Consider the following 56,562-nt stretch of genomic DNA (forward strand, 5'->3'; position numbering starts at 1 on the left):
CGCCGCGCGCAGCCCGGCCGACGCGTTCGACTGCGCGATCGAAGCGGTTCGCATCGCGGTTCAGTATATGACGCCGGTGATGCTGCTGACCGACGGCTATATCGCCAACGCAGCCGAGCCCTGGCTGGTGCCGGACATGGACAGCTATACGCCGTTCCCGGTCGAATATCTCGAGGAAGCACCGGAGGGTGGTTTCCTGCCCTATGCCCGCGACGAGAAGCTGGCCCGGCCCTGGGTAAAGCCCGGCACCCCCGGCCTGCTCCACCGCATCGGCGGGATCGAGAAGCAACTCGGCACCGGCAATATCGATTATGGCGCCGCCAACCATCAGGCGATGACCGATATCCGGCGGGACAAGGTGCTCGGCATCGACGTGCCCGACCAGACGGTCGAGCTGGGCGAGACGAGCGGCAAGCTGGTAATCGTCGGTTGGGGATCGACCTATGGCCCGATCCACCAGGCCGTGCGCCGCGCACGCCGCCGTGGCCTCGACGTAAGCCATGTCCATATCCGGCACATCTGGCCGCTTCCCGGAAATCTCGGTGCGTTGCTGAAGAGTTACGAGAAGATCCTCGTACCGGAAATGAACACCGGTCAGCTGAAGACGTTGCTCCGCGACCAGTATCTGGTCGATGCCAGGCCACTCAACAAGATTTCCGGGCAGCCCTTCATGATCGCCGAAATCGAAGCAGCGATCGACGAGGCGCTCGGTGGTGGGAAAATGCACAGCGAAGTACCCGCTGACACGCACCAATTGCCAACCTCGCTCGGCGACGAGGATCTCGATACGGCCGCGATCCACATTGGTGCCAACCGCAATCCGGAACCACGCTCATGAACGACATGACCCCGATCGCCAAGACCCTGCCCAAGGATTGGGAGACCGACCAGGAAGTGCGCTGGTGCCCGGGATGCGGCGATTACGCGATCCTCAAGGCCGTGCAGCGCACCATGCCGGAGATCGGCGCGCGGCCCGAAAATACGGTGTTCGTCAGCGGCATCGGCTGCTCGTCGCGCTTCCCATACTATATGGAGACCTATGGCTTCCACACCATCCATGGCCGTGCGCCGGCGGTGGCGACGGGGGTGAAGCTCGCCAATCCCGAGCTCGACGTTTGGATCATCACCGGCGACGGCGATGCGCTGTCGATCGGCGGCAACCACACCATGCATTTGATCCGCCGCAACCTCGATTGCCAGGTGCTGCTGTTCAACAACGAGATCTACGGCCTGACCAAGGGGCAATATTCGCCGACCAGCCATGTCGGCACGCGCAGCCCCTCGACACCGTTCGGTTCGCTCGACCGGCCGCTGACGCCGTGCGCCTTCGTGCTCGGCTCGGGCGCGCGCTTCGTGGCGCGCGCGATCGATGTGAACAAGAACCTGCCGGCGGTGCTGAAGGCGGCCTATGCCCATAAGGGCACCGGGTTCGTCGAGATCTTCCAGAACTGCATCGTCTATAATGACGACGTGTTCGCGCCCTTCACCGAGAAGGCCAATGCCGCGGCCAATCAGCTGTGGGTCGAGCATGGCAAGCCGTTGCTGTTCGAGGGCGGGACCAAGGGGCTGGCGCTCGATACCGAGAGGCTGGTGCTGAAGGTGGTCGATGTGGTGGATGGCGACTGGGCGGCAGCGCATGTCATCGTGCACGACCAGACCAACCGCGCGGTGGCGCACATGCTGGTCGAGATGCCGTTCGGGCCGTTCCCGATGGCGCTGGGCGTGCTGTACGACGATCCCGCCCCGACTTTCGAGAGCGCGGTCGTCGCCCAGAACGCTCAGGCGAGCGCGGGCAAGAAGCCCGATCTGCAGAAGCTCCTGTCGCAGGGCCAGACCTGGCAGGTCGAGAAGCAGCCGCACGTCATTTGACGCGCGCACGATCCTTCCCCTCCCGCAAACGGGAGGGGAGAATGCTCCCGAGGAGAGAATGACGTCCCTTCTCTGGCTGCGCCGCGATCTGCGCCTGAGCGATCACGCAGCGCTGACCGCGGCTGTGGCGGAAGGGCCGGTGATACCGGTCTATATCCTGGACGACGCGACCCCGCAGCATCGCGCGATGGGCGGCGCGTCGCGCTGGTGGCTGCACCACAGCCTCGCCGCGCTCGATGCCCGGTTGCGCGGCATGGGTTCGCGGCTGATCCTGAAGCGGGGCCGGGCTGAGACGGTACTCGCCGCGCTTGCGCAGGAAACCGGGACGACGCGCGTGCATTGTCTGCGCCATTATGAGCCGTGGTGGCGCAATGCCGAGCGCGCGGTTGCGCAGACGCTCGATCTCGTCCGGCATGACGGCAATTACCTGGCTGCGCCGGGATCGATCACCACCGGGGCGGGCCAGCCTTACCGGATCTACACGCCGTTCTGGCGCGCCTTGCAGGAACGGATGCCGCCGCCCGCGCCGAGCCCGGCCCCTGAGTCCATTACAGCGCCCGGGGTCTGGCCGGAGAGCGACGCGCTGGACACGTGGGCGCTACTGCCGACCAAACCGGACTGGGCAGGGGGCTTTCGCGACGAATGGACGCCGGGCGAAGCCGGAGCGCTGGAGCGGTTAGATACGTTCTTGCCCGAAGTCGCGGCATATGACCTCGCCCGCAATTTGCCATCGATCGAGGGCAGCTCGCGCCTCTCGCCCCATCTGCATTTCGGCGAAATCTCGCCGGCGACGGTGTGGCACCGCGTCGCCGCCGCGAAAGGCGATCCGACGACCTTCCTGAAGGAACTCGCCTGGCGCGATTATGCGCAGAATGTGATCCTGCAATTTCCGGACTATGGCGCGAAGAACGGCCGTGCCGCGCTCGACGATCTGGCCTGGCGACGTAGCGAGACCGATCTCGCCGCCTGGCGGCAGGGCCGTACCGGCTATCCGATCGTCGATGCGGGGATGCGCCAGCTCTGGGCGACCGGCTGGATGCACAATCGGGTGCGAATGATCGCCGCGAGCTTCCTGATCAAGCATCTGCTGATTGACTGGCGGGAGGGCGAGCGCTGGTTCTGGGACACGCTGGTCGATGCCGATTACGGCAACAACAGCGTGAACTGGCAGTGGACCGCCGGCACGGGCGTGGATTCGAACATGTTCGTGCGGATCATGGCGCCACTCACCCAGTCGGCGAAATTCGATTCGGCGGGCTATATCCGGCAATGGGTGCCCGAACTCGCCGACCTTCCCGATGCGGCGATCCACGATCCCGATGCCGCGGGCGCTCGTCCCGCCGCCTATCCGGCTAAGATCATCGGCCATCGCGAGGCGCGCGAGCGGGCGCTGGCGGCGGTGAAAGCGACGCGATGACGGCGCGACAGGAATCGCTTTTCCCGCCCTTCCTGTAGGTGCATGAGAGCCGCCTATGAATGCATCAGCGCCGAACAGGGGACGTCGCTTGGGGACGCGCGCGGGGCAGGCCACTGGCCGGGTCGACCGGCTGCTGGCGCCCTTTGCGACGCAGTTCCACCGCCTGCTCGACCGGATCGATCTGGGCCTGGAGGCCGGATCGATCGAAGCATCGCTGCCCGACGGGACGAACCGGGTGCTCGGTGGGCGCGGCACCGGGCCGGTGGCGATCGTCGATATCGTCAGCTGGCGGGCGCTGATCCGCCTCGCCATGGGTGGCTCGGCCGGCTGGTATGTGGCGTGGTCGCGCGGGGAATGGCGCAGCCCCGATCCGGTGCCGCTGTTCGATCTGTTCATGCGCAATCGCCGCCCGCTTGGCGAAGTGGCGCGCGCACGCGGCCCGGTGCGCCTGTTCGGGCGGGCGTGGCACGCGCTGCGCCGCAACCATCGCAGTGGGGCGCGGCGCAACATCGAATTCCATTACGACCTGGGCAATGATTTCTACAGCCAGTGGCTCGACCCCGGCATGACCTATTCGAGCGCGCTGTTCGACGAGCCGATTTCCCCGGCGCAGTCGCTGGAAAGTGCACAGGCGACCAAGCTCGCCGCGATCCTCGCGCGTACCGCGACCGGGCCGGGCGACACGATCCTCGAGATCGGCTGCGGCTGGGGCTCCTTTGCCGAGACCGCAGCGCGGGCGGGTGTGAAGGTTCATGGCATCACGCTCTCGGCCGAACAGCAGCGCGCCGTGGCAGCGCGGATGGCGGGCGCCGGGCTTGACGGCGTCACCGTCTCCCTGACCGACTATCGCGACGTGGCCGGCCGCTATGATGCCGTGGCCAGTATCGAGATGGTCGAGGCGGTCGGCGCGGAGTATTGGCCAGCCTATCTTCGCACGATCGCGCGGGTCCTCAAGCCCGGCGGGCGCGCGGCGATCCAGTATATCGCGATCGACGACGCGATCTTCGATGCCTATGCGAGCAATGTCGATTTCATTCAGCGCTTCGTCTTCCCCGGCGGCATGCTGCTGTCGGAAGCGCGGTTCCGCGCGATTGCCGAGGCGGAGGGGCTGGGGTGGCAGGATCAGCGCAATTTCGGGCTGCATTATGCCGAGACGCTGAAGCGCTGGCGGGCCGCGTTCGACCTGGCGGTGATGGAGGGGCGGCTGCCCACCGAATTCGATCGCCATTTCGTCGATCTGTGGCGATATTACCTGATGTATTGCGAGGGCGGGTTCAGCGGCGGCGGAATCCATGTCGCCCAGGTCACGCTGGTCCGGGGGGAATGAGATGAACAGGCAGTTGATCGGCGCGCTCGCGCTCGCGCTGGCCGGGCTGATCCCGGCGCAGGGCTTCGGACAGGCACAGCCGGCGGCGACCGAGGCGACTCAGCGCCAGGTCGGCGCCGAGATATTATTCTGGTCGCAGGCGCAGCGCGACGCGAACTTCCCGGCGATGGAGAAGCTGTTTCCGGGGAATATGATCAAGGCCGATCCCGCCCGGCTGCGCGCGCTGCCGGCAGGTGCGCCGCTGGCGATCCCGGCGGGCGAGGTCGATGCGTTCCTCGCCGCGATGAACGTCGCCGGGCTGATCGTGTTGCAGGACGGCAAGGTCCGGCTAGAACGCTATGCGCGCGGGCTGACGGCGGAGGGGCGCTGGACCAGCTTCTCGGTCGCCAAATCCTTCACCTCGACCCTGGTCGGGGCGGCGTTGAAGGACGGCTCGATCAAGTCACTGAACGATCCGGTGACGCGCTACATCCCCGATCTCGGCGGCAGCGGCTATGACGGGGTAACGGTCGCGCAGCTGTTGACGATGACGTCGGGCGTCAAATGGAACGAGGATTACACCGATCCCAAGTCCGACGTGGCGCGGATGTTCCTCGAACCGGTGCCGGCCGGAGTCGATCCGACGGTGTATTTCATGCGCAAGCTGCCGCGCGAGACCGCGCCGGGCACGACCTGGGCTTACAAGACGGGCGAGACCAACCTGATCGGCGTGCTGGTGCGCCGTGCGACGGGCAAGACGCTGGCGGCCTATGCCGAGGAGAATATCTGGAAGCCCGCCGGCATGGAGCGCGACGGCTTCTGGATGAAGGACCAGACCGGCGCCGAGGTCAGCGGCTGCTGCCTGTCGGTATCGCTGCGCGACTATGCGCGGTTCGGCCAGTTCGCGCTCGAGGGCGGGCACGGCGTGGTTGCTAATGGCTGGTTCGCCGATGCGACCCGGGCACATGCCCAGGTGGCGCCGGGCGGCTTCGGTTACGGCTATCAATGGTGGACCTATCCGGCCGGCGTGTTCGGCGCACAGGGGATTTTCGGCCAGAGCATCCTGATCGATCCGGCCCGCAAGATCGTGATCGCGATGGTCAGCGCTGCGCCCAAGGCAAGCGATCGGGCGCTGACGCTGCAGCGGCTGGCCTTTGCGCAGAAGCTGATCGCGGCGGCCCAGTAGGCGTAAATCCCCTCCCGCACGCGAGAGGGGAATAGGTCAGTCGACTCGTTCGAAATGGCCGGTGGCGAAATCCTCGCCGAGCAGGGCAACCAGCCGGTCCGCCACGACTTCGGGCGCCTTCACGGACGCGGGATCCTCGCCGGGATAGGCGCGTTCGCGCATCTTCGTCCGCGTGGCGCCGGGATCGACGATCGCGACGCGGATGCTGCTGATCTGCTCCATCTCGTCGCCATAAGCGCCGAGCAACGTCTCGAACGCGGCCTTGGACGCGCCGTACAGGCCCCAATAGGCGCGCGGCGCGCGGCCGACGCTCGAGGTGATGCCGATTACGCGCGCTCGCTTGGATCGGCGCAGCATCGGATCGAATGCGGTGATCAGCGCGGCCTGGGCGCTGACGTTGAGCGTCAGCACGGCGGCGAGTTCCTTGGCATCGATCGCGGGCACGGCGGCAAGACTGCCCAGGGTCGCTGCATTGAGCACCAAGATGTCGAGTTGCGGCCAGCGCTCGCCAATCGCGGCACCGAGCCGGGCGATGCTGTCGGTCTCGGTCAGGTCGAGCGGTGCGATGGTCGCGCTGCCACCGGCGTCGAAGATCGCGGTCTCGACCTCCTCCAGATCCTTGGCGGTGCGCGCGGTCAGCACGACATGCGCGCCGGCTGCGGCGAGCGCCCTGGCGGTGGCGGCACCGATGCCGCGGCTGGCCCCGGTAACGAGGGCGATCTGGTTGGCGAGGGGGAGGTCAGTCACAATAAATTCCGTTCGCCCTGAGCTTGTCGAAGGGCCGCTCTTCTATCGCGCGCCGCGGGAAAGGAAAGAACGGTGCTTCGACAAGCTCAGCACGAGCGGAAATTTATATGACTCGCTCGGCGAGTAGGGCGAACTGATCGACCGAAGCGACTTCGTCCTGATCGGTCAGCTGAGTCGGATAGTCGCCGGTGAAGCAGGCATCGCAATGGCTCGGTCGGATATCTGCTCGGCACGGCTCGCCGAGCGCCTTGTACAGGCCGTCGATCGAGACGAACGCCAGGCTGTCGGCCTGAATATAGGTGTTCATCTCGGCGATGTTCATGTTGGCCGCGAGCAGCTTGGCGCGCTCAGGCGTATCGACGCCGTAGAAGCAGCTATGTCGGGTCGGCGGGCTGGCAATGCGCATATGCACCTCGGCGGCACCGGCCTCGCGCATCATCTGCACGATTTTCAGGCTGGTGGTGCCGCGCACGATCGAATCGTCGATCAGCACGATTCGCTGGCCCTTGATCAGGGCGCGATTGGCATTGTGCTTCAGCTTCACGCCGAGATGGCGGACCTTGTCGCCCGGCTGGATGAAGGTGCGGCCGACATAATGCGAGCGGATGATGCCGAGCTCGAACGGAATGCCCGATTGCTGGGCATAGCCGATCGCCGCCGGGGTGCCCGAATCGGGCACGGGGATGATCAGGTCGGCTTCGACAGGGCTTTCGATCGCAAGCTGAGCGCCGATTGCCTTGCGCACGGTATAGACGCTGCGATCGTCCGAGATCGAATCGGGCCGCGAAAAATAGACATATTCGAAGATGCACGGCCGCGGCGAAACCGGCGCGAACGGACGGTGCGAGCTGATCTCCGTGCCGCGTACGATCACCAGCTCGCCTGGCTCGATCGAGCGCTCGTAGGTCGCGCCAACTACGTCGAGCGCCACCGTTTCGGACGCGAAGATCACCGCACCGTCGAGCCGGCCCATCACCAGCGGGCGGATGCCGAGCGGATCGCGGCAGGCGATCATGCCCTCCGGCGTCATCACGATCAGCGAATAGGCGCCCTCGACTCGCTTTAGCGCGTCGATGAACTTGTCGACGAAGGTGCGGTAGCTCGAGGTGGCGACGAGATGGATGATCGTCTCGGTATCGGAGGTTGACTGGAAGATCGAACCGCGCTGGACGAGATCGCGCCGCAGCCGCATCGCGTTGGAGATGTTGCCGTTATGCGCGATCGCGAAGCCGCCCGAGGCGAGATCGGCATAAAGCGGCTGCACGTTGCGCAGCGCCGTCTCGCCGGTCGTCGAATAGCGGACATGGCCGCAGGCGACATTGCCGCGCAGCGCCTGGATGATCTCGTCGCGATCGAAATTGCCGGCGACATGGCCCATCGCGCGGTGCGTGTGGAACTCGCTGCCGTCGAAGCTGGTGATGCCGGCGGCCTCCTGGCCGCGATGTTGCAGCGCGTGCAGGCCGAGCGCGACCAAAGCGGCCGCGCCTTCGCTACCGGATACGCCGAAAATGCCGCACTCTTCGCGCAGCTTGTCCCCGTCAATAGGGGCGTCGAATGGGTTCGTTGTAAGCATGGCGCCCTTCGGGGGGGAGTAGCGTCGCCCGCCATATAGGGTCGGCTTTCTGCTTTGTCGCGCTTTTGTCACATCGATTGATGACGGCCCGTCGCATTGTCGGTTTTGCGTGCTTCCCGCCGCGCGGGGTGACGGGCCGGTGGCGTCGCGCTAAGCCTGCGATATGCCCGATTCCCGCGATACCGGCCTGGTGCTGGACCCGAATTATGATGCCGCCGGCCTGATCACTGCCGTCGCCACCGACCGCACGACCGGAGAGGTGCTGATGCTCGCGCACATGAACGCCGAGGCGTTGGCCGCGACCGTCGCGACGCGCGAGGCGCATTTCTGGTCGCGGAGTCGGGCGCGGCTCTGGAAAAAGGGCGAATCGTCCGGACATGTGCTGCGAGTCGCCGATATCCGGATCGATTGCGATCAGGATGCGGTGTGGTTGATCGTGGACGCCTCCGGCCCGGCCTGCCACACCGGCGAGCGCAGCTGCTTCTATCGTCGGATCGACGGCGATTCGCTCACGACGGTCGAATGAAGCGCGGCGCGCTGCTGGCGACGCTGTTGCTGACGGGCTGTTCCGGCAGCGCGCCGCAGCCCGGCGGCAACACGACCGCCGCGACGAGCCTGGAAGCGGCCGCGATCGAAGCCGGCGTGATTCCGGACCCGAATAACAGCGACATCACCGGCTTGTATGCGCGCGACACCGACCGGGTCTGCGTCGTGCCCGCCGCTACTGGATATCGCATCGGCGTGTTCGTCGATTATGGCGACAAGGTGCGGTGCAGCGGATCGGGCACGGTCACCCGCGCCGGGGAGAAGCTGCGGCTCGATTTCGGTGGGACAGGGTGCAGCTTCGACGCGCGCTTCGAAGGTGATCGAATCGTTTTTCCGGGCCGTTTGCCGGATGCCTGCCGCAAGCTGTGCACCGAGCGCGCCTCGCTCGCGGCGCTCGATGTGAGCCGGTTGAGCGATTCGATCGCCGAAGCCTCGACCCTGCGCGACCGGCGCGGCAAGCTGCTCTGCGACAGCGGCGGATGAGCTTGACGTTCACGTAAACGGCACCTAGCTTGCCCGCATGTCCACAGTCGCCGCCTACGCCGCGATCGAGCGCCACCCCGATCGCGATCATTTCTCGATCTCCGACCTGTCCGCCGAGTTTGGCGTGACGGCGCGGGCGCTGCGGTTCTACGAGGATGAGGGCCTGATCGCCCCCGAACGGCGCGGCACCGCGCGAATCTATTCGCAGCGCGACCGGGCCCGGCTCGCCTGGATCCTGCGGGGCAAGCGAGTCGGCTTCAGCCTCGGCGAGATCCGCGAGATGATCGACCTCTACGACATCGGCGACGGACGCCAGGTCCAACGCACGGTGACGATAGACCGTTGCCGGCAGCGCGTCTCCCTGCTCGCATCGCAGAAGCAGGACATCGATGCAGCGATCGACGAACTCAACGATTTCATCACATTACTCGAAACGCACGGTGCGCAAGGCCGCCTGAAGGACTGATATCATGCCGCAATACACTCCCCCCGTCCGCGACACCCGTTTCATCCTGGAGCATGTCGTCGGCCTCGATCGCCATGCGAACCTGCCGGGCTTCGCCAACGCTACCCCGGATGTGGTCGATGCCGTGCTCGACGAGGGCGGCAAGTTCGTCGCCGAGGTGCTGTTCCCGCTGAACCATTCGGGCGATCAGGAAGGCTGCACGCGCCATGAGGACGGTTCCGTCACGACGCCCAAGGGCTTCAAGGAAGCCTATGCCCGCTTCGTCGAATCGGGCTGGGGCACGCTGTCGGCGCCGGCCGCCTTTGGCGGGCAGGAGATGCCGCATGTCGTCTCGACCGCGTTCCAGGAATATATGATTTCCTCCAACATGGCTTTCGCCATGTATCCGGGGCTGACGCACGGCGCGATCGCGGCGCTGCTGGTAAAAGGCACCGAGGAGCAGAAGACGAAATACGTGCCCAACATGGTCTCGGGCAAATGGGGCGGGACGATGAACCTGACCGAGCCGCAATGCGGCACCGATCTCGGCCTGATCCGCACCCGCGCCGAGCCACAGGCTGACGGCTCCTATGCGATCACCGGGACCAAGATCTTCATCTCGTCCGGTGAGCACGACCTGACCGAGAACATCATCCATCTCGTCCTAGCGAAGACGCCGGGCGCGCCCGAAAGCTCGAAGGGCATCTCGCTGTTCGTCGTGCCCAAGTTCATGGTCAATGATGACGGCTCGCTCGGTGCGCGCAACGCGGTGTCGTGCGGATCGATCGAGCACAAGATGGGCATCCATGCCAATTCGACTTGCGTGATGAACTATGACGGGGCGACCGGCTGGCTGGTCGGCGAGGAGATGAAGGGCCTCGCCGCGATGTTCATCATGATGAACGTGGCGCGGCTCGGCGTCGGCCTGCAGGGGCTTGGCGTCGCCGAGACCGCATACCAGAACGCCGTCCAGTACGCGCATGACCGTCGCCAGGGTCGCGCGCTGACCGGTCCCAAGGAGCCGCAGGAAAAGGCCGATCCGCTGTTCGTGCATCCCGATGTGCGCCGGATGCTGATGGATGCCAAGGCGCTGACCGAAGGGTTGCGTGCGCTGTGCCTGTGGGGCGCGCTGCAGGTCGATCTCGAGCACGGTGCGGCGAGCGAGGAGGAGCGTCAGCTCTCCGCCGATCTGGTCGGCCTGCTCACGCCCGTGATCAAGGGCTATGGCACCGACAAGGGTTATGAGATCGCGACCAACGCCCAGCAGGTCTATGGCGGGCATGGCTACATCGCTGAATGGGGCATGGAGCAATATGTCCGCGATGCCCGGATCGCGATGATCTATGAAGGCACCAATGGCATCCAGGCGATGGACCTGGTCGGCCGCAAGCTCGCCATGAACGGCGGGCGCGCCGTGCAGGCACTGTTCAAGGTCGTCGGGGACGATGTCGCCACGGGCAAGGCCGATCCCGCCACCGCCGATTTCGCCGCACGCCTCGAAAAGGCCAATGGCGAGCTGCAGCAGGCGACGCTCTGGTTCCTCCAGAACGGCATGAAGAACCCGGACAATGTCGGCGCCGGTGCGCAGCCTTATCTCCACCTGATGGGCATCGTCGCGGTCGGCCTGATGTGGCTGCGCATGGCCTCGGCCGCGGCGAAGTTGAAGGCGGCGGGGGAGGGCGATGCCGCCTTCCTCGACGCCAAGCTGATGACCGCGCGGTATTTCGCGGAGCGGATCATGCCCGAGGCAGGTGCGCTTCGCCGCAAGATCGAGAGCGGATCCGAATCGATGATGGCGATCCCGCCGGAGATGTTCGCCGCGGCGTGATCCAATGGGGTGTCAGATCAGGCTGATCTGACCGTCCGGTTGTCCCGAGTGGAGCGAGATCGCCTTATCGTGTTGCTGGTGGCTGCGGAGCGGGCACCGGCAGGGCGGCGGCGGGCTTTGCGGCAGGCAGGGTTTCTTTCCGGCGCACGCCCGAGAGCTCAGGCACAGGCCTGATCGTCGTCGTAACCGCTGGTGGTGCCACTCTGGTCGTGCCCGGCAAGGTTTCGAGCGAGAAATTGTCCTGCCGTGCGACCGGGACGAGCACCTGCAGCTTCATGCACTGGCTCACATCGGTGCGCTTGAACTCGCCGCAGTTCCACAGCGCCTTGTCGTAATTGCGGGCCTTGTCGCGCAGATAGCTGAACGACATTCCCGCGATCTGGGTCGGCTGCAGCGGCAGCGCTCCGGGCGTCTTCGCCTTGCTGGTCCAGCCCATGATCTTGCAATAGGGCCGATCGCCGCAGGTGCGCGCTGCGAGCAGGGCAAAGGCATCGGGCGGCATGTGCGGATCGAGCGTCAACAGGAAACTGTTGGCGTCGGTGGCCAGCGCGGGCGGCAATGTTGCGCCAAGCGCTGCGGCCTCGGCAACCGCGGCCGAGGCATCGACCAATGCCGCGCCGGTCTTGTGCGCATCGGAATAGAGTGCGAGTTGGGGCACGACGGGTTCGTCGGACGAGACATGCCGGTTGAAGGCGGGCGGCGTGCCCCACCAGCCGGTCCAGCGGAAGAACAGATGGGTGCGCACCGCAGCGATCTTGTCCAGGCTCGACTGCCAATAGGGCACGACCCAGTCCGTGTGATAATGGGTCGCGTAGCCGACCGGCTTATAGACCGCGCCGTTGAGCGCCAGCGTGGCGGTCTCCCGAGCCCGGACCCACGCCGCATCCGACCAGCGATGCCGGATCAGCGCGCCATCGCAGGTGAAGGTGAACTGGCACCCGGTCGACCGCTCCGAACCCTGGAACACGACGCCGCAGATCGTCTTCGGGAAAGCCGGATGCCGCGCCCGATTGATGATCACCTGCGCCACGGAGCGCTGGCCCAGCGTATCGTCGCCGGCCTCGTACAGCACGCCAGCGGCCAGGCAGTCGATCGCACGGGCGCGAGCCTCGTCGCTGCCGGCGAAGCGGAATGGGCGTGCCGCCGGGTTGGGGCCGGTCGAAAAGGGCACCGTTGCATTGAAGGCGCGAGCATCGTCCGGATCGAGTTGCTGGAACGCGACCGGCTCGACCGGTGGCAGCTCGGCCTTGGGTACGACTCGCTGGGGCAGGCGTCTGACCGGGTGATGCGACGCGATCCGCGGGGCGTTGAGCACGACCAGCAGCGGCGCCACGATCGCGGTTAGCGCGACCAGGAGCAGCAGGAGGTTCAGGCCGCGACTTGGCTTTCCCGGCAGGGCAGACGGATGGGGCATGGGCAAGGAGGTTCAGCGATGGAGGGAGCGGCGCGGATAGGAGAGCGAGAGCGGCTCCTGGCGGACGGACGACCGGCCTTTACTGCAGAACGCTCGCGATGCGAAATGGTTCGCGCCAAGCCGGAAGCGCCGTGGGCCAGCAGGGGATGCCTGCCGGCCCGGTCATGGTGCGCTTGAGCGGCGTCAGCTTTCGGGAAGGAAATCCGGAACCGAGAGGTAGCGCTCGCCGGTGTCGTAATTGAAACCCAGCACCCGCACGCCATCAGGCAGGTCGGGCAGCTTCTGCAGGATCGCAGCGAGCGTGGCGCCGGAACTGATGCCGACCAGCATGCCTTCCTCCCGCGCCGCGCGCCGCGCCATGTCCTTGGCGACGGCGGCATCGACCTTGATCGCGCCATCGATCGACTGGGTGTGCAGGTTAGTCGGCACGAAGCCGGCGCCGATGCCCTGGATCGGGTGCGGGCCGGGCTGGCCGCCGGAAATGACGGGTGACGCCTCGGGCTCGACGGCATAGACCTTCAGATGCGGCCATTCCTTCTTCAACGTCTCGGCGACGCCGGTGATATGGCCGCCGGTGCCGACGCCGGTGATGATCACGTCGATCGGCGAATCGCGGAAATCGTTCAGGATCTCCTGTGCGGTGGTGCGCACGTGGACGTCGATATTGGCGGGATTCTCGAATTGCTGCGGCATCCAGCTGTTCGGCGTCTGGCCGACCAGTTCGATCGCCCGCTCGATTGCGCCCTTCATGCCCTTCTCGCGCGGGGTGAGATCGAAGGTCGCGCCATAGGCGAGCATCAGACGGCGGCGTTCGAGCGACATGCTTTCGGGCATGACGAGAACGAGCTTGTAGCCCTTCACCGCGGCGACCATCGCGAGGCCGACGCCAGTATTGCCGCTGGTAGGCTCGATGATCGTGCCGCCGGGCTTGAGATCGCCGGACTGCTCGGCCGCCTCGATCATGCTGAGCGCGATCCGGTCCTTGATCGAGCCGCCCGGATTTGACCGTTCGGACTTGATCCATACCTCAGTGCCGGGGAAGAGTTTCTGCACCCGAATATGCGGGGTGTTGCCGATCGTCTCGAGGATCGTGTTGGCTTTCATCGTGCTGCCTCCATCTCAATATCTGCGGCGTCTTGCTGCGTCGTGGGGGGATCGAAGGTACGGGCGTTGCGGATGCTCGGGAATAGATAGGTCCACAGGATCGTAACGACAATCGCGCCACCGCCGCCGACCAGCACTGCGCCGACCGGTCCGAGGGCGGAGGCAAGGAAGCCCGACTCGGCTTCGCCCAGTTCGTTAGAGGCTGAAATGGTCAATTGCGAGACGGCGCCGACGCGCCCGCGCTTGTCGTCCGGCGTGTGGAGCTGCATCAGCGACTGGCGAATATAGACCGAGAACATGTCGGCCGCTCCGGCGATCGACAGGGCGATCAGGCTGAGCGGCATCGAGGTGGACAGGCCGAAGGTCACGGTGGCCGTGCCGTAGATCAGCACGGAGCCGAGCATCTTCGGGCCGACATTGGTCTTGAGCGGCCGGAACGAGAAGAACAGCGCGACGAGAGCGGCCCCCACCGCCGGGGCGGCTGCCAGCGCGCTGAGGCCCTGCGGCCCGACTTTCAGGATGTCGTGCGCGTAGATCGGGAGCAGCGCGCTCGTACCGGCCAGGAATACCGCGAACAGATCAAGTGTGATCGTCCCGAGGATCATCTTGTTTTGCCAGACATAGGCCAGCCCGTCGGCGATCTGCCGCAGCGGATGCGCGCTGCCGACCGCGATGGTGCGGGGAACAGGCGTGATCAGCATCAGGCAGAGCAGCGCCCCGCCGAACAGCGCCGTCGCCAGGAAATAGGCGGCCGATGGCGCGAAGGAATAGGCAAAGCCGCCGATCGCCGGGCCGATGATCGTGCCGCCCTGCCAGGAGATCGAGCTGAGCGCGATTGCGGTGGGCAGCACCTCGCGCGGGACGAGATTCGGCGCCAGCGCTGAAAAAGCAGGGCCCGCAAAGGCCCGACCGAGGCCCAGCAGGACCGCGACCGAAAAGAGCACCGGCAGCGACATCCAGCCTTCGTACGTCGCCATGGCGAGGATGAGGGTGCAGAGAATCTGCAGCGCCACCGTGATGCGCGCGATCCAGCGGCGATCGAAGCGATCGGCCACCCAGCCGGTTACCGGAGTCGTCAGGAACAGCGGGATGAACTGCAGCAACCCGATCAACCCGAGCTGCGCGGCTGCTGCGGCCGGCGACATGGTTTCGCGTGCGATGGTGTAGGTTTGCCAGCCGATCACGATGATCATGCCATTCTGCGCCAGCGTCATGCACAGGCGTGCGGCCCAATAGGCCCGGAAATTGGCGATGCGGAATGGGTGGGGAGGCGAATCCATCTGTGCGGGCTTTAGGCGTCCGATCGTCCCCGGGGCAATCGGCGATTCCTTTGCCGCTCGAAAACTCTGTTTCCTCCGGACGATTGATGTCCATGAGGAAACGAGCCTATAGGCGCGCTTCCTCCCCTACGGAAACGAGGTTTTCCCCACGTGGCCAAAGCCCCCGCCGCCCGCAAGAGCGAACCCCTGACGCCCAATCGCGAGCGTCCGAACGAGCCCCAGCCCTACAAGGCGTCCAAGGACGAGCTGCTCGACTTCTACAAGCAGATGCTGCTCATCCGCCGCTTCGAGGAGAAGGCGGGCCAGCTCTATGGCCTCGGCCTGATCGGCGGCTTCTGCCACCTGTATATCGGCCAGGAAGCCGTCGCGGTGGGCCTCCAGTCAGCGTTGACCGAGAAGGACAGCGTGATCACCGGCTATCGCGATCACGGCCATATGCTGTTGTGCGGGATCCCGCCACAGGATGTGATGGCCGAGCTTACGGGGCGCCAGGCCGGCATCTCGAAGGGCAAGGGCGGCTCGATGCACATGTTCAGCGTCGAGCATAAATTCTATGGCGGCCACGGCATCGTGGGTGCGCAGGTTTCGCTCGGCACCGGGCTTGGCTTCAGCCACAAATACAAGGGCGATGGCGGCGTATGCCTCGCCTATTTCGGCGACGGGGCTTCGAATCAGGGCCAGGTCTATGAAAGCTTCAACATGGCCGAGCTGTGGAAGCTGCCGGTCATCTACGTGATCGAGAACAACCAGTACGCCATGGGCACGAGCGTCAACCGCTCCTCGTCCGAGGACCAGCTGTACCGCCGCGGCGAGAGCTTCCGCATTCCCGGCATCCAGGTCGACGGTATGGACGTGCTTGCCTGCCGCGGCGCCGCCGAAACGGCGCTTGAATGGGTCCGCGCCGGCAAGGGGCCGATCATCCTCGAGATGAAGACCTATCGCTATCGCGGCCATTCGATGTCCGATCCAGCCAAATATCGCAGCCGCGAGGAGGTCCAGGCCGTTCGCGACAAGTCCGACCCGATCGAGCATGTGAAGAAGCTGCTCGAAGAACTCGGCGCGAAGGAAGACGAGTTCAAGAAGGTCGATCAGGAGATCAGGAAGATCGTGAACGAAGCCGCCGATTTCGCTGAACAGACGCCCGAACCGGGACCAGCCGAGCTTTATACCGACGTGCTGGTGGAGTCCTATTGATGGCGATCGAGATCAAGATGCCCGCGCTGTCCCCGACGATGGAGGAGGGCACGCTTGCCAAATGGCTGGTCAAGGAAGGCGATACGGTCAAGTCCGGCGACATCATGGCTGAGATCGAGACTGACAAGGCGACGATGGAGTTCGAAGCGGTCGATGAAGGGGTGATCGGCAAGATCCTGGTGGCCGAGGGCACCGACAACGTTAAGGTCGGCACCGTCATCGCCACGCTGGACGTCGAGGGTGAGGAAGCGGCACCCGCCGCCGTCGTGGCGCCGGACAAAGCGGCGAAGGCAGCCGAGAGCGATGCTGTCCCCGCTGCGCCAGCGACCGAGCAGGAACATGCTCCGACCGCGTCCGAGCGGCTCGAAACGAAGAGCCAGCCGCCCGAGCCCGAGGTGCCGGCCGGCACCGAACTGGTCAAGATGACGCTGCGCGAAGCGTTGCGCGATGCCATGGCCGAGGAGATGCGCAAGGACGAGCGCGTTTTCGTGATGGGCGAGGAAGTCGCGCAATATCAGGGTGCCTATAAGGTGACCCAGGGCTTGCTCGACGAGTTCGGCGACAAGCGTGTGATCGACACGCCGATCACCGAATATGGCTTTGCCGGCGTTGGCACGGGAGCGGCAATGGGCGGACTTCGCCCGATCGTCGAGTTCATGACGTTCAACTTCGCGATGCAGGCGATCGACCATATCGTGAATTCGGCCGCCAAGACCAATTACATGTCGGGCGGCCAGATGCGGTGCCCGATTGTGTTCCGCGGGCCGAATGGCGCGGCGTCGCGGGTCGGTGCGCAGCATTCGCAGAATTACGGGCCATGGTATGCGAGCGTCCCGGGCCTGATCGTGATCGCGCCCTATGATGCGGCCGATGCCAAGGGCCTGCTCAAGGCGGCGATCCGGAGCGAGGATCCGGTCGTGTTCCTGGAGAACGAGCTGCTTTACGGCCGGACGTTCGAGGTGCCGGTGCTGGACGATTATGTCCTGCCGATCGGCAAGGCGCGGATCATGCGCACGGGCAAGGACGTGACCGTCGTCAGCTACTCGATCGGCGTTGGCCTTGCGCTTGAGGCCGCCGATGCTCTGGCGGGCGAGGGGATCGATGTCGAAGTGATCGATCTGCGCACGCTGCGCCCGCTCGACAAGGAAACGGTGCTCAAGAGCCTGAAGAAGACCAATCGTATGGTCGTGGTGGAAGAAGGCTGGCCGACCTGCTCGATCAGCTCCGAAATCGTCACGATCGCGATGGAGGACGGCTTCGACGATCTCGATGCGCCGGTGCTCCGCGTGAACAACGAGGACGTGCCGCTGCCCTATGCCGCGAACCTGGAAAAGCTCGCGCTGGTCAATGTCGACAAGATCGTCGCGGCGGTGAAGAAGGTGACGTACCGGTAGCGATCGGTTCGTCGTCAGCAGTTCGCGACGGGCGCGCTGGCCGTGTTGTAGATCGCGGTCAGGTCGCGCCGGTCGCGGACCGCCATTGAGGCTGTCTCGGTGAACTCCGTCTCAGGCGCCAGCGTGCCTCGACCGACGATTGGGACATACGTATAGAATATCTCCACGAACATCGTGGCATTGTCGGGCTGTACGGTCACCATCCGACCTGTCGGGCCGATTCCCGGCAGGTTGGTCGTGCCGGATGTCGCGGGATATTTGCGCGCATAGCTTGTCTTTGTTCCGAAGCAGCGCCGCCAGCCGATCTTGAACTTGCCGGAATTGTTTGGGTCGACTTCGAGGTCCGAGAGGATGACTCTGCCATTGGCCCTCAAATTGAGCTCGCCAGATTGCAGCTGAGCGCCGGCAAACAGATCGTTGATGTCGGTCTCAGTGATGGTTTTTTCGGTGAGCTGGCTGCCGCTGCCGATGCGTGCTGCGTCGTCTGCCAAGTGCAGCGCGAGCTGGCTGATCCGCATCTTTGTGGTGATGTAGTTGGTCATTTCGACGCCCGTGAGGGCCATCGTCAGAAAGATGGGCAGGATGAACGCGAATTCGAGCAGCGCGAGTCCGCTCTCGTCGTGGCGAAATCGGCGTACGGCGCTAGGCAACGCCCGCATGAGGTGCGCTTTCATGAGCAGTTCCTGACAGTGGGAGTCCCGTAACTGCCCTGGTCAGCATAAGGCTGGTTGGATAGCACGGTGGACGCGTTGATCCTGGTCGTGTTCGATCCGCCGATGATATTGTTGAGCGGAAAGAACCGCGGATAGCTTAAAGCAACGGTATAAAGAGTCTTGTCCTTGGCACCGCCCTGACCCGCATTGCCGCCATCGCGATCCCATTCGTTGTTGTTGTTCGCATCCTCGTACGGTTCATTGGCGTTGCACGTGCCATTGTGGTCCGTGTCGGTCCAGACCTCCGCCTGTGCGGCGGCAGCCTCGGAAAAGGTGCGGTAAAAGCGCCGGGTGATCGTAATGGTCGCATTGTTCGCTATCGCGCGGACCGACGCCCTTACCTTGTTGTCGAGTACCGTCTGCTGAGCGGCGGCCGTGCCCGTTTCAAGCGCCGAGTCGCGCGCTACCTTCTGTACAATGCCCTGCAGGACGGATCGCATGTAGAGCGAATGGGCCGTGTCGAAGGCGCCGAGCAACAGGAGCCCGACGACGGGAGCGATGATCGCGAATTCCACGATCGTCGCGCCGCGGCGATCGGTCGATATCCGGCGGCGGAGGCGGCGGGTCATCGCGTCAGCCTCAACTGGGAGATCTGGTTGGCGATACTCGCGAAGGTCGTCTGCAACGTCGCCGAATTCCGCGCGGTGAAATAGCGCCCGGGAGAGGCGCATGTCTCAAGTCGGCCCTCTGTCGTGGTGTTCGATCCACTGCCGAACGAGATCACCCAGAGCGTGATATTCTTGTTCTTGACGGCGGTACAAAGACCTTCGAGCCGAGCGTTGATCTGTGCATTGAGCGACGGCATGCCGTCGGTGACACCCTCGCAGTTCTGGGCAGTGCCGACATCAGTCGTCGTGCGCTTGTCCCAGAAGGCAACGCCATAGGCGGCGTAGTCGCAGCTCTGCGAGACGGCATCGCCGTCAGTCATGAAAATCATGTGACGCTCGATATCGGCGCCCCCGGGGGTGTGGGCATTCTCCGCCGCGAAGATGCCGGTCGGCGACATCAGTCGAGCGCCCCAGATCATGCCGATATCATGATAGGTGTTGCCCGTCGGTACGAGGCTATCGACATACGTGTCGAATACCGACGCGTCAGGCCAGGCTTGCAGCTTCTTTGCTTGAGTCGGACAATAATAGGATACGCTATTGTAATATTCGACGGTGGTATTGGATATTGTGGACGTCGTTGCGTCCCCCCAATTCACAACGGTTCGTCCGCGGCTATCCGTCGAGGTGGTGACGCCCCGCATATAGATGAGTTTCGGCAATGCTGGACCCCACAAGGTGGTCGCATCACCCGAGGGGATGAGATCGATATTCAGATCTTTCGCCGCGGCCGGGATCGGATCATAGTCCGTTTCTTGCGCGGTCGGGCGCCGTTCTTCGATGCAGCCGTCCCAGTTGATCGAGCGGTTGGTGCCGTTCGCACCGGTCGGCGCGGTCATGGTGGCGTTCCAGCTGCTGCCGCCCGCCTTCAGGCCGCTCACCGCGATAGGTGCGTTGAGATAGTTCCAGTTGGCGAACTGCGGGACGTAAGTCGTGGTGATTTTGGTAATTGATCGCCGGCAACTCCGGGTGTCGCCCGCAGTGTCGGAGGAGTTGGTCCAGCCCCATTCGCCACTTCCCCCGGCAGTTGCAGCGCCATCGCTATTGTACTGGAAAGTGACAGTTGTAGTCGGCGGAGGGCCTCCGCTATCCGGAGTGGGGGTGAACCCCGAGAAACTCTGGTTTCCCATATATTTCAGACAATCGGCCTGCGAAATCGACGCGCCATAGGTCTGCCAGTTGGGCCCCACCGTAGTACTGCCCGGGGGATTCCAGTTGGCGACACGTGTCTGATATTGCCAGCTGTCGGCCATGTAGCTGTTGGGCAGCAGCCTCCCGACATTGACGTTAGTGGAATAGGGGACGAACCCGAACCGGATCTGCACCTGGCTTCCCGTGCCGCTCGTTCCGGGGTTTCCGGTCGTACAATTTGCGTCGGTATTAAGCCGCGCCACGATCTCGTAGAAGCATTTGACGGCGGTTTTCAGACTTTCCATCTTCGTATCGCTGTCAGTGCTGACGGCCTTCGAATCCATCGATCCGGTGTTATCGAGCACGAACATGATATCGGTATTGGGCAGACGCATCTCGGCATCGCAAACGACGCTGAGCGTGGCATAGGCCCAGTCCTTGGTTACGACCTTGACCAAGGTCATCTGCAGTTCGACCGACGCAGTGCCGGTAACCTTGCCAGCGTTTTCGGTGAAGCTCCTGGTCAGAGCGCGCGTTCCGTATCCGTTGGTCGGGAAATTCGCAGTGAAGAATTCCAACGCGACCGCGTTCGGCTTATTGTTGTTCTGGCTCCAGGCCCCACCGCCCATCGACTTGCGCCCAGCCAAAGCACCAGCGTCGCAGGCATGTTGCAGCCGCGTCTTGGTGATGTACATCCGGCTGATGTCGATGCCGCCGCCCACCAGCCCCGCCAGGGGGATCAGCGCGATCGCCATGATCGCCAGCGTGTTGCCGCGTACGTCGCGCGCGAATCGACTCAGAAAGCCCTTCGGCATTCCTGATATCCTCGACTTTTTCCACAGCATTGCCTGGTCCCACCCGATAGAGAAAGCTCCCGGTGGTTGGGCTATGCAGGAGGAAGGGATAATCGCTGTTCAAGCAATCTGGTTAACGGGGCCATCCCCATCTGCGCACCTTGGCAACGCATTATGAAACCAGAAGAAATAGGACGGAATCGGATAGATCCGGAGCGTGCGCTCGTGTTGCATTATGCCGATCCGGCAGCATTGAACGCACTGGAGGCACTGTTTGGCCTCGACGACAGCCTCGCCGGGATCCTGCGCACGACGCGCGAGCCGATGGTTGGGCAGATGCGGCTGACCTGGTGGCATGAGGCGCTCAGCCGGCTCGATACTGACGACCCTCCGGCCGAACCCGTGCTCCAGGCGCTGGCGTGGCACGTCGTCGGGCGCGGCGTCACGGGTGCCCGCCTCGCCGAAATGGTGGAGGGCTGGGAAGAATTGCTCGAGCCCGGGCAACTGGCGGACGGCGCGATCGCGCGTCACGCGGCGCTGCGTGGTGGCAGCCTGTTCGAGCTGGCGGGAACCCTGGTCGGGGCCGCGCCTTCCGATCCGCTGCGCGCAGCCGGGGAGGGGTGGGCGCTGGCCGACCTGGCGCGCCATCTGAGCGACCGGCCCGCGGCAGAGCGGGTGGCGACACATGCGGCTGCGCCACTGGCCCTTGCCACTCGATCGCGCTGGAGTCGTCCGGCCCGCCCGCTGGGTGCCCTGGCGCATCTCGCCCGCATGAATCTCGATGTGGCGCTCGACCGGCCGCTGCCGTCCGGAGCGCCCGGTCGGGTGGCGCGCCTGGCCTGGCACCGCCTGACGGGGCGATAGGCTGGGCGATAGGCTTTGACCCCGCGCGGAAAGGCGATAGCTTTCGCCCGTCCGAAGGTGGGGAGAAGAAGAGATGTGGCGTTACGTTGCGGGCGGTGTCGCGGCGCTGCTGCTGGTCGCTGCCGGTTTCGTGCTTTCGAATGGCCGGGCTCGGCCGCCGTCGCCGCTGGCACCTCAGCCGGTTGCCGCCGTTGGGCAGGACGCCCCGTTGCCCGCCGCGGTACCCGAGGCAAGCGAGCGCACGCGCGAGCAGAAGCGCTTCGACCGGTACGACAAGGACCGTAACGCCGCCGTGACGCGCGAGGAATATCTCGTCTCGCGTCGCAAGGCCTATGCAAAGCTCGACACCAACCATGACGGCCAGCTCTCGTTCGACGAATGGGCAGTGAAGACGACGACGAAGTTTGCGGCGGCCGACAAGGACAAGTCAGGAGCGATGACCCCGGCCGAGTTCGCGACCACCGCGCCGAAAAGGACCGTCAAGCGGAAGCCCAATTGCCCGCCGGCAGAGGCGCCGCGTGAGGACGAAGAGACCTGACGAGTTCCAACAATGGCGCCGGTGCGACGGTCTGTTTTTTCTTTCCCTGTTATGTTGGAGTTAAAGTCTAAAATCGTGGCGCTTTTCCAGTGACTTGGGGTTACGATTCCCTGTTACGCGATAACAGCGGAAAAGGAGGCGGTTGAAGCGGAGAAAAGGTCGCGGTTTTCCGCTGCACCGCACAGAAAAGCGTCCAACAAAAACCGATCATGTCAAAGAGCGCGCGACTCGGGAAGCCGGCACACCGTGCTGCCGCCATCCCGTCGATTGTTGAATCAGCGGTGGAGAATCAGGCGGCCAGCCACTCGGTGAACGCGGCGCGGGCGCGGTCGGTGTACATCTTTTTGCGATCGGCCTTTTTGGTGCGGCCCGGGATGGGCGGCATCAGCCCGAAATTGACGTTCATCGGCTGATAGGTCTCGGCGATGGCGGCGCCGGTGATGTGGTGGAGCAGCGCCCCGAAGGCCGTCTCGACCGGCGGCGGCGCAAGCGCTTGCCCGCCAAGCTCGGCCGCGGCGAAGCGGCCAGCGAGCAAGCCGATCGCGGCACTCTCGATATAGCCCTCACAGCCAGTGATCTGGCCGGCGAAGCGAATGTTGGGCTTGTTCTTCAGGCGCAATGTCTCGTCGAGCAGCTCCGGCGAGCGGATGAAGGTGTTGCGATGCAGCCCGCCCAGCCGTGCGAACTCGGCATTCTCCAGGCCGGGAATGGTCCGGAACAAACTGACCTGCTCGGCATGTTTCAGCTTGGTCTGGAAGCCGACGATGTTCCACAAGGTGCCCTGAGCATTGTCCTGGCGCAGCTGGACCACCGCATGCGGCCATCGCCCAGTGCGGGGATCGTCAAGGCCGACCGGTTTCATCGGGCCGAAGCGCAAGGTGTCGAAGCCGCGTTCCGCCATCACTTCGATCGGCATGCAGCCCTCGAAATAGGGCGTGTCCTTCTCCCAGTCCTTGAAGTCGGTCTTCTCGCCCGCGATCAGCCCGGCATGAAAGGCGGCATATTGCTCCTTGTCCATCGCACAGTTGATGTAGTCCTTGCCCTCGCCCTTGTTCCAGCGCGACTGGAACCAGGCGGTCTCCATGTCGATCGACTCGAAATGGACGATCGGCGCGATCGCGTCGAAAAAGGCGAGCGATTCTGCGCCAGTAGCGGCGCCGATGCTCGAGGCGAGGCCGGCGGCGGTGAGGGGGCCGGTGGCGATGATGGCGAGGCCGTCATCGGGAAGGGCATCGACCCGCTCGCGCACGACCGTGATGTTGGGGTGCGCGGTGATTGCGGCGGTGACGCCGGCCGAGAAGCCGTCGCGGTCGACCGCGAGTGCCGAGCCGGCCGGAACCTTGTGGATATCGCCCTCGCGCAGGATCAGCGAGCCGAGCGCGCGCATTTCAGCATGGAGCAAGCCGACGGCGTTGCTGACCGCATCGTCCGAGCGGAAGCTGTTGGAGCAGACCAGCTCGGCAAGCCCGTCGGTATGGTGGGCAGGCGTCATTTCGCCCGAGCCGCGCATTTCGGAGAGCTTCACCTTGAAGCCTGCTTCGGCAAGTTGCCACGCGGCTTCGGAACCGGCGAGGCCGCCGCCGATGATCTGGATGTCATGAGTCATGGTGCGGGCAGATAGCAGCGCGACCGGCCGTCGCCTAGCGCGGCGGGGCGTCGGGCCATTTCATCCGGCACCGACAAATCAGCGCGCAACAGGCGCCGGTGAATGTGAGGGCGATCAGGTAGACCGGCTGCATGCCGGATATTCCAGCCCCGCTCGCCACCATCGGAGCGGCGCCGGCGAGGGCGCCCGCCAGCGTCCACATGAGCGGCGAGCGGGCCGCCTCGTGGCGATTGCCGATGGAGGTCATGAGGGCTGCGCCGATCAGGTTGGGCAGGAACGCGATGAAGTTGCCGAAAAAGGCGGCGGCCATGGCCAGGATGGGCACCGCGAACCCGATCTGCCAATTCAGATAGATTGAAACCGGCGCGGCGGGATCGGCAATCAGCGTGCCGACGCCGATCCCCAGGAAGAAGAGCGGCCCGGCGCTCACGCTGGCCAGCATGATGCTGGGCCATCTGATCGATGCGTCAGCGACGCTCCGCTCTCCCTGCCTGTTGATCATGCAATGACCGCCGCACGATCCCCGCGCGCATCGAGCCAGCCATTCACCTTGCGGCCGAACTGCGCGATCGCGCCCATGTTGAAGAAATGCATCGCGCCCAGCACGATCACCGCTAGGCCGACCTTGCCGCTGAGGAAGCGCATCGCGCCAGTGATCGTGGTGGGTTCCTGGCCGAGGCTGAGCGTCAGCGTGATGAAGCCGATATTGATGAGATAGAAGCCGACCACGAGCAGGTGATTGGTCGAGCGTGCCAGCGTTTCGTTCTGGCCGAAGCACTGGATGAGGAAGACGACGCCGTTGCTCGACAGCGTCCGCGCCACCCAGATGGTGATGCCCAGGGTGATCGCGAGATAGAGGATGTAGACGGTCTCGACCATGGTTATTTCCTTTCTTCCTGTAATAAGAGAAATCACGCCACGTAAAGCTGCCTTGGGCCGGGTTCCTTTGACCATCGACGCAGGTGGCTAGTCGGCCTTCGCCTTCGCGCCGGGAATGAACCGGGCGACCTTGCTGCCCAGCTTCATCAGCGTGACCAGCGTCGGCTTGGGCAGGGTGCGGACCTGATCGTACCAGCCGCCGAGCGTCGAGATGAATTCATGCATGCGCATCACGCGCTCGCGGACATGGGCCGGGGCGGCCTTGTCGTTCTTCATCCGCTCCGAAAGCTCGGCGAGCAGGGCGAGGGTGGGGTCGATCTCGCGGCGCTTGCGTTCCGCGGTAATGCGCATCAGCATTTCCCACAGGTCGGTTTCCGCGACGAAATGGTCGCGCCGGTCGCCTTCGACATGGACTCGGCGGACGATGCCGTACCCCTGGAGTTCCTTGAGGCCGGTCGAGACGTTGGAACGGGCAAGGCCGAGCGCTTCGACGATCGCCTCGGCATCGATCGGCTTGTCCGAGAGATAGAGCAAAGCATGGATCTGCGCGACCGACCGGTTGACGCCCCATTGCGTGCCCATCTCCCCCCAATGAAGGATGAAGGCCTTGACGTCGGGATGATCGGTGAGAGTCATATGTTTCTCGTTTCTGTAAAAACAGAAATACGAGATATCGGAGGCCGCGTCAATCACTCAGCCAGCCGTGATGCGACGAACCCTTACTTCTCTCGCAGGCCTTGCATAATAGAGGGGAAGCTCGCCATCGCAGGCAATTTCTTCTCGCCCCACGAGTTCGCGAAGACGCCAATGCATCAGCGCTTCGCAGGGGTTGTGGTCGAAATCCCAGGCCTCGACAATCGCGTCGCCTATGACGCGTCTCCATTTGGTCCATTCGTTCGAGCAACGCGACAGGAGGAACCGATCGAAATAATCGTCTGGAGCGCTATTGAGCACGCCGCCTTCCACGACGCGAACAAGCGCATCCTCGGCCATCAGGGTCTTCCACCGATCTGCGGGAAAGCCTGCTTTACCCAGCGCCACGCGGGGGCACCCATCCAGAAGTTCGCCGATTGCCTCCGGCTGGAGTTGGCCGAGACTATCGGGTGGCTCGCCGCGCCATGCATCATGAAGCGGATAGTCGGCCACGATCATCCGCGCGTCGGCTGCGCCGAACTGCGCCAGAAACCAGTATAATCCTGATTGATCTGCTGCCGAGCGGGGTGTGATCCAGATCAGTCGGTCGGCATCGGCGGCAAGTTTTCTCCGGAATTCGGCGACGTGTTCGGCGATCCAGTCCCAATCTCCGATATCGCCCGGGATGTGATGCTCGAACCAGGCCTCTCGATCCTCGAAATGGCCGCTCGAGATCGGTCCCCAATCGAGCATGTTCGTCAGATCGACGACCTTCTGCCGAACGCCCCGATCAGACAGGACTTGCCGCAGCGTGCCCGCCGCTGACGAATTGAAGAGGATATGGATCATCTGTTCTTTTCCGGGCTCCGCCCCGATCAATACTCCCGAGTTCCTCAATCGCGCCTTAAGGGTGGAAAGCGGCTGCCGTGCGGTGTGACGCGTCGGACCCGTGCTTCTCCGGTGGGCCCAGCGTGATAGAGGGGAAGATCGCCATCGCAGGCGACCTCTTCTCGCGCTACCAGTTCGCGAAGACGCCAGTGTAGCAGCGCATGGCTTGAGCTGTGGCCGAACTTCCAAGTGTGGATTGTGGCGTCGGCCAAGGCGCGAGTCCATTTGGTCCACTCGTTCGTGCAACGCGACAGAAAGAACCGATCAAAATAATCGTCTGGGGCGCTATTGAGCACGCCGTCTTCCACTACGCGAACACGCGCATCTTCGGCCATCAGCGCCCTCCACCGATCTGCGGGAAAGCGCGTCTTATCCAGCGGGACGCGAGGGCATCCATCCAGAAGTTCGGCGATTGCCGCCGGCTGGAGCTCGCCGAGACAGCAGGGTGGCCCACCGCGCCACGCATCACGAAGCGGATAGTCCGCCACGATCATCCGCGCGTCGGCTGCGCCGAACTGTGCCAGAAACCAGTATAATCCCGATTGCTCTGCTGCCGAGCTGGGTGCGATCCAGATCAGTCGCTTGGCATCGGCGGCAAGTTTTCTCCGGAATTCGGCGACGTGTTCGGCGATCCAGTCCCAATCTCCGATATCGCCCGGGATGTGATGCTCGAACCAGGCCTCTCGATCCTCGAAATTGCCGCTCGAGATCGGGCCCAAGTCGAGCGCGCCCTGCAGGTCGACGACTTTTTGCCGAATGCCTCGATCAAACAGGACTTGCCGCAGCGTGCCCGCCGCTGACGAATCGAAGAGGATATGGATCATCTGTTCTTTTCCGGGCTCCGCCTCGATCGATACACCCGAGTTCCTCAATCGCGTCTTAAGGGTGGAAAGCCGCTGCCGTGCGTTGTGACGCGACCAATAGGGAAGGAGTGCAGCATGCTCGATCATATCGGTCTGGCGGTGACTGACTTGGCAAAATCGCGCGCCTTTTACGAAGCCGCGCTGGCGCCGCTCGGTATCCGAGTCCTGCAGGTGATCGACGCGGCCGAGACCGAGAGCGGCGGAACCGCGGTCATGATGGGCGACAGCGAGCCCTTCTTCGTCTTCGCCGACAATGAGCAGCCGGGCGAGGGTACGCATGTCGCGTTCCGGGCCGCGTCGCGGGCGCAGGTCGACGGATTTTACGAGGCGGCGATGGCGGCGGGCGGGAAGGATAATGGCGCGCCGGGCATCAGGGCGCAGTATCATCCGAATTATTATGCGGCGTTCGTGCATGATCCGGATGGGATCAATGTCGAGGCGGTCTGTCATTTGCCCGGGTAAGGCGGATGGATTGCGCGATCCTTTGCGGAGCGCGATACCGCTGTGATGACCGAGACCAAATTCCCGCCATTCCCGCATTTCTGGCTGTTTCCCGCCGCAGTCATCGCTGGGCTAAGCTTTTGGGCGGCGAGTCATCTGGGATTGTCGGGCGCCCTGTTCGTCGCCTGGAAGGGGATATGCGTCGGGTTGCTGACGCTCTGCGCCGGCCTCGCCGCGCGCGACCGCAACGGCTGGCTGCTTACGGCGCTGCTGGCGCTCGGCACGCTGGGCGATGTGGTCCTGGAGACATCCGGCATCGTGATCGGCGGAGTGGCTTTCCTGGCGGGGCATCTGGTGTCGATCCTGCTCTATCTCTCCAACCGCCGGAAAGAGGGTGGCGCAGTGGCGGTCGCGATTGCGCTGGCGATCCCCGCTGTCGCGTTCGCGATTACGCGCGATGCTGGCGCCACGGTCTATGCGACCGGGCTGGGGGGAATGGCGGGTGCCGCCTGGTACAGCCGTTTTCCGCGGACTCTCGTCGCGACCGGGGCGCTGATGTTCGCCGCATCGGATTTGTTGATCTTTGCCGAGCTTGGGCCGTTGAAGGACTCGGTCATTCCGGCGCTGACGATCTGGCCGCTCTATCTCGGCGGCCAGACGTTTATCGCTTACGGCGTGCTGAGAACCCTCGAAGTCAGGAAGCGCAATGAAGATCTTCACCATCGGCTATGAGGGCACGACGATGGCCGACTTCCTCGCCGCACTGACGCGCGCGGGCGTGGAGCGGGTGATCGACGTCCGAGCACTGCCGCTGTCGCGACGGCCGGGTTTCTCGAAATCGTCGCTTGCGGCGTCGCTGCTCGAAGCCGGGATCGGCTATGTCCATCTCAAGGCGCTCGGCACCCCCAAGCGCGGCCGCGATGCCGCCAAAAAGGGCGACCGGGCAACGCTTGAGGAAGTTTATGCCGGGCAGCTCGAACTGCCCGAGGCGCAGGCCCAGGCAGCGCAGATGCTTGATCTCGCCGGCGAAAAGCCAAGCGCCTTGCTGTGTTTCGAGCGCGACCCCTGCGTCTGCCACCGCACGCTGTTGCTGGACGCGTTTGGTGGAGACGCAGAGGTGGTGGACCTTTACGCCTGATCGACTTCAGGAGGACCGGAAAATGCACCACTCGAAGCTGTTACTGGCCTTCGCCTTGATGCTGGCACCCGTAACCGTGACGGCCTGCGGTCAGTCGCAAGGGATGGGGGAGGAGACCCAGACCCTTGCCGCTGCTCGCGCGGGGTTCACGACCAAGGTGCAGCCGACCCGCGACGGAAGCGCGGCACCCGAGCCGCCCAAAGGCGTGCTCGAGCGTATTCATTATCCGGCCCCGCTGGGCTCCAATGTCGGTTACCTCACACCCCGCCCCAAGACTGCCGGGCGCCATCCCGCGGTGATCTGGATCTCGGGTGGGGACAGCAACACGATTGGCAGTTTCTGGGACCCGCAAGATCCTGCGAACGACCAGACGGCTTCGGCCTTCCGCGACGCCGGCATCGTCACTTTTTACCCGTCGCTGCGCGGCGGCAATGACAATCCCGGATCGCGCGAGGGCTTTTATGGCGAGATCGACGATGTGCTCGCGGCGGCCGATTATCTCGCCAAGCTCGATTATGTCGATCCGGCGCGGATCTATCTCGCCGGGCACAGCACCGGTGGCACGATGGTATTGCTGGCCGCGGAGATGAGCGGGCGCTTCCGCAGCGTCTTCTCCTTCGGGCCGGTGGCGGATGTGCGCAATTATGCCGGTGAGTTCGTCTATGCGGATTCGAAAGACGATCGCGAGATGAAGCTGCGCTCGCCCGGGCTCTGGCTGAGCTCCGTGCGCAGTCCGGTGTTCGTCTTCGAGGGAGCCGGGCGCGGCAATGTGGACGAGTTGGAGGCGATGCGCCGGAGCAACCGCAATCCGCATATCAACTTCTTCGCTGTTGAGGGACGGGATCATTTCAGCATCCTCGCGCCTGTTACGGCGCTGGTCGCAAAGAAGATCGTGGCGGATACTGCCGGGAAAGATATCAGTTTCGACCAGGCCGAGTTGGACGCGGCCGGGCGGTAAAGGAAGGACATCGATGATCGATCATATGGGCATCGCCGCGTCGGACCTCGACGCTTCCCGCCGCTTCTACGAGGCAGCACTCGCGCCGCTCGGGATCGGGCTGATGATGGAGGTCACGCCGGAAGAGACTGGCGGCTATCACGGCCTTGGCCTGGGCAAGCAGGGCAAGCCGTTCTTCTGGGTCGGCAATGGCGGGCCGAAGGGGGCGGGCATCCATGTCGCCTTTACGGCCGACAGTCGGGCCGATGTCGATGCCTTCTACGAAGCGGCGATGGGGGCGGGCGGCAAGGACAATGGCGCGCCTGGCATCAGGGCGCATTATCATCCCAATTATTACGCGGCGTTCGTGTTCGATCCCGACGGCATCAATGTCGAGGCTGTCTGCCAGCGGCCGGAGTGATCCGTTCCGCGGCGATTATCGGCGTCTCGCGCCAGATGCGTTGGCGCTGGGCTGACGCGCGGCCGCATGACATATCGGCCGATGAACTTTGCTGGAGGCGTCGGTGGTGATTGCCCGATTGCGCGCGTTGCGAACGTCCATTCCCGGGCCCGGCTGGATGCTGCTCGCGCTGGTCGCTGGCTTCGCCGTCGGCGTGCTGATCGGCACCGACCGGCCAGCCGTGATCGATGCGATGCGGCTGATCGGCGGCCTGTGGCTTGATTGCCTGCGCATGACGATCGTGCCGCTGGTCTTCGCGCTGGTTGTCACCGGAGTCGCCGATCTGGCGACCGCAGACGATGGTCCGGCGCGACGGATCGGCGCCCGGCTGCCGCTGGTGCTCGCCGGATTCCTGATATTTTCCGCCGTGATCGCCGCGCTATTGGTGCCGCCTTTACTCGCACTTTTCCCGCTGCCGGCCGAGACCGTGGCGGGGCTCCGCGCCAATTTTCCGGCAAGCGCGCCGCCGGCGATTCCGTCCACAGCCGAGGCGATCAGTGCGATGGTGCCGGTCAATGTCATCGCCTCCGCCGCGCAGGGTGCAGTCGTTCCGCTGGTCGTCTTTGCGCTGGTGTTCGGACTGGCCCTGAGCCGGGTGGAGCGCGGGCGGGCGAGGGCGACGCTCGAGCCGTTCCGCGGGCTTGGCGATGCGATGATCGTCGTGGTCGGATGGGTGTTGCGGGTGGCGCCGATCGGTATCTTCGCGCTGGCATTAGCGATCGGCGCGACTGCCGGGATCGGCGCGGCGTTGGCGCTGGGGCATTATATCCTGGTCCAGATCGTGCTCGCGCTGGTGCTGGCGGCAATCTGCTATGGGCTCGCGCGCTGGCCGGGCGGGGTGCCCCTGTGGCGTTTCGCCCGCGCAGTCGCGCCGGCCCAGGCGGTCGCGGCGGGCACGCAATCCTCGATCGCAACTCTGCCGGCGATGCTGGTCAGCGCGGAGCGGATCGGCATCAGCGACCGCGATGCCGGGGTGATCCTGCCGCTGGCCGTTGCGGTGTTCAAGGTGACCGCCCCGTCGGGGTGCCTGTTGTTCGGATTGGGAATGGCGTGGATGGTGGGGATCGACATACCCCTGGTGAAGATCCTGCTTGCGATCCCGCTCGCGGTGCTGTCGACCCTGGTGGTGATCGGCATGCCGGGCGCGGTCAGCTTCTTCGCGGCGGCGACGCCGACCGCGCTCGCGCTGGGCGCGCCGCTGGAGCTGCTGCCGATTCTGCTGGCCGTCGATACGATCCCGGACATGTTCCGGACGGTGGCGAACGTGACGGCGGACGTGGCGGTAGCGGCGATCGTCGCGCCCCCGGCGACCGACGACGGGGAAGTCAGCCCGTAACGGGCAGCTTCACCTTGCCCTGCTCGTCGCGCTCGATGGGGCCATAAGCGATCACCGTTTCCAGCAGGAGCGGGCCGTAGATGTGCGGGAAGAGCTGACCGCCGCGGGAAGGCTCCCATTTCAGCGTCTCCCCCTGCGCGTCGAGATCGACCGCGGCGATATGCAGATCGGACTGACCGGCGAAATGCTTGTCGACGGTCTCGTCGAGCTGCTGCGCAGTCGAGAGGTGGATATAGCCGTCCGTCAGGTCGATCGGCGCGCCTGCGAAGCTGCCGGTTTCGAGCGCGGCCATCTGCTCGCCGGTCAGAACCTTATAGGCCGTTAGTGACGTCATGCGATTCCCTCTTCGAAGCTGACCGGTTTCTCAAGTCACTCGGAAAGCCGCGCCTACGACCGTCAAGCTTCCTCGTCGTCCGGAAGTTGCGCGCTGTGACGAATTCCGACGATAAAGACCCGGTCGCCGTCAACCAGATACCGAATGATATAGGGCGGTATCGTGACCAGCTCCCGCCTTCCTCGCTCCGCCGGACGGCCGCGATCCGGATAGACTTGCAGGGTGTCGCTGGCCTCGATCAGTCGACGCGCCATGCGTCGTGCCGCCTGCGGATCGAACTGGTGAATGTAGGAGCGGATCAGCTCGAGATTGGCGAGGGCTTCCCGCGTCCAGACTATGCGAGCCATTCGGACGGTGCCGGCGTCTCTTCGGGAGTGCCCCATTTGGCAAGCCACGCAGCGACTTCGGCATGATCGACGATTCGTCCGGCCTGGATATCGGCGTCCGCCCGAGTGTCGGCCGACGCCTCGGCATCAGGATCCGTCTGCTCGAATATCGCGCGTTCAGCCTTCATTGGCGAAATATAGCATGACCTGACCGGCCTTGCGAGGGCGCCCGCCGTCCTGTGCGGCGGGCGTTCCCCCATCAGGCCTCGCCGCCGTCCGCCAGATCCTCGCTGGTATCCCCATCGGGCGTCGGCTCGCCGGCGATCGGGCCGTCGGACAGATCGATCTCGGCCTCTTCCTCGGTTTCCTCGATGCGGGCGGCGGAGACGACATGTTCGTTCTTGCCGACATCGAACAGCTTCACGCCGGCCGAGCCGCGGCCGATGACGCGCAGGTCGCCGAGCGACATGCGGATCAGCTTGGCCTGATCGGTCACCAGCATGAGCTGATGGCCCTTGGAGGCGGGGAAGCTCGCCACAACCGGCCCGTTGCGGGCGATGTTGTCGATATTGGTGATGCCCTGGCCGCCGCGATTGGTGCGCCGATATTCATAGGCGCTCGACAGCTTGCCGTACCCGTTCGAACAGACGGTGAGGATGAACTGCTCGCGCGCGACCAGCTCCTCGAAGCGCGCCTGCTCCATGTCGGGCTCGCCTTCCTTTTCCGGCTTCCACGGGGCGAAGCGGAGATAGGCCTCGCGCTCCTCCTGGTTGGTGCCGACCCGGTGCAGGACGGAGAGCGACATGACTTCGTCGCCCTCCTTCAGGGTCATGCCGCGCACGCCGGTCGAGGTGCGGCTCTGGAATTCGCGGACATCGTCGCCGGCGAAGCGGATCGCCTTGCCCTGACGGGTGGCGAGCAGAACGTCGTCCTCTTCCGTCAGCAAGGCGACGCCGATCAGGCGATCGTCGCTGCCCTCGTCGAAGCGCATCGCGATCTTGCCGTTGGTGGGCACGTTGGTGAACGCATCCATCGAGTTGCGGCGCACGGTGCCCCTCGCCGTCGCGAACATGACGTGGAGCTTGCCCCATTCCGTCTCGTCCTCGGGCAAGGCGAGCACGGTCGAGATGGTCTCGCCTTCGGCCAGCGGGAGCAGGTTGATCATCGGCCGGCCGCGGGTGGCGGCGCCGCCCTCTGGCAGGCGCCAGACCTTCATGCGATAGACCTTGCCCGCGGTGGAGAAGAACAGCACCGGCGTGTGCGTCGAGGTGACGAACAGCTCGGTGACGATATCCTCTTCCTTGGTCGCCATGCCGGCGCGGCCCTTGCCGCCGCGGCGCTGCGCGCGGAAGGTGTCGAGCGTGGTGCGCTTGATATAGCCCTGCATGGTCACGGTGACGACCATGTCCTCGCGCTCGATCAGGTCCTCGTCGTCGATGCCGTCGGCGGCAGCCGCAATCTCGGTCTTGCGCGGCGTCGCGAAGGCGAGGCGGACCGCGGCCAGCTCATCCTTCATCACCGCATAGAGCTTCACCCGATCGGCGAGGATCGCGAGCAGCTCGGTGATCGAGTCGGCCAGCGTCTTGAGCTCGTCGCCGATCTCGTCGCGGCCGAGCGCGGTCAGGCGATGCAGGCGCAGATCGAGGATCGCGCGGACCTGGATATCGGACAGGCGATAGCTGTCGCCCTCGATCTCCTTCTCCACCGCCTCGACCAGTTTGATGTACGGCGCGATCTCGGCGATCGGCCATTCGCGCGCCAGCAGCGCGGCGCGCGCGACCGGCGGGCTCGACGAACCACGGATGATCTTGACCATCTCGTCCAGATTGGTCGTCGCGACGACCAGGCCGAGCAAGATGTGCGCGCGCTCCCGCGCCTTCGCCAGCTCGAACTTGGAGCGGCGGGTGATGACTTCCTCGCGGAACTTGACGAACGCTTCGATGATGTCGCGCAGGTTGAGCGTCTCGGGCCGGCCGCCGCGGATCGCGAGCATGTTGGCCGGGAAGCTCGATTGCGCCGGCGTGTGCCGCCAGAGCTGGTTGAGCACGACCTCGGCCGTCGCGTCGCGCTTCAGATCGATGACGATGCGCACGCCGTGGCGGTTCGATTCGTCCCGGATGTCCGAGATGCCCTCGATGCGCTTGTCCTTGGCGGCTTCGGCGATCTTTTCGACGAGCGCGTTCTTGCCGGTCTGGTACGGGATCTCGGTGAGCACGATCGAGCGCTTGTCGGCGCGCCCTTCCTCGATCACGTAGCGCGAGCGCACCATGATCGAGCCGCGGCCTTCATGATAGGCCGCCCGGCAGCCGGCGCGGCCGAGGATGATCCCGCCGGTCGGGAAATCGGGACCGGGCACGATCTCCATCAGTTCCTCGATGGTGATCCCGCCATTCTCGATATAGGCGAGGCAGGCATCGACCACTTCACCGAGATTGTGCGGCGGGATGTTGGTCGCCATGCCGACGGCGATGCCGCCGGCGCCGTTGACCAGAATGTTGGGGAAGCGCGCCGGCAGCACGGTCGGCTCCTCGCGCGATCCGTCATAGTTGGGCGCGAAATCGACCGTGTCCTTCTCGATATCCTCGAGCAGGGCCATGGCCGCCTTGGTCAGCCGCGCTTCGGTGTAGCGCATCGACGCCGGCATATCCGGATCCATCGATCCGAAATTGCCCTGACCGTCCATCAGCATCACGCGCATCGCCCAATCCTGGGCGAGGCGGGCGAGCGCCATGTAGATCGAGCTGTCGCCGTGCGGATGGTAGTTGCCCATCACGTCGCCGACGATCTTGGCGCATTTGCGATACGGCCGGCCCGGGACGAAGCCGCCCTCCTGGCTGGCGAAGAGGATGCGGCGATGCACCGGTTTCAGCCCGTCGCGCACGTCGGGCAGCGCGCGGCTGACGATCACGCTCATCGCGTAATCGAGATAGCTCGACCGCATCTCGTCGACGATCGAGATCGGGGAAATATCGGAAGGGTCGGCGAGGAGTGTCTCGTCGGTCAAGTTTTTACATCTTTCGGAAAGTGTATGTCGGTTGCGTGACGGTTCTAGCCGAGCAGACTCCAATTGTCACGCGCGTGCTCATGCGTACGCGCGCGTACGCGAGGGGTGTCACGGCGCGATCTCGGCGCCGTCCCATGCGAAATGCCTGCCGCTGTCAGGCGCTTTCAGCCCGTCGATCACGTCGAGCAACTGCACCGCCGCGCGGGACGGATCGAACAGCGTTCCCGGCGTGACGTTGCCCCGAAACGGGCGCGACAGATCGGTGTCCACGGTGCCCGGGTGGAGCGACACGACGATGGACCGGTCGTTGTGGCGCTTCTGTTCGATCGCGGCGGTGCGGACCAGCATGTTGAGCGCCGCCTTGGAAGCGCGATAGCCGTACCAGCCGCCGAGCTTGTTGTCGGCGATACTGCCGATCCGCGCCGACAGCACGGCGAAGACCGTGCGCCCGGTGCGCGGCATCAACGGCAGGAAATGCTTGGCGACAAGGGCGGGCCCGATCGCATTCACGGCAAAGTTGCGGGCGAGCCAGGCGGCATCGAGTTCCCGCATCGATTTCTCGGGCCCGGATTCACCAGCATGGAGCAGGCCGGTGGCGATAACGATCAGACTCGGTGCCGGACCCTTCGCGACGGTTGCGGCGGCTGCCGCGATGCTCGGTTCGTCGGTCAGGTCGAGATGCGCTGCTCCCTCGGCACTGCGGGAAAAGCCATGGACTGAGTCGAACGTGCCTTCGTCGATCAGTGCCTCGTGCAGCGCCCCGCCGATGCCGCCGGATGTGCCGATGATGATCGCCACGCCACTCATGCGCGCAGGAAGCGCCAGCTGTCGGCGGTGCTTTCCGCCGCATCGAAGCGGTAGCCGGCACTGTCGAAGTTTTTCATCTCATCCGCCTCCGTGACGCGGTGCTCGCACAGCCAGCGCGCCATCATACCGCGCGCCTTTTTGGCGTGGAAGCTGACGAAGCGGGGGCCGGCGGGGCCGGGCTCGCGGAAATCCACGTTGATCACCCGCAACGCCGGGAGCCTGTCCGCCACGGCCGCGAAATATTCCTGGCTGGCGAGGTTGAGCACGACGCCCGATCCCTCCGCCTCGACATCGGCCCGTACGGCCTCGGCGATGCGATCACCCCACCAGGCATAGAGGCTCTTGCGGCGCGGCGCCCAGCGCGTGCCCATCTCCAGCCGGTATGGCCGCATCGCATCGAGCGGGCGGAGCAGTCCGTAGAGGCCCGACAGCATCCGCACATGATCCTGTGCGAAGTCCACGCCCGGCTCGTCAAGCGTCCGCGCCTCGAAGCCGAGATAGACGTCGCCGGCAAAGGCGTAGAGCGCGGGCCGCTCCGGTTGCGCGTCAAACCCGGCGAAGCGGTCGGCATTGAGCTTCGCCAGCTTCGTCGAGATGTCCATCAGCTCGGCCAGACGCTTCTGGCTGAGATTTGCGGCAGCTGCGGCAAGCGTGCTTGCCTCGGCGGCGAACCGGGGCACGGTGGCATCGACCGGCGGCAGGGGCCGTTCATAGTCGAGCGTCTTGGCGGGGGAAAGCAGGGCGATCACCGCTCGCGCCTAGGCGTTGGGCGCATCGGGAGTCAAAGGGTTGGACCCGGGCGCGTTCAATGAGCGTTCACCGCCGCGATGCCTATTGGTCCCCATGAACCGCCGTCGCTTGAACGGTGGGGCCCTGCCAATTAGAGGCGGCTGCGAATGGATCGGCCGCCAATCCGCCTGAGGAGTTTTTCACCGATGAAGATGGTTCACCCTGTTGCGTTTGCGTTGATGCTGTCCCTTGGCGCCACGGCAATGGTTGCCACGCCTGCCGTCGCCCAAAAGCAGAAGAAGGGCGACAAGGCGGCCGCCCCCGCGATCACGCCGTCGGCCGAATTCCAGAAGGGTGCGGTCGCGGTCGATACGGCGATCAAGGCGAAGGATTTCGCGACGGCCGAGACTCAGCTCGCCGCTGCCGAGCCGACCGCGAAGACCGACGACGACCGCTATTTCGTCGGGATCTTCCACCTGCAGATCGCCAGCTCCAAGAACGACAATGCCGGGATCGCCAAGGCGCTCGACATGCTCATCGTCAATCCCAAGACCCCGGCGGACACGCTGGTCACCTACAATAATGTGCGCGGCGGTCTCGCGCTCGACGCGAAGCAGTATGACCAGGCGATCCCGTATCTGCTCAAGGCACGCGAGCTCGGCTTCGCCGGTGCCGAGCTGTCGGTGTCGCTCGCCCGTGCCTATGGCGGGACGGGCAAGACCAGTGAGGCGATCGCCGAGCTGGACAAGGCGATCGCGGCCGAAACCGCGGCCGGCCGCAAGGCGCCCGAATCCTGGTACGGCTTTGCCGCGACCAATTTGTTCGCCGCGCGGGACTTGCCGGGCGCGGAGAAATGGCTGGCGCGCCAGCTCAAGGAATATCCGAAATCCGCGACCTGGCAGACCGGGGTGCTCAACTATCGCAAGGTGGTCGATCCCAGCGGGACGACCTTCAACAAGGCGCAAAGGCTGGAACTGTACCGGATGATGCGCACGACCGGTGCGCTTACCGATCAGGGCGATTATTTTCGCTATGCCCAGGCGGCCGTCGATTCGGGTTACCCCTGGGAGGCCGTGACGGTGATCGATGCCGGGCGCAGCACGGGAAAAATTCCCGCCGCCAGCGCCGATGCCGCGCGGATCTACAAGACCGCGAAGGACTCGATCGCAATGGAGTCGACCCCGGCCGTCTACGAGAAGCGGGCGCAGGACGCGACGGTGGGCACCAAGGTGCTCGAAGGCGCCGACGTCAACCTCGCTGCCGGCAACTACGCCAAGGCAATCGACCTGTACGGTGCTGCCCTCACCAAGGGCGGCGTAAACGCCAATGAGGTCAATCTGCGGATCGGTTATGCGCTCGCCAATCTGGGCCGGAAGGATGAGGCAAAGGCGGCCTTCGCCAAGGTCAGTGGTGCGCCGCTCGGCGATATCGCTCAATTCTGGACAATCTGGCTGGACGTGCCACAGCTTACCGCCTGAGCGACTCCGGTCGCTCGCGTAAGTTTTTGGAGAGAGTTGCGGCATGAAGACACTATCAACGATCGCGCTGGCGGCATTGTTCGCCGGCCCGGCGACGCTGTCCCTCACGGCGTCAGCCGCCGCGAAGGATATTCCGGCGGCGGGCCCGGGTGCCGCGTTCGTCCTGTCGAAACAGGTGCGGCAGTCGGCCGCCGCCGCGTCCGCTGCGCTCAAGGCCAATGACCTGGCCGGCGCCGAGACCGCCGTGGCGACCGTCGAGCGGAGCGCGAGCAACGACAGCGAGCGTTATGTCGCGCGGACCCTGCGCGTGAAGCTGCTGAGCGTCCTGCCGCCGACGGTGCAGACGCAGACGGCGCTGGTCAAACCGCTCGACGAGCTGATCGCCGATCCGCGCACGCCGAAGGAGGATCTCGCGCGCTACAGCTATACGCGCGGCGATTTCGCCTATGCGCGGAAGGAATATGCCAAGGCCGTGCAATTCTATCGCCAGGCGCGCGACAACGGCCTGCGCGACGATGAGCTGGACCTGCAGATCGTGCGTGCGAACATGGAGGCCGGGACGGTCGCCGCCGGCGCGGCCGAGCTCGAGGCGATGATCACGGCGCAGGTTGCGGCCGGCAAGAAGCCGCCCGAAAGCTGGTACCGCTTCACCGCCCAGCGCCTGCGCCTGAAAAAGGCACCGGAGACGGCGGCCTGGACCGCCAAATGGCTCGCAGCCTATGGCACCCGGGCGAACTGGCACGATGCGATCGCGATCAACGGCTTCAAGGACGAGGACGAGAGCAAGCTGACCCTGGCCGAGCGCCGGGAGCGCGATACGCGCTTCGTCGATCTGTTTCGCCTGATGCGCGTCACGAAAAGCCTCGGCGGACAGAAGGAATATCTCGAATATGCCCGCCGCGCGAACAGCCTCGGCCTGAAGGACGAAGTGAAATCCGTGATCGAGGAAGGGCGCGCGTCGGGCGCGATCCCGGCCAAGGATGCCGAAAGTGTCCGGCTGCTGGGCGCCGTGCCGGCCAAGGGCAAGGCCGGTCCCGCCGGCGCTCCGACCGAAGCCGCGGCGCGCAAGGCTGCCGGTGGCGAGCTGGCGGCGCAGGTCGGCGATGCAAGCATTGGCCGGGGTGCCTATACCAAGGCAGTCGAAATGTATGACATCGCGCTCGAGAAGACGGTTGCCGAGCCCGACATCGTCCGCCTCCACCGCGGCATCGCGCTGGCGCTCTCGGGCAACAAGGAGCGCGCGAGAAGCGATCTGTCCGCGGTGACCGTGCCGCCGGCAAGCGACACGGCGACGCTGTGGAAGATCTGGCTCGATTCGCCGCCGGCGGGGTGATCCGCTACGGCGGGGATAACGCTCAGTCGTTCTTGACCGGAATCCCCGGCAGCGCCTTGGACGTGCGAATCGTGAGGGAGGTCTTCACGCTCGCCACGTTCGGTGCCGGGGTCAGATGAGTGGTCAGGATTTCCTGAAAGCTCTTCAGATCCGTCGCGACGATCTTCAGGATGAAATCGATCTCGCCGTTGAGCATGTGGCATTCGCGAATCTCGGGAATCTGCGCGACATGCTCCTCGAACGCGGCGAGATCGTGCTCCGCCTGGCTGCGCAGACTGACCATCGCGAAGACGGTGATCGGGTAACCCAGCGTGGCGGCGTCCAGCTCCGCATGATAGCCCAGGATCGCGCCGTTTTCCTCGAGCGTGCGGACGCGCCGCAGGCAGGGCGGGGCGGTCAGGCCGACTCGTTCCGCCAGATCGACATTCGTCATCCGGCCATCATCCTGCAGTAAACCCAGAATCCGCCGGTCGATCGAATCAAACGCCATTACACAAAGCTCCCCGCCGGCTCTATCTTTCTGGCGAGCGGCCCGGTTTCAGCATAAGATAATTACCGACGAACGCAATTGTCCCACATTGCGACGCGCGAAAAACAAGTCTTTGCGTTGGGACTCGGTCCAGTTAATAAAATGCTCCGGCGCGGGCTCCGCGGCCGCCTGAGGGCCAGTGACGTTGCGCTTCGACGACAGTCTTGAAACGGTGCTCGCAGCGGAAACCTCGACGCCGTTGGGCGCGCAATCGGTATGGCGGCAACTGGTCGATCTGATCGCCCGCCGGCATGTTCCCCCCGGCGCCGACGCGATGGCCAGGCTCAGGGCGATTCGCCTGGATGTGCCGCTGCCGGTGCGCGCCGCCAGTGCGCGCGGGGCAGCCCTTGCCGATCCGCCCGCAGCCCTCGTTCAGCTCTTTGCCGAAGACGAGCCAGGCATCGCCACCCCCGTGTTGCGGACGGCGCAGCTGGCGGGGGACGAATGGATCGCGCTGCTGCCCGACATGCCGCCTTCGGCACGGGCGATTCTGCGGCACCGCCGCGATCTGCCGCAGGCGGTGGTCCGCGCGCTTGAAAGTTTTGACAGCGTTGGTCTCACGCTGCCGCCGCGAGAGGCCCAAGCCGTTGCGGAGGTCGTCCCTTTTCAGCCGCCCTTGCCCGAGGCCGTGACGGGCAGCTTCAAGGTCGCCGAACTGGTTGCCCGTATCGATGCTTATCGCCGGCTGCGCGAAGAGACGCCGATCGCGCGGGAAATCCAGCCCGCGCCGTTCGAGCGCGATTCCACCTGGGCGCGGAGCTTCCGGTTCGAAACCGACGAGGCGGGCGTGGTCCGCTGGATCGAGGGGGCGTCGCGCGCGCCGTTGATCGGCCTCTCGCTCAGCGTGGCGGGTAGCTCGGGCGTGGACGGCGCGGCGGCGGGCGCGTTCAGGCGGCGGGCGGACTTCGCCGACGCGCGCCTCGTCGTCGAAGGCGAATCGGATGCGGCCGGCCAGTGGCGGATCACCGGCGTGCCGGTCTTCGATCGCGCCACGGGTCGTTTCACCGGCTACCGCGGCGCTGCCCGTCGACCGCGCGCTGACGAAAGCGCCGAGCCGCGCGCGAGCCGTCATCCGGCCTCCGAGGCGCTGCGCCAGCTCGTTCACGAATTGCGAACACCGACAAACGCCATTGCCGGTTTTGCGGAAATGATAGAATCGCAGATGCTTGGCCCGGTCCCCCAGGCATATCGCGCCCATGCCGCCGATATTCTCGGCCAGGCCAGCGACCTGCTGACCGCGATCGACGATATCGACATGGCCGCGCGGATCGAATCCAACGCGCTGGAGCTTCGCCCGGGCCAGGTGCGCCTGGCGCCGCTGCTGGAGCGAGTCGCGGGCGATCTCGCGCCCCTGTCGGCACTGCGCGGCACGGCCATCGATATCCATGCCGGCGATGGCGATCTTGCGATCGCCGGCGACGACCGGGCGGTCGAGCGGCTGATCGGGCGTCTGATGGCGACGCTGGTCGCAGCGGGCAGCAGGGACGAGCGGATCGGAATCGTGGCGAAGCGGGAGGCGGAGGGCGTGGTTGCGCTGATATTCGATCGTCCCCACGCGCTTGCCGCCTATGCGGGTGACAGCCTGCTGACGATCGACGCCGAGACGGAAGCGGATCGGGACGAGGCGCCCCTGCTCGGCACCGGCTTCGCGTTGCGTCTCGCTCGCAACCTGGCGGTGGAATTGCGCGGCTCGCTGGTCCTCGGCGACCAGGTCCTGACCTTGCGGCTGCCCGCCGCGCTCGTCGATCAGGTGGGGCAGCTCTCCTCCAGTTGATCCGATCGACGCAGCGGCTTGCCACCGCGGCGCGCCCTCCGCTAACGAGCGGCTTGGTGGGGCCTGTAGCTCAACTGGTTAGAGCTGCCCGCTCATAACGGGTAGGTTGCGGGTTCAAGTCCTGCCGGGCCCACCAACCCGCCGCGGCTGATCGGGCATCCCGATCGTGGAGGGAGGATCATGGAACATCGCATCGCGATCGTGACGGGCGCCGGGAGCGGCATCGGCCGCGCGGTTGCGCTCGCGCTGGGTGAGGCCGGGTGGAGCGTGGCGCTGGCCGGACGGCGGACCGAGGCGCTGGCCGCAACGGCGGCGCTGGCAAGCGCGCCGGTGCTGGCTATCCCCTGCGACGTCAGCGATCCGCTATCGGTGGACGCGCTGTTCGATCGGACGGTGCAGGAATTCGGGCGGGTCGACCTGCTGTTCAACAACGCCGGCATCTCCACACCGATGGTGCCGCTCGATGAGCTCGACGTGGATCGGATCAGGTCGCTGCTCGACGTCAACATTCTCGGCAGCATGCTCTGCGCGCGCGCGGCGATGCGCGTGATGAAGCGCCAGGCGCCGCCGGGCGGGCGGATCATCAACAACGGGTCGATCTCGGCCGACCGGCCGCGACCGAATTCGGCGCCTTATACGGCGAGCAAGCACGCCATCACCGGGCTGACCAAGTCGATCGCGCTCGACGGGCGCGCGCATGGCATCGCGGCCGGACAAATCGATATCGGCAACGCGGTGACGGATCTGAGCACGATGCTCGGCAGGAGCACGCCGCAGGCCGATGGAAAGGCCATGGCCGAGCCGATGATGGATGTCGCCCATGTCGCGCGTGCCGTGGTCCACATGGCGGCGTTGCAGCCGGAGGCGAATATCCCGTTCATGACGATCATGGCGACCGCCATGCCGTTGTTCGGTCGGGGCTGAGCGGCGCGACGGCCCGGATTTGATGCGTACCTTCGACTCAAACTGACCGCGCGCCCTTGCGTCGCACCCGCGTCCCGCCTAAGCGACCCATCCGTCGGGGAGTGGCGCAGTCCGGTAGCGCGCCTGCTTTGGGAGCAGGATGTCGCAGGTTCGAATCCTGTCTCCCCGACCATTTTTCCTAAGCGCTGTCTCTTCGCCGTTTCAGCCGGGTGCTGTCGGCATTCGGCCCAACGGGTGTCGCGGGGGTCTGCTGCGCGTCGCCGAGCCACGGCGAGGCGCTGTTCCGCCTTGGCCTTGTGCACGTGCGAGAGGAAAAGCAGCGCCCGGTTCGGGCACCGATAGTGCGGTTGGTGAAACTCTGCGCGCTACCAGCCGGACCGGCTAGCCGGCCATTCCCCTGCGTCGGGCTCAACCTGAAAATTCGTCCCTTTTCAGGAGTAAACGTCAAATTGTCATAGTGGTTCAGCCTGATTGTCACAGGCCCCGGCTAGGGCGCGGCCTCACCAAAAGAGGGTCGCAACCATGAGTGACAAGCCAGAAGATATCCAGAACCAGCTCGATCCGATGGCATCGCCATTCGATCAGTTTGCGGCGGCGCAGCACAGCCGCCGCAACATCATGAAATGGGGTTCGATGCTGTCCGTGCTGAGCGTCGCCGGCATGCTCGCCGCCTGCGACGACGACGCCGTCGACCAGCCGCCGCCCAGCCCGACGCCAACCCCCACGCCGACCGGCGCCGCACAGGTTTCCAGCTTCGGCCTGGCCGTGTTGCCCGATACGCAATTCTATTCGCGCTATGCGACTGAAGGCACGGGCAACCAGTTCAAGCGCCTGTACGGCAGCGAACCCTATCTGGCGCAGACTCAGTGGCTGGCGAAAAATGCCGCCGCGCTCAAGATTCCCTTCGTCATCCATGTCGGCGATATCGTCGACCAGGTCGGTATCGAGGATCAGTGGAAGGTGGCCGACACCGCAATGAAGGTGCTGGAAGCCGCCAATCTTCCCTATTCGGTGCTGGCGGGCAATCACGACGTCCGGTCCGATAGCGGCTATGATCCGGCGCGGCCGGATGTCGGCACCGACGCCGATCGCGATCTGGCCAACGAGCCCTATCTGAAATGGTTTCCGGCCGAGCGCGCGCGCCGCCAGAAGACATTCGGCGGGCGTGATCGCAGCGCCTTCCACGAATATCACATCTTCGAGGCCGAGGGTCAGAAGTTCCTGGTCCTCGCTTTGTCGTGGCGCGTGTCGCAGGCCGGCATCATCTGGGCGCAGAACGTGCTCAACGCCAACCCGACGCTGCCGTGCATCCTCGTCAACCACGAACTGATCTCCATCGCCAATGACGGGATCAGCCCGCTCGAGGTCGATTACGGCAAGATGATGTGGGAGCAGCTGATCCGTACCAACGACCAGATATTCATGACCGTCAATGGCCATTTCCATGGTTCGGCGACGCTGGTGAAGAAGAATGATTTCGGCAACGACGTGGTCGAGATGGTGGTCGATTACCAGATGGCCTATCAGGGCGGCAACGGCCTGATGCGGTTCTACGAATTCGATCTGAGCAACAACAAGATCCACGCCTTGTCGTTTTCGCCGTGGGTGCCGCAGAAGCCCAAGGAGACGCTGAACGCGTTCGATCAGGCGATGCTGACCGAGGCGAACCACCAGTTCACGATCGACATGAATTTCGCGCAGCGCTTCAAGCGTTTCGCGCCGGCATTCGCCGCGGCCAAGGCGAGCAATACATCGCTGAAGGCAGCAGCCACCGCGCTCATCATGGACGGGTTCACGCCGATCCCGCCATCTCAGGCGAAGCCTGCCGCCAATGCAGAGGATTATCCGAAGATCGCCGGCACGGTGGCGCATTGGCGCTTCTACGGCGGAACGGCGGGCGCCAGCGTGCCGGTCGGCCAGGCGATCGCCGACGTCTCGGGTGGCAACAATCCGCTGGTGCGCGCGCCGCTCAACAACCCGGCGAACAACACCGCACAGGAAACCGACCTGACGTGGAGCGCCGACCACCACAATCTGTCCGCGGCACCGGGCTCGATCGTGTTCCGCAATTCGGCCGGGCCGCGGCTCAGCTATCTGTGGACGGATCTGGCGGCGCAGCTGAACGACGACACGTTCGACCAAGGCTATACGGTCGAGGCGTTCATCAAGATCGCGCCGGAATGGACCGCGGCGACCAATGCCTGGATGAACATCATGACCCGGCAGGGCCGGCGCGGCAATCTGCCGGGCTGGGGCGGCGGCCTGCCTGAATCGCCGCCGCTGCAGTTCGCCATCTCCAACCTGCGGGAAGTGCAGTGGGAGCCGACGACTCAGACTGCCACGACCGGCCAGTTGCGCGCGCGTACCGCCTGGTCGGGCGAGATCCTGGTCGACCGGTGGCTGCACGTCGCGCTGGTCAACGATCCGGCGACCAAGGTCACGACGATGTACATCGAGGGCGCACCGGCGCTGCGCAACCCGGTGGACACGCTGGGGCTGGCATCGCTCGGCATGCGCTGGGTGGTGGGCGCCGGTTCATGGGACGGCGGCGCGCCCAGCGGCGGCTTCCTGGGTTCGATCGGCGAGATCCGCATCGTGCCCAAGCCGCTGCCGCCGACGCAGTGGCTGACGGCGCGCGCTGGCGTGTGACGATCGGGAGCGGGCCACCGGCCCGCTCCCGTTTTCGTCAGGTCGGGGACTCGTGGCGATGCCGCGCCCTATTTTTGAATGTGATGATGATGAGGAGGGGCCGGCGACGCGCCCGGCGCCGGTTCGCCCCCGATCCGGCGCATCGTCGCGATCTCTTCTTCCTGCTTGGCGATGATGGCACGCGCCAGCGCCTTGAGTTCCGGGTTGCTGCCATGGCGCAACAATGCCTGTGCCATGTCGATCGCGCCCTGATGGTGGGGGATCATCATCCGCGTGAAGTCCCGATCGACGTCGCCGGTCGCCGGCACGTGCATGTCGGCCATCATGCGATCCATCGCGACATCATTCTCGCGCTGGAATGCCGTCGCAGCGCCGTCGTGAGCGGCTGGCGCCACCGGCGCCTGGGCCGGCGCGGGCTGAAGAAAGGCGATCAGTCCGAAGGCCAGCAGTGCGAGGAGCAGCGGCAGGAGGATGAACGACGGTCGAATCCGGTGACGTTGGATCATTGCGTGATCTCCTTGAGGCTTTGTTCGCAGGGGCGGGTGGCCCCGAATCCTGAATCGACCGCCGCCGCCACCCGGCCGAGTGGCATCGCATCGGCCAGGCGCAGCACGCACCACAGCCTCGCCCAGCGGACTGCGTCGCCCGGGGGCTGGCCGGCATCGACGATGCCGCGCACCTGCTCGCGTACGCCGGTATAGCCGATGGCATAGGCGCCGAGCGTGTCGACGAAGCCAAGCAGCGCCTCGGGGCTGGCGATCAGGGCCTCCTGGTCGAGCGCGGCTGCGGCAGCTTCGGCGCTGATCCGGCGGTCGCGATACGCGCGCAGGATCGGCAGGGCCGCGGGTGCCAGCGCATCGAGCAACTGCCTGACGCGTTCGAAGCGGGCGGCCGTGGCGGGCGGAAAGCCGGCCATTGGGAACAGAACGTCCCGCTCGAAAGCCAGGCGGTCATCCGGCGGAAAGACGAGCGAAACCCCGAAATCGGCGGCGCCTTCGCGGATCACGGAGCCCGGTGAGCGCAGCAGGACGATATTGTCCTCGACTGGCCGATGGCCTGCGCCAGCCGCGGCCTCCGCCAGGACGAACTGGGTGTGATGGCCGGGATAGGCCTCATGACAGGCCACGTCGGTCGCCGAACCAATAAAGGCGACCGCCTGTGGATTGACCTGCAGACTGCTACGGAAATTGCCGTGATAGCGGTGCCATGCCGCGCCGACATCGCTGGTCCATTCCACATCGAGCCGCTCGCTGCTCGGCAGGGGCCAATGCTGCAGCGTCCGCTTGCGGCATTCGGCGAGCGCGCGCGTGAACACGGCCCGGCGACGATCTTCCGGGATGATGAACTGCCGGCGGAATGCCTCGACCCGTTGTGTCACTGAACCGCCGCCGGGAAGCAGGCGATCCAGCGCCGCGCGCGTCTCGCGATAGGGACGGTCGTCGGATCGCACCGGCGCCAGACCGTAGAGCCGCTGCGCTTCCTCGTCGAAGGGCAAGGGGCTGGGCAGGCGCATGATATCGACCAGTGCGAGCAACCTTTTCGTCCGCTCCGCCAAGCGCCCTTGCCGGGTATTGTCCGTTGCCGTCTGGTCGCGCAGCGCCAGATCGAGCTGCGCGAGGTCGCTGCGCAGGCGATCGAGCGAGGGCAGGGGCTGGTTCGCTGACGGCGCGAGGGCGGCGGGGCCGAAATAGCTGTCCACCTCCGCGGGGAAGAGGCGGCCGAGCGTCAGCCCCAGGGTGACGAACTGCTGCGCCTGTCCGTCGATCGGTGCACCGACAGCCGCCGCGCCGGCGTGATCGCGATAAGCCCACCACAGCGTGACCGCCGCCAGCAGCGCGGCCGCGAAGACGATCGACAACCATGCTCGTCGCCGGCGTGGCAGCTGCAGGGCTGTCCTTGCCATGGCCGCTCGTTATTCCGTGCGGAGCGCGTCGATGGGATCGAGCAGGGAAGCGCGGCGCGCCGGATAGATGCCGAATATCAGGCCTACCGCGGCGGAGATGCCCATCGCCATTGCCATCGACGCGGCCGAGACTGCGACTGGCCAGCCCAGCGACTGGCCGATGACCCAGGAGGAGGCGAGCCCAAGGAACAGGCCGATGACGCCGCCGAGGACGCTGAGCGTCACTGCCTCGATCAGGAACTGCATCGCCACGTCGCCCGAGCGCGCGCCGGTCGCGATGCGCAAACCGATCTCGCGCGTTCGCTCGGTCACCGAGACGAGCATGATGTTCATGATGCCGATGCCGCCGACGATCAGGGAGACGCCGGCGATGCTGGCGAGCAATGCCGTCATCGTATCGCTGGCATGATCAAGCGTATCCGCCATCTCCTCGAGATTGACCTCGTCGAGTTTCGGCAGGTTGGCGAGCGCGAAGGCGGCGGCGGGGGTGTAGAGCCCCTTGGTCAATGCCTGCGCCGCCTGGGTCTCGACGATGAAATCGTCCGGCGTCCCGCCGCTGCCAGCCTGGGCGCTGAGATAGGTCTTGGCCTGTCCGCCGCTCATCCCGTGGCGCTTGCGCAGCAGCTGCTTGACGTCCTCGGCGATGCGCGATGCCTCGCCTGCCTTCTCCGCCGCGATCACGATCTCGTCGATGCTGGTCTTGCCCAGCGCTGCCTGGAGCTTCTGGTAGGGGATGAAGACCGAGTCCTTGTGATCCTCGGAATCGCCGGAGGTCACGCCGACGATCTGATAGCTCGCGTCGCGCACCAGCATGGTCTTGCCGGTCGGGTTGGCACCGGGGCCGAACAACTGGTCGGCCAGCGCGCGGCCGATCACTGCTTCGCTGGCGCCATCGGTGAAGACCTTGCCGGGCCGGACGTCCCACGAATAGGTCTGCGCGAACGAGGGAGCGACTCCCTCGATCCTGGCGAAGGCCTTGGACGCACCGACCGAAATGCTCGTACGCGTCGTGAGCGCGGGACTGATTTGCTTGATGCCGACGACCTCGTTCTTGATAGCGGTCATGTCGGCGATCGTGAGCGTGTTGGCCGCGCCGGTGCCGGCCGTGATACCGACGCTTTCGCCGCCGCGCGTGTAGTTGCCCGCATGGACGAAGACGAGCTTGGTGCCGGCCGAGCCGACCTCACCCTCGACCGAAGCCCGCGCTCCGGTGCCGAGCGCCACCATCGTCAGGACAGCGGCCACGCCGATGATCATGCCGAGCATGGTGAGCAGGGTCCGCATCCGGTTGCGGCTCAGGGAGCGGAGGGCCAGGCGAATGTTGACCGGCATCAGCGCGAACATGGGAAGCTCCAATCAGGGCAGGGGCCGCTTGGGAGGGAGAGGTGGCCGATCATTCGGATCGGAGCGCGATGACCGGGTCGAGATGCGCGGCGCGGCGCGCGGGCCCGAAGCCGAACGCGATGCCGGTGACCAGCGCCATCGCCACCGCGACGACCAGCATGATCGGCGAGATGGCGGTCGCCCAGTGGAGGCCATATTCAGTGACGAACAGTCCGACGCCGCCGAGCGCGAGACCGATCAGGCCACCCAGCGCGGCCAGCGTCACGGCTTCGACCAGGAACTGCAACATCACGTCCTGGGTGCGTGCACCCAACGCCATCCGCAGGCCAATCTCGCGGGTGCGGGCGGCCACCGATACGAGCATGATGTTCATCACCCCGATGCCACCCACCAGCAGGGACACCGCGGCTGCGCCAGCCAGGAGATAGGTGAAGGTGCGGCCGGCCTGGCGCAGGCTCTTCGCCATTTCGACCCAGGACGCTTCTTCGAAACCGCGCGAATTGGCGTGGACGGCGCGCGCCAGGCGAGGATCGGAGCCCATCGTCGGCAACGCCGCATTGCTTTGCGTCTCGACGCGGAAATCGTCGGCCATATCCTCGGGCAGATGATGGAGCTTGCGCAGGGCCGCCTTCACATCCTTGGCGACCGAACTCGTCACGGCGATCGACGTGGTGCGCAGCGTGATGCTGTCATAGCTGTCGCGCCCGAGCAGGCGCTGGGCGAATTTGTTCGGTACATAGACGAGCGGCACGACCACGCCGCCGGCGCCGTCCTCGGCTGCGTCGATCACGCCCACGACCTGAACCGGCTTGCCGCCGAGCGGCAGGGTCTTGCCGATCGGCGAGGGAGCGTCGGGCCATAGCCGGCGGGCGACTGCGGGCGTCACGAGCATCACCGGCGCGCCGTCGCGATGCTCGGCCTGGCCGGGCAGGCGACCCTCGATCAGCTTCCATCCGGTCATGTCGGGCCAGGCAGGATCGAAACCCGACAGGCGCAGGATGGCGGTCGCCGCGGTTGCGCCGGCATCGAGGCTGACATTGCCCTGCAGCTCGCCCGCGACCGATTTGACGTTCGCGGCGGCACTGGCGAGCGCAATCTCGGGCGCAGCGAGCGGCGTGGGGGGAGACTTGTACTGCGTCTTCCGGACGGCGCGGATGCGGCGCCGTGCGTCGGTCGCGGCTTCATCCTGGGATATCTCGGGCATCGGCGCGCCGTCGCTGCTCGCGGTCGATACAGCTCCTTCGGAAGGCTCGCCGCCGCCGCTGTCCTGCTCGCCGCTCGAATCGATGCCTGACGGCACGAAATTGCCGGAGCGGATCGTGATGCGGGTCGGCCCGGCGCTTTCGATCTGCGATTCGATGCGGAGTTGTGCGCCGCGGCCAAGGCCGGAGACGATCACCACCATCGCCACGCCGACGCTCATGCCAAGCAAAGTCAGTATCGCCTGCAGCTTGTTCTGGGTCAGCGCCTTCAACGCCATGCGGAAATTAGTGAGCATGTTTGCCCTTCGCGGCCGGCTTTCCGTATTTCGGGAACTGGGAACGGGGCACTTCGATCAGGGCGGATACGCCGCGCACCACGGTGCCGACGCGGACGACGCTTTTCGGATCGCTTATCGGCTGGCTCTTGCCCGCCCAGAGCGTGCCCGTCGGATCGGGGCGCATCGTGACATATTCGGTCTTCTTGCCGGGCCGGTCGATCTCGACGCTCAGCTCGCTGGCGGCGGAGGCGGGCAGCGGCCGGCCAGCCGGATCGACGAGATAGATGCGCACGCCGCCGGCGGGCACCAGCACGATCTCTATATCGGCATTCTTGACCGCCTTCATGATGCCGCCGTGCGGCGCCTCATGGATCACGCCGTTATGGGCCAGGGCGGGGCCACCCAGCGCGAGCGCAACGGCGGCGAGAAGCATGTGCGATCTATTCATGACGAAGGGCCTCGATGGGATCAAGCAGGGCGGCGCGCCGCGCCGGATAGATGCTGAAGGCAACGCCGAGCAGCGCGGCGACGATCAGCGCGAGCAGGGCCGACAGGGGCGAGACGACGGCCGACCATTGGAAGAATTGCTGCAGGCCGCCCGATGCAAGCATCCCGCCCAGGATACCCAGCACGCCGCCGATGACGCAGAGCAGCAGCGCCTCGAGCACGAACTGGACGGCGATGTCGCTCCGCCGCGCGCCAAGCGCAATGCGCAGGCCCACCTCGCGGGTCCGCTGCGTGACCGACAGCAGCAGCAGATTCATCACGCCGATGCCGCCGACCAGCAGTGAAACCGCCGCCACGCTGGCGAGCAGCGCCAGCATGATGACGTTGGTCCGGCGCAGCGAGGTCGAGAGCTGCTCGATCGTGAGCTTGTCTACGCTCTCCAGATTGCCGCTGATCACGCGCGCCAGCTGCGGCGGAATGCCCTTGCCGATCGCCTGTTGTGCAATGGTGGTGACGGTGAAGTCGTCGGGCGTCTCTTCGGCGATCTTGTGCCGTTGGCGCAGCAGCAGCTTGATCCGCTTCGAAAGCGCGCTCACGTCGCCGGCGGATTTGGCAGTGATCGCGATCGTGTTCAGCTTGCTGAGGTTGAGCAGGCGGTTGATCGTGGTTACCGGGACATAGACCGCATCGAACTGGTCGTCGCCCGCCTCGGGCTGGCTGGCCCAGCTGCGGCTGCCGACCACGCCGATGACCTTGAACGGCTGGTTCCACAAGGTCGCCGTACGGCCGACCGGGTTGGCGCCGGGGCCGAACAGCTTGTCGGCGGCGATGCGGCCGAGGACCATCACCTGTGCCGTCTTGTCCGCATCGGCCTTGTCGAGAAAGCGGCCATGAGTCATCGTCCAGCCGCTGCGGATTTCCGGCAGCGCCCATTCGGTGCCATGCAACCGCGTGAACCACTGAGTCTTGGCCTTGTCGTCTGCAAAGATGTGCGCATTCTCGTGCACGCCCGACACGACATGCTGGACGCCCGCCATCTGCGCGATCGCCTTGGCATCGGGGATGGTCAGCGTGGCTGCCGAACCAAGCCCGGCCGAGATATCGCCGAGGCGATCCTTGGCGGTCGGGTGATCGTGGACCGCGAGCGGATCATCCTCGAAATGCGCTGGCAGCAGGCGCGGAGTGCCCGGCGCTTCACCATATGGTGTCGGGTAAAACGTCTGTGCGGCACGCTGATACGCCGCTGGACGCATCACCCCCGAATCGAGGCCATAGGGCTCGGTCTCCCAGGCCACCGGCATGGGTTGCACGGCACCGCCGCCAGGGATCCGGGGCAGCAGCCGGCCGGGATCGTTCCAGGTATGGCCGGTGTTGCCGTCCGGGTCGGAATTCTGTTCCCGGCCCTTCGCATAATTGCCGGCGGTCACCACGATCAGGTTGGCGCCGGCCGCACGCAGCTGATCCTCCACTGATTGCTGCGCGCCGCGGCCCAGGGCGAAGCTGGTCACCAGCGCCCCGACGCCGACCATCACGCCGAGCATGGCGAGGCCAGTCTGCAGTCTATTGCGGACCAGCGCCTGGAACGCCAGCAACAGGAAATGGCGGCTGAACATGGTTTCGGCTCAGCCCGCGGCCGCCATGGCGGGGACAGGTTCGGCGTCATCGGCGCCGCGCGGCGTAGTGGGGGCGTCGCTCAGGATCCTGCCGTCGCGCATCGCGATGATGCGCGTGCCGTAGGCCGCGATCTCCTGTTCATGCGTGATCAGCACGATCGTGATGTTCCGGCGCTCGCGCAGCTCCTGCAGGATGCGCATCACTTCCACGCTCGTCGCCGAATCGAGATTGCCGGTCGGCTCATCGGCCAGGATCAGGGTGGGTTCGTTGACCAGCGCGCGGGCAATCGCGACGCGCTGCTGCTGCCCGCCCGAAAGCTGGTTCGGGTGATGGTCGAAGCGATTTTCCAGGCCCATCGCTGCGAGTGCCTTCATCGCGCGTTCGCGCCGCTCGGCCGCCGGCATCACCGGCCGGGTGTAGAGCAGCGGCACTTCCACATTCTCCACCGCGGTGGTGCGCGGGAGGAGGTTGAAGCCCTGGAAGACGAAGCCGATCTGCCGGTTGCGGATATCGGCCAGCTCGTCGCGCGACAGGACGGAGACGTCCTTGTCGTTCAGCAGATATTTGCCTTCGGTGGGGCGATCCAGGCAGCCCAGGATATGCATCATCGTCGACTTGCCCGAACCCGACGGCCCGGTGATCGCGACGAACTCGCCCTGTTCGATCTCGAGCGAGACGCCCGCAAGCGCCTCGACGACATTGTCGCCCAGTTTATAGGTCTTCTTTAGGCCTTGCAGCGAGATGATCGACATCGTGGAACCTGCCTGAAAAGAGAGACGAAAGGGCCGCGTTAGTTGCTCTTGCCCGGTGCTGAGACGGTGACGGGACCATTCAGCCCCGCATAATTGTAGAGGACGGCGACGACCGACTTCTCTGCGCCGGCCATGCCGTAGGTCTTGCCGGCGCCCTCGATCACATAATATTCGTTGGCCGCATGGCTGTTGCCGCCATAGCCGAGCATCCCGCCGACGACGGGAATGTCGAAGGGCGCGCCGTTACCGGCGAACAGATAGGCCGGCCAATAACCGCCCATGATGCTGTTGACCGCCGAGATCGGGCCATGCCCGATGTTGAACTGATCGAACGCGGCATAGACGGCCCGGCCGATCTCGTTGTCGGTGTTGCGCTTGGCCCAGGGCACGTCGCCCACGACATTGATCTCGACGTCCTCGTAACCGAGCTGGTCGAGATATTTGCGGAGCTTGGCCACGATGTCCGGCCCCGTCATGTTCGGGATGTATCGGAAATTATGCTTCGAGGTGATCTTGTTCGGCAGGATCGCGCCCGATCCGCCCGGGAACATGTTGCCGCCCCAGATGCCGTCCATGTTCATCGCGGTGCCGTAGCGCGACATGCGCAGCACCTCATACGCATCGTCGGAGATGAAGCGCGCGACGCCGAGGCCCTCGGCCGCCTTCTTCACGTCCATCGATTTCGCGCCGGCGCGCAGCTTCGCTTCATTCTCGGCCGAAAGCGGCTCCATATTGTCGTAGAAGCCCGGGATCAGCACCTTGTTGCCGTCGGGAGAAACCAGCTTCGACAGCATCTGGATGTGGCGCCAGGCGGGCGAATCCACCGACCGCTTGTTGCCGCCATGGATGTCGGAATAGGTGGGCCCGCGGCCCCATTTCGCGCCGCTCGTCGTCAGCTCGATGAACACGCAGCCTTCCGAACCCGATAAGGGTCCGGCCGTGCCGGCGGGCGACTGGAAGCCGAACGTGTACATCGCGTCCGCGCCCTTGATGAGTTCCGGGTGCGTGGTGACGAACTTGTTATAGCCCATCGACATGCGCTCTTCGTCGCCTTCCGCAACGAAGATCAGGTTCACCGGCAGCTTGCCCGTGACCGCCTTCATCGACATCAGGGCGTTGAGCATGGCCATTTGCGGGCCCTTGGAATTCACCGCGCCGCGGCCGATCAGCACTTTCTTGTACGGCGCCTGCTCGACGAGGCGCGCCTCGAACGGCGGCGCCTTCCACAGGTCCGGCTGCGTGACCGGCATGGTGTCGTACATCCAGTAGATGACGAGCGTCTTTTTCGCGCCTTCGTTGCAGTTGGCATAGACGACCGGATTGCCCTGCTGGCCCCATTTGGTCTTGCCGACGTCATAGACCTGGGTCTTCTGGCAACCGAGCTGGTCGAAGAAGCCCTTCACCATCTCGGCCGATTCCTGGATGCCTTCACCGGTGTTGGAGATCGACGGCTGCTGAATCCATTTCTGCAGGTTCACGACGTGCTGGTCGATATTCTTGTCGATATAATCGTAGATCTTGGTGAGTTCGGGATTGTGAACCTTGCTCTTGTCCAGCTTGATCGTCTCGTCGCCATAAGGACGAATGCCCAGCTTGGGGGCGCCCGTGGGCGCCCCCTTGCTTTCGGTGGTGTTGCCGGCTTCGTTCTTGCCACAGGCGGCGAGGGACAGGGCGAGGGCGGTCGCGACCGTTATGCTCAACGTTTTCTTCATGGCCTTCACTGGTCGGTCGCTCCCTATTTCACGTTGATCGGGCCATTGAAGCCGGCGTAATTGTAGAGTGCGGTCGCGAAGACTTTCTCGGCGCCGGCCATGCCGTAGGTTTTGCCGGCACCCTCGATCACGAAGAACTCGTTCGCGGCATGGGCATTGCCGCCCGCGCCGGCGCGCACGCCGCTGATCGGAATGTCGATCTTGGTTTCGATTCCCGAGAACAGATAGGCTGGCCAGTAGCCGCCCAGCATGATGCTCGGATCCTCGCTGATCGGCTGGCGCGAGATGCTGAACATGTCGGCCGTATGGGCATTGGAGCGCCCGAGCTCGTTATTGTTGGTGCGCCGGGCCCAGGGAACATCGCCGACGACGTTGATCTCGACATCCTGATAGCCGAGCTTGTCGAGATATTTCCGCAGCTTGGCCACGATGTCCGGCCCCGACATGTTGGGGACGTAGCGGAAATTATGCTTCGAGGTGATCTTGTTCGGCAGGATCGCACCCGATCCGCCCGGGAACATGTTGCCGCCCCAGATGCCGTCGGTATTCATCGACGTGCCCATCCGGGCCATTTTCAGATGCTGGTACGGATCGTCCGAGATGAACCGCGCGACGCCCAGATTCTCCGCTGCCTTTTTGAGGTCGTAGGTCTTGGCCTGAGCGCGCAGCTGCGCTTCCTCGGTCGGCGTCAGCGGAACGATATTGTCGTAGAAGCCGGGGATCAGCACCGTGTTGCCGTCCGGCGAGACCAGCTTCGACAGCATCTGGATATGGCGCCAGGCAGGGGAGTCCACCGACCGCTTGTTGCCGCCATGGATGTCCGAATAGGTCGGCCCTCGACCCCATTTCGCGCCGCTCGTCGTCAGCTCGACGAACACGCAGCCTTCCGAGCCGCCGCCGCCCCACATCGCGTCGGCGCCCTTGAAGAGTTCGGGGTGGGTGGTGACGAACTTGTTATAGCCCATCGACATGCGCTCTTCGTCACCCTCGGCGACGACGATCAGGTTCACCGGCAATTTGCCCGTGACGGCCTTCATCGACATCAGCGCGTTGAGCATCACCATCTGCGGACCCTTGGAATTGGTCGCGCCGCGGCCGATCAGCACTTTCTTGTAGGGCGCCTGTTCGACGAGACGGCCTTCGAACGGCGGCGCCTTCCACAGGTCCGGCTGCGTGACCGGCATGGTGTCGTACATCCAGTAGATGACGAGCGTCTTCTTCGCGCCTTCATTGCAGTTCGCGTAGACGACCGGGTTGCCCTGCTGGCCCCATTTGGTCTTTCCGACATCATAGACCTGGGTCTTCTGGCAGCCGAGCTGGTCGAAGAAGCCCTTCACCATCTCGGCCGATTCCTGGATGCCTTCGCCGGTATTCGAGATCGACGGCTGCTGAATCCATTTCTGCAGGTTCACCACATGCTGATCGATATTCTTGTCGATATAATCGTAGATCTTGGTGAGTTCGGGGTTGTGGACCTGGCTCTTGTCCAGCTTGATCGTCTCGTCGCCATAGGGACGAATGCCCAGCTTGGGGGCCGAAACGGCGGCCTGGGTCGAGCCATTGCCCGCGGCATCCTGTTTGCCGCAAGCGCTGGTCAGGGCAATCAGGCCCATCAGGATCGGCAATCCGAGAGACTTATTGGATATCATGCGGTCTGACCCCCTTTTTGTAGTTCGTACAGTTGTGCGGTGACGATCGGCGCGAATATGCACGGCAAGGAAGGCGGTCCGGCGCTACGACGCCAGTCCAGCGACTGATCCCTGTGGGAAATTATTCGGAGAGATAAGAACACGAGAACAAATGCGCGG

General features: G+C 65.0%; 54 protein-coding genes and 2 tRNA genes (1 of these 56 cut by a window edge). 26 read left to right on the forward strand and 30 right to left on the reverse strand.

The annotated features are described in order from the left end of the window. The 5 genes in view from U1769_RS16225 to U1769_RS16245 are tightly spaced (at most 58 nt apart) and all read left to right on the forward strand, a layout consistent with a single transcriptional unit that may run on beyond the window. Positions 1–838, forward strand: partial view of a 2-oxoacid:acceptor oxidoreductase subunit alpha gene (locus U1769_RS16225; protein WP_332718033.1) — the 3' portion only. 1,154 nt of this gene lie to the left of the window's left edge; the window shows 838 of its 1,992 coding nt (coding positions 1,155–1,992); the start codon falls outside the window, past its left edge; its stop codon occupies positions 836–838. After that, complete coding sequence (locus U1769_RS16230; protein ID WP_332718035.1) at positions 835–1,869, forward strand: 2-oxoacid:ferredoxin oxidoreductase subunit beta; 1,035 nt, start codon at positions 835–837, stop codon at positions 1,867–1,869. The genes U1769_RS16225 and U1769_RS16230 overlap by 4 nt, the downstream gene beginning before the upstream one ends. Positions 1,870–1,927: 58 nt before the next feature. After that, positions 1,928–3,286 (forward strand): cryptochrome/photolyase family protein, encoded by a 1,359-nt coding sequence (locus U1769_RS16235; protein ID WP_332718037.1) that lies wholly within the window; start codon positions 1,928–1,930, stop codon positions 3,284–3,286. A 55-nt stretch (positions 3,287–3,341) separates the two neighbouring features. Next, positions 3,342–4,613 (forward strand): class I SAM-dependent methyltransferase, encoded by a 1,272-nt coding sequence (locus U1769_RS16240; RefSeq protein WP_332718039.1) that lies wholly within the window; start codon positions 3,342–3,344, stop codon positions 4,611–4,613. A 1-nt stretch (position 4,614) separates the two neighbouring features. After that, positions 4,615–5,778, forward strand: coding sequence for a serine hydrolase domain-containing protein (locus U1769_RS16245; protein WP_332718041.1), 1,164 nt, complete (start codon positions 4,615–4,617; stop codon positions 5,776–5,778). 36 nt (positions 5,779–5,814) lie between these two features. Here the strand turns inward: U1769_RS16245 and U1769_RS16250 are convergent, their stop codons facing one another. Both U1769_RS16250 and purF read right to left on the reverse strand, forming a co-directional pair. Then, complete coding sequence (locus U1769_RS16250) at positions 5,815–6,525, reverse strand: SDR family NAD(P)-dependent oxidoreductase (RefSeq protein WP_332718043.1); 711 nt, start codon at positions 6,523–6,525, stop codon at positions 5,815–5,817. 103 nt (positions 6,526–6,628) lie between these two features. Then, positions 6,629–8,098 carry an amidophosphoribosyltransferase gene (gene purF / locus U1769_RS16255; RefSeq protein WP_332718045.1) on the reverse strand — a complete coding sequence of 490 codons (1,470 nt, stop codon included), beginning with the start codon at positions 8,096–8,098 and terminating at the stop codon, positions 6,629–6,631. Between the two features lie 163 nt (positions 8,099–8,261). Here purF and hisI point away from each other — a divergent pair, with 163 nt between their 5' ends. The 4 genes from hisI to U1769_RS16275 are packed head-to-tail and all read left to right on the forward strand — an operon-like array spanning position 8,262 to position 11,400. Continuing rightward, entirely contained in the window at positions 8,262–8,624 is a 363-nt protein-coding gene (hisI, locus tag U1769_RS16260) for a phosphoribosyl-AMP cyclohydrolase (RefSeq protein ID WP_332718047.1), read from the forward strand. Continuing rightward, positions 8,621–9,127 (forward strand): hypothetical protein, encoded by a 507-nt coding sequence (locus U1769_RS16265; RefSeq protein ID WP_332718049.1) that lies wholly within the window; start codon positions 8,621–8,623, stop codon positions 9,125–9,127. Before hisI ends, U1769_RS16265 begins: the two co-directional genes overlap by 4 nt. A gap of 37 nt (positions 9,128–9,164) precedes the next feature. Then, positions 9,165–9,593: a MerR family transcriptional regulator gene (locus U1769_RS16270; protein WP_332718051.1), complete on the forward strand. Its 429-nt coding sequence runs from the start codon at positions 9,165–9,167 to the stop codon at positions 9,591–9,593. 4 nt (positions 9,594–9,597) lie between these two features. Beyond that, the gene (locus U1769_RS16275; RefSeq protein ID WP_332718053.1) at positions 9,598–11,400 is read left to right on the forward strand and encodes an acyl-CoA dehydrogenase C-terminal domain-containing protein; all 1,803 of its coding nucleotides are present in this window, start codon (positions 9,598–9,600) and stop codon (positions 11,398–11,400) included. Between the two features lie 64 nt (positions 11,401–11,464). Here the strand turns inward: U1769_RS16275 and U1769_RS16280 are convergent, their stop codons facing one another. From U1769_RS16280 to U1769_RS16290, 3 genes are all read right to left on the reverse strand, one after another. Further along, positions 11,465–12,814: a cell wall hydrolase gene (locus U1769_RS16280; protein WP_332718055.1), complete on the reverse strand. Its 1,350-nt coding sequence runs from the start codon at positions 12,812–12,814 to the stop codon at positions 11,465–11,467. 183 nt (positions 12,815–12,997) lie between these two features. Beyond that, positions 12,998–13,918 carry a cysteine synthase A gene (gene cysK / locus U1769_RS16285; protein ID WP_332718057.1) on the reverse strand — a complete coding sequence of 307 codons (921 nt, stop codon included), beginning with the start codon at positions 13,916–13,918 and terminating at the stop codon, positions 12,998–13,000. Continuing rightward, entirely contained in the window at positions 13,915–15,198 is a 1,284-nt protein-coding gene (locus U1769_RS16290) for an MFS transporter (protein ID WP_332718059.1), read from the reverse strand. The genes cysK and U1769_RS16290 overlap by 4 nt, the downstream gene beginning before the upstream one ends. A 150-nt stretch (positions 15,199–15,348) precedes the next feature. On the opposite strand from U1769_RS16290, the gene pdhA reads away from it, so the two are divergent. Both pdhA and U1769_RS16300 read left to right on the forward strand, forming a co-directional pair. Then, positions 15,349–16,392, forward strand: coding sequence for a pyruvate dehydrogenase (acetyl-transferring) E1 component subunit alpha (gene pdhA / locus U1769_RS16295; protein ID WP_332718062.1), 1,044 nt, complete (start codon positions 15,349–15,351; stop codon positions 16,390–16,392). Next, positions 16,392–17,786 carry a pyruvate dehydrogenase complex E1 component subunit beta gene (locus U1769_RS16300; protein ID WP_332718064.1) on the forward strand — a complete coding sequence of 465 codons (1,395 nt, stop codon included), beginning with the start codon at positions 16,392–16,394 and terminating at the stop codon, positions 17,784–17,786. The genes pdhA and U1769_RS16300 overlap by 1 nt, the downstream gene beginning before the upstream one ends. A 14-nt stretch (positions 17,787–17,800) precedes the next feature. Here U1769_RS16300 and U1769_RS16305 read toward each other — a convergent pair whose 3' ends face one another. From U1769_RS16305 to U1769_RS16315, 3 genes are read right to left on the reverse strand one after another with little or no spacing between them, the layout of a single operon-like run. Further along, a complete protein-coding gene (locus U1769_RS16305; RefSeq protein ID WP_332718066.1) occupies positions 17,801–18,460 on the reverse strand; it encodes a TadE/TadG family type IV pilus assembly protein in 660 nt (219 codons plus the stop codon). Further along, complete coding sequence (locus U1769_RS16310; protein ID WP_332718068.1) at positions 18,457–19,068, reverse strand: TadE/TadG family type IV pilus assembly protein; 612 nt, start codon at positions 19,066–19,068, stop codon at positions 18,457–18,459. Before U1769_RS16310 ends, U1769_RS16305 begins: the two co-directional genes overlap by 4 nt. Continuing rightward, positions 19,065–21,083 carry a pilus assembly protein gene (locus U1769_RS16315; RefSeq protein WP_332718070.1) on the reverse strand — a complete coding sequence of 673 codons (2,019 nt, stop codon included), beginning with the start codon at positions 21,081–21,083 and terminating at the stop codon, positions 19,065–19,067. The genes U1769_RS16310 and U1769_RS16315 overlap by 4 nt, the downstream gene beginning before the upstream one ends. Positions 21,084–21,206: 123 nt before the next feature. Between U1769_RS16315 and U1769_RS16320 the strand changes: the two genes are divergently transcribed. Both U1769_RS16320 and U1769_RS16325 read left to right on the forward strand, forming a co-directional pair. After that, complete coding sequence (locus U1769_RS16320) at positions 21,207–21,896, forward strand: squalene/phytoene synthase family protein (RefSeq protein WP_332718072.1); 690 nt, start codon at positions 21,207–21,209, stop codon at positions 21,894–21,896. Positions 21,897–21,969: 73 nt separating this feature from the next. Next, positions 21,970–22,434, forward strand: coding sequence for an EF-hand domain-containing protein (locus U1769_RS16325; protein WP_332718074.1), 465 nt, complete (start codon positions 21,970–21,972; stop codon positions 22,432–22,434). A gap of 289 nt (positions 22,435–22,723) precedes the next feature. Here U1769_RS16325 and trmFO read toward each other — a convergent pair whose 3' ends face one another. From trmFO to U1769_RS16355, 6 genes are all read right to left on the reverse strand, one after another. Then, positions 22,724–24,040 (reverse strand): methylenetetrahydrofolate--tRNA-(uracil(54)-C(5))-methyltransferase (FADH(2)-oxidizing) TrmFO, encoded by a 1,317-nt coding sequence (trmFO, locus tag U1769_RS16330; protein ID WP_332718076.1) that lies wholly within the window; start codon positions 24,038–24,040, stop codon positions 22,724–22,726. Between the two features lie 34 nt (positions 24,041–24,074). Then, complete coding sequence (locus U1769_RS16335; RefSeq protein ID WP_332718078.1) at positions 24,075–24,482, reverse strand: hypothetical protein; 408 nt, start codon at positions 24,480–24,482, stop codon at positions 24,075–24,077. A gap of 56 nt (positions 24,483–24,538) precedes the next feature. Then, a complete protein-coding gene (locus U1769_RS16340) occupies positions 24,539–24,919 on the reverse strand; it encodes a hypothetical protein (protein ID WP_332718080.1) in 381 nt (126 codons plus the stop codon). Positions 24,920–25,006: 87 nt separating this feature from the next. Continuing rightward, positions 25,007–25,555, reverse strand: coding sequence for a GbsR/MarR family transcriptional regulator (locus tag U1769_RS16345; RefSeq protein ID WP_332718082.1), 549 nt, complete (start codon positions 25,553–25,555; stop codon positions 25,007–25,009). Positions 25,556–25,612: 57 nt separating this feature from the next. Further along, positions 25,613–26,401 carry a DUF3658 domain-containing protein gene (locus tag U1769_RS16350; protein ID WP_332718084.1) on the reverse strand — a complete coding sequence of 263 codons (789 nt, stop codon included), beginning with the start codon at positions 26,399–26,401 and terminating at the stop codon, positions 25,613–25,615. Positions 26,402–26,445: 44 nt separating this feature from the next. Then, positions 26,446–27,264, reverse strand: a complete 819-nt coding sequence (locus tag U1769_RS16355; protein WP_332718086.1) for a DUF3658 domain-containing protein — start codon at positions 27,262–27,264, stop codon at positions 26,446–26,448. 114 nt (positions 27,265–27,378) lie between these two features. Between U1769_RS16355 and U1769_RS16360 the strand changes: the two genes are divergently transcribed. From U1769_RS16360 to U1769_RS16385, 6 genes are all read left to right on the forward strand, one after another. Further along, positions 27,379–27,765 carry a VOC family protein gene (locus tag U1769_RS16360; RefSeq protein WP_332718088.1) on the forward strand — a complete coding sequence of 129 codons (387 nt, stop codon included), beginning with the start codon at positions 27,379–27,381 and terminating at the stop codon, positions 27,763–27,765. Between the two features lie 45 nt (positions 27,766–27,810). Beyond that, positions 27,811–28,476: a lysoplasmalogenase family protein gene (locus U1769_RS16365; RefSeq protein WP_332718090.1), complete on the forward strand. Its 666-nt coding sequence runs from the start codon at positions 27,811–27,813 to the stop codon at positions 28,474–28,476. Then, on the forward strand, positions 28,451–28,882 hold the full coding sequence (locus U1769_RS16370) for a DUF488 domain-containing protein (protein WP_332718092.1): 432 nt from the start codon (positions 28,451–28,453) through the stop codon (positions 28,880–28,882). Before U1769_RS16365 ends, U1769_RS16370 begins: the two co-directional genes overlap by 26 nt. A 22-nt stretch (positions 28,883–28,904) precedes the next feature. Continuing rightward, positions 28,905–29,840: an alpha/beta hydrolase family protein gene (locus U1769_RS16375; RefSeq protein WP_332718094.1), complete on the forward strand. Its 936-nt coding sequence runs from the start codon at positions 28,905–28,907 to the stop codon at positions 29,838–29,840. Between the two features lie 13 nt (positions 29,841–29,853). Continuing rightward, positions 29,854–30,240 carry a VOC family protein gene (locus U1769_RS16380; protein ID WP_332718096.1) on the forward strand — a complete coding sequence of 129 codons (387 nt, stop codon included), beginning with the start codon at positions 29,854–29,856 and terminating at the stop codon, positions 30,238–30,240. Positions 30,241–30,346: 106 nt separating this feature from the next. Then, positions 30,347–31,615, forward strand: a complete 1,269-nt coding sequence (locus U1769_RS16385; protein ID WP_332718098.1) for a dicarboxylate/amino acid:cation symporter — start codon at positions 30,347–30,349, stop codon at positions 31,613–31,615. Here U1769_RS16385 and U1769_RS16390 read toward each other — a convergent pair. From U1769_RS16390 to yaaA, 6 genes are all read right to left on the reverse strand, one after another. Next, positions 31,605–31,949, reverse strand: a complete 345-nt coding sequence (locus tag U1769_RS16390; RefSeq protein WP_332718100.1) for a DUF952 domain-containing protein — start codon at positions 31,947–31,949, stop codon at positions 31,605–31,607. The genes U1769_RS16385 and U1769_RS16390 overlap by 11 nt on opposite strands. Before the next feature lie 62 nt (positions 31,950–32,011). Then, a complete protein-coding gene (locus tag U1769_RS16395; RefSeq protein WP_332718102.1) occupies positions 32,012–32,296 on the reverse strand; it encodes a type II toxin-antitoxin system RelE/ParE family toxin in 285 nt (94 codons plus the stop codon). Beyond that, entirely contained in the window at positions 32,284–32,463 is a 180-nt protein-coding gene (locus tag U1769_RS16400) for an antitoxin (protein WP_332718104.1), read from the reverse strand. The genes U1769_RS16395 and U1769_RS16400 overlap by 13 nt, the downstream gene beginning before the upstream one ends. Before the next feature lie 71 nt (positions 32,464–32,534). Further along, positions 32,535–35,279 carry a DNA gyrase subunit A gene (gyrA, locus tag U1769_RS16405; RefSeq protein ID WP_332718106.1) on the reverse strand — a complete coding sequence of 915 codons (2,745 nt, stop codon included), beginning with the start codon at positions 35,277–35,279 and terminating at the stop codon, positions 32,535–32,537. A 108-nt stretch (positions 35,280–35,387) separates the two neighbouring features. Continuing rightward, on the reverse strand, positions 35,388–36,086 hold the full coding sequence (locus U1769_RS16410) for an SDR family NAD(P)-dependent oxidoreductase (protein WP_332718108.1): 699 nt from the start codon (positions 36,084–36,086) through the stop codon (positions 35,388–35,390). Beyond that, positions 36,083–36,835: a peroxide stress protein YaaA gene (gene yaaA / locus U1769_RS16415; protein ID WP_332718110.1), complete on the reverse strand. Its 753-nt coding sequence runs from the start codon at positions 36,833–36,835 to the stop codon at positions 36,083–36,085. The genes U1769_RS16410 and yaaA overlap by 4 nt, the downstream gene beginning before the upstream one ends. Positions 36,836–37,021: 186 nt before the next feature. On the opposite strand from yaaA, the gene U1769_RS16420 reads away from it, so the two are divergent. After that, positions 37,022–38,293 carry a tetratricopeptide repeat protein gene (locus U1769_RS16420; RefSeq protein WP_332718112.1) on the forward strand — a complete coding sequence of 424 codons (1,272 nt, stop codon included), beginning with the start codon at positions 37,022–37,024 and terminating at the stop codon, positions 38,291–38,293. A 43-nt stretch (positions 38,294–38,336) separates the two neighbouring features. Then, positions 38,337–39,626, forward strand: coding sequence for a hypothetical protein (locus tag U1769_RS16425; protein ID WP_332718114.1), 1,290 nt, complete (start codon positions 38,337–38,339; stop codon positions 39,624–39,626). A gap of 22 nt (positions 39,627–39,648) precedes the next feature. On the opposite strand, the gene U1769_RS16430 is transcribed toward U1769_RS16425, so the two are convergent. Next, on the reverse strand, positions 39,649–40,116 hold the full coding sequence (locus U1769_RS16430) for an Lrp/AsnC family transcriptional regulator (protein ID WP_332718116.1): 468 nt from the start codon (positions 40,114–40,116) through the stop codon (positions 39,649–39,651). 178 nt (positions 40,117–40,294) lie between these two features. On the opposite strand from U1769_RS16430, the gene U1769_RS16435 reads away from it, so the two are divergent. The 5 genes from U1769_RS16435 (at position 40,295) to U1769_RS16455 (ending at position 45,502) form a co-directional block, all read left to right on the forward strand. After that, positions 40,295–41,929 carry a sensor histidine kinase gene (locus tag U1769_RS16435; protein WP_332718118.1) on the forward strand — a complete coding sequence of 545 codons (1,635 nt, stop codon included), beginning with the start codon at positions 40,295–40,297 and terminating at the stop codon, positions 41,927–41,929. A gap of 59 nt (positions 41,930–41,988) precedes the next feature. Then, positions 41,989–42,065 (forward strand) — tRNA-Ile (locus tag U1769_RS16440). Between the two features lie 44 nt (positions 42,066–42,109). Next, complete coding sequence (locus tag U1769_RS16445; protein WP_332718120.1) at positions 42,110–42,853, forward strand: SDR family oxidoreductase; 744 nt, start codon at positions 42,110–42,112, stop codon at positions 42,851–42,853. Between the two features lie 95 nt (positions 42,854–42,948). Then, positions 42,949–43,025, forward strand: a tRNA-Pro gene (locus tag U1769_RS16450). Positions 43,026–43,375: 350 nt separating this feature from the next. Then, complete coding sequence (locus U1769_RS16455; protein WP_332718122.1) at positions 43,376–45,502, forward strand: metallophosphoesterase; 2,127 nt, start codon at positions 43,376–43,378, stop codon at positions 45,500–45,502. Positions 45,503–45,570: 68 nt separating this feature from the next. Here the strand turns inward: U1769_RS16455 and U1769_RS16460 are convergent, their stop codons facing one another. The 9 genes from U1769_RS16460 to U1769_RS16500 are packed head-to-tail and all read right to left on the reverse strand — an operon-like array spanning position 45,571 to position 56,403. Continuing rightward, positions 45,571–46,008 carry a DUF305 domain-containing protein gene (locus tag U1769_RS16460; protein WP_332718124.1) on the reverse strand — a complete coding sequence of 146 codons (438 nt, stop codon included), beginning with the start codon at positions 46,006–46,008 and terminating at the stop codon, positions 45,571–45,573. Further along, positions 46,005–47,405 (reverse strand): hypothetical protein, encoded by a 1,401-nt coding sequence (locus U1769_RS16465; protein ID WP_332718126.1) that lies wholly within the window; start codon positions 47,403–47,405, stop codon positions 46,005–46,007. Before U1769_RS16465 ends, U1769_RS16460 begins: the two co-directional genes overlap by 4 nt. A gap of 9 nt (positions 47,406–47,414) precedes the next feature. Next, positions 47,415–48,749, reverse strand: coding sequence for an ABC transporter permease (locus U1769_RS16470; protein ID WP_332718128.1), 1,335 nt, complete (start codon positions 48,747–48,749; stop codon positions 47,415–47,417). A 49-nt stretch (positions 48,750–48,798) separates the two neighbouring features. Further along, positions 48,799–50,247 carry an ABC transporter permease gene (locus U1769_RS16475; protein ID WP_332718130.1) on the reverse strand — a complete coding sequence of 483 codons (1,449 nt, stop codon included), beginning with the start codon at positions 50,245–50,247 and terminating at the stop codon, positions 48,799–48,801. Further along, entirely contained in the window at positions 50,237–50,662 is a 426-nt protein-coding gene (locus U1769_RS16480) for a hypothetical protein (RefSeq protein ID WP_332718132.1), read from the reverse strand. Before U1769_RS16480 ends, U1769_RS16475 begins: the two co-directional genes overlap by 11 nt. Before the next feature lie 7 nt (positions 50,663–50,669). Next, positions 50,670–52,289 carry an ABC transporter permease gene (locus U1769_RS16485; RefSeq protein WP_332718134.1) on the reverse strand — a complete coding sequence of 540 codons (1,620 nt, stop codon included), beginning with the start codon at positions 52,287–52,289 and terminating at the stop codon, positions 50,670–50,672. A gap of 9 nt (positions 52,290–52,298) precedes the next feature. Beyond that, positions 52,299–53,042 (reverse strand): ABC transporter ATP-binding protein, encoded by a 744-nt coding sequence (locus U1769_RS16490; protein WP_332718136.1) that lies wholly within the window; start codon positions 53,040–53,042, stop codon positions 52,299–52,301. A 38-nt stretch (positions 53,043–53,080) separates the two neighbouring features. After that, positions 53,081–54,754: a M20/M25/M40 family metallo-hydrolase gene (locus U1769_RS16495; protein ID WP_332718138.1), complete on the reverse strand. Its 1,674-nt coding sequence runs from the start codon at positions 54,752–54,754 to the stop codon at positions 53,081–53,083. Between the two features lie 23 nt (positions 54,755–54,777). Next, positions 54,778–56,403: a M20/M25/M40 family metallo-hydrolase gene (locus tag U1769_RS16500; protein ID WP_332718140.1), complete on the reverse strand. Its 1,626-nt coding sequence runs from the start codon at positions 56,401–56,403 to the stop codon at positions 54,778–54,780. Between the last annotated feature and the right edge of the window lie 159 nt (positions 56,404–56,562).

The organism is Parasphingomonas zepuensis, from assembly GCF_036663735.1.
GTDB lineage: Bacteria > Pseudomonadota > Alphaproteobacteria > Sphingomonadales > Sphingomonadaceae > Sphingomonas.

Coding starts and splice junctions, on each gene's coding strand:
- U1769_RS16410 (WP_332718108.1), bottom strand. CDS start 36,086: ATGAGTGGCGTGGCGATCATCATCGGCACATCCGGCGGCATCGGCGGG.
- U1769_RS16235 (WP_332718037.1), top strand. CDS start 1,928: ATGACGTCCCTTCTCTGGCTGCGCCGCGATCTGCGCCTGAGCGATCAC.
- U1769_RS16355 (WP_332718086.1), bottom strand. CDS start 27,264: ATGATCCATATCCTCTTCGATTCGTCAGCGGCGGGCACGCTGCGGCAA.
- purF (WP_332718045.1), bottom strand. CDS start 8,098: ATGCTTACAACGAACCCATTCGACGCCCCTATTGACGGGGACAAGCTG.
- U1769_RS16275 (WP_332718053.1), top strand. CDS start 9,598: ATGCCGCAATACACTCCCCCCGTCCGCGACACCCGTTTCATCCTGGAG.
- U1769_RS16320 (WP_332718072.1), top strand. CDS start 21,207: ATGAAACCAGAAGAAATAGGACGGAATCGGATAGATCCGGAGCGTGCG.
- U1769_RS16390 (WP_332718100.1), bottom strand. CDS start 31,949: ATGACGTCACTAACGGCCTATAAGGTTCTGACCGGCGAGCAGATGGCC.
- U1769_RS16475 (WP_332718130.1), bottom strand. CDS start 50,247: ATGCTCACTAATTTCCGCATGGCGTTGAAGGCGCTGACCCAGAACAAG.
- cysK (WP_332718057.1), bottom strand. CDS start 13,918: ATGAAAGCCAACACGATCCTCGAGACGATCGGCAACACCCCGCATATT.
- U1769_RS16370 (WP_332718092.1), top strand. CDS start 28,451: ATGAAGATCTTCACCATCGGCTATGAGGGCACGACGATGGCCGACTTC.
- U1769_RS16480 (WP_332718132.1), bottom strand. CDS start 50,662: ATGCTTCTCGCCGCCGTTGCGCTCGCGCTGGGTGGCCCCGCCCTGGCC.
- U1769_RS16425 (WP_332718114.1), top strand. CDS start 38,337: ATGAAGACACTATCAACGATCGCGCTGGCGGCATTGTTCGCCGGCCCG.
- U1769_RS16290 (WP_332718059.1), bottom strand. CDS start 15,198: ATGGATTCGCCTCCCCACCCATTCCGCATCGCCAATTTCCGGGCCTAT.
- U1769_RS16430 (WP_332718116.1), bottom strand. CDS start 40,116: ATGGCGTTTGATTCGATCGACCGGCGGATTCTGGGTTTACTGCAGGAT.
- U1769_RS16470 (WP_332718128.1), bottom strand. CDS start 48,749: ATGTTCGCGCTGATGCCGGTCAACATTCGCCTGGCCCTCCGCTCCCTG.
- U1769_RS16265 (WP_332718049.1), top strand. CDS start 8,621: ATGAAGCGCGGCGCGCTGCTGGCGACGCTGTTGCTGACGGGCTGTTCC.
- trmFO (WP_332718076.1), bottom strand. CDS start 24,040: ATGACTCATGACATCCAGATCATCGGCGGCGGCCTCGCCGGTTCCGAA.
- U1769_RS16460 (WP_332718124.1), bottom strand. CDS start 46,008: ATGATCCAACGTCACCGGATTCGACCGTCGTTCATCCTCCTGCCGCTG.
- U1769_RS16400 (WP_332718104.1), bottom strand. CDS start 32,463: ATGAAGGCTGAACGCGCGATATTCGAGCAGACGGATCCTGATGCCGAG.
- U1769_RS16245 (WP_332718041.1), top strand. CDS start 4,615: ATGAACAGGCAGTTGATCGGCGCGCTCGCGCTCGCGCTGGCCGGGCTG.
- U1769_RS16325 (WP_332718074.1), top strand. CDS start 21,970: ATGTGGCGTTACGTTGCGGGCGGTGTCGCGGCGCTGCTGCTGGTCGCT.
- U1769_RS16365 (WP_332718090.1), top strand. CDS start 27,811: ATGACCGAGACCAAATTCCCGCCATTCCCGCATTTCTGGCTGTTTCCC.
- U1769_RS16335 (WP_332718078.1), bottom strand. CDS start 24,482: ATGCTGGCCAGCGTGAGCGCCGGGCCGCTCTTCTTCCTGGGGATCGGC.
- U1769_RS16500 (WP_332718140.1), bottom strand. CDS start 56,403: ATGATATCCAATAAGTCTCTCGGATTGCCGATCCTGATGGGCCTGATT.
- U1769_RS16465 (WP_332718126.1), bottom strand. CDS start 47,405: ATGGCAAGGACAGCCCTGCAGCTGCCACGCCGGCGACGAGCATGGTTG.
- U1769_RS16495 (WP_332718138.1), bottom strand. CDS start 54,754: ATGAAGAAAACGTTGAGCATAACGGTCGCGACCGCCCTCGCCCTGTCC.
- U1769_RS16345 (WP_332718082.1), bottom strand. CDS start 25,555: ATGACTCTCACCGATCATCCCGACGTCAAGGCCTTCATCCTTCATTGG.
- U1769_RS16310 (WP_332718068.1), bottom strand. CDS start 19,068: ATGACCCGCCGCCTCCGCCGCCGGATATCGACCGATCGCCGCGGCGCG.
- U1769_RS16350 (WP_332718084.1), bottom strand. CDS start 26,401: ATGATCCATATCCTCTTCAATTCGTCAGCGGCGGGCACGCTGCGGCAA.
- U1769_RS16230 (WP_332718035.1), top strand. CDS start 835: ATGAACGACATGACCCCGATCGCCAAGACCCTGCCCAAGGATTGGGAG.
- U1769_RS16490 (WP_332718136.1), bottom strand. CDS start 53,042: ATGTCGATCATCTCGCTGCAAGGCCTAAAGAAGACCTATAAACTGGGC.
- U1769_RS16395 (WP_332718102.1), bottom strand. CDS start 32,296: ATGGCTCGCATAGTCTGGACGCGGGAAGCCCTCGCCAATCTCGAGCTG.
- U1769_RS16300 (WP_332718064.1), top strand. CDS start 16,392: ATGGCGATCGAGATCAAGATGCCCGCGCTGTCCCCGACGATGGAGGAG.
- U1769_RS16280 (WP_332718055.1), bottom strand. CDS start 12,814: ATGCCCCATCCGTCTGCCCTGCCGGGAAAGCCAAGTCGCGGCCTGAAC.
- U1769_RS16240 (WP_332718039.1), top strand. CDS start 3,342: ATGAATGCATCAGCGCCGAACAGGGGACGTCGCTTGGGGACGCGCGCG.
- U1769_RS16375 (WP_332718094.1), top strand. CDS start 28,905: ATGCACCACTCGAAGCTGTTACTGGCCTTCGCCTTGATGCTGGCACCC.
- U1769_RS16315 (WP_332718070.1), bottom strand. CDS start 21,083: ATGCTGTGGAAAAAGTCGAGGATATCAGGAATGCCGAAGGGCTTTCTG.
- U1769_RS16340 (WP_332718080.1), bottom strand. CDS start 24,919: ATGGTCGAGACCGTCTACATCCTCTATCTCGCGATCACCCTGGGCATC.
- U1769_RS16420 (WP_332718112.1), top strand. CDS start 37,022: ATGAAGATGGTTCACCCTGTTGCGTTTGCGTTGATGCTGTCCCTTGGC.
- U1769_RS16455 (WP_332718122.1), top strand. CDS start 43,376: ATGAGTGACAAGCCAGAAGATATCCAGAACCAGCTCGATCCGATGGCA.
- hisI (WP_332718047.1), top strand. CDS start 8,262: ATGCCCGATTCCCGCGATACCGGCCTGGTGCTGGACCCGAATTATGAT.
- U1769_RS16270 (WP_332718051.1), top strand. CDS start 9,165: ATGTCCACAGTCGCCGCCTACGCCGCGATCGAGCGCCACCCCGATCGC.
- U1769_RS16485 (WP_332718134.1), bottom strand. CDS start 52,289: ATGTTCAGCCGCCATTTCCTGTTGCTGGCGTTCCAGGCGCTGGTCCGC.
- U1769_RS16380 (WP_332718096.1), top strand. CDS start 29,854: ATGATCGATCATATGGGCATCGCCGCGTCGGACCTCGACGCTTCCCGC.
- U1769_RS16305 (WP_332718066.1), bottom strand. CDS start 18,460: ATGAAAGCGCACCTCATGCGGGCGTTGCCTAGCGCCGTACGCCGATTT.
- U1769_RS16360 (WP_332718088.1), top strand. CDS start 27,379: ATGCTCGATCATATCGGTCTGGCGGTGACTGACTTGGCAAAATCGCGC.
- U1769_RS16445 (WP_332718120.1), top strand. CDS start 42,110: ATGGAACATCGCATCGCGATCGTGACGGGCGCCGGGAGCGGCATCGGC.